Genomic DNA, 57,671 nt, shown 5'->3' on the forward strand with positions numbered 1-57,671 from the left:
TCATTTGCACTGGAATGACGGAATCTTTTTTTATATTTATAAGGTCGTCTGAAAACCTCTTTCAGACGACCTTTGAAGTCTCTCCACCAAAATCATCGTATTTCTTTGGCTGCTTCTTGCTCCGCTTTATAACGGCGCAGATAGGCGAGCGCGGCGGCTTTTTCTTCTTCGTTGCCATATTTGACATCACGCTGGGCGCGGCGTAATTCGGCACGCTCTTTAGCTTCTTCGATTTGTCGGTTTTTGAATGCTTCGCGGTTGTCGGAAGCAACCAGTTTGTCTTGTTGGGATTGGGCTTTCGCCATGGCTTTGGCAATCAAATCCATAGGATTGAATGCAGGTTTGGCGGCAGCTTGGGTTTCGGCTTGAATTTGCGCCTGCTTGGCTTTAACGGCGGCTTCGCGCTCGGCAAGCATGGCTTTGCGTTCCGCCTCGTCACGCGCTTTGCGCTCGGTGTGCCAATCAAAGCGGCTTTGCGCGTGTTCGGCGGCGGCGAAACGCGCTTCGGAAGAGCGGCTCAGGCTGCGCGCGGCGGGAAGGTAGTCGTGTTCGGAAGGTATCATGTCGATACAATCCACCGGACAAGGCGGGAGGCAGAGTCCGCAGCCTGTGCATTCGTCGCTGATAACGGCGTGCATGAATTTGCTTGCGCCCATAATCGCATCGACAGGACAAGCGCGGATGCAGGCGGTACAGCCGATACAGGCGGCTTCGTCTATCAGGGCTACGGCTTTGGGCTGTATTTTGACGGGCGCGACGCGCGGCTTACCCAATAAGGCGGCAATGTCCAGCATCACCGCTTCCCCGCCGGGTGAGCACAAATTAACAGGTGCATCCTCGTGCAGCAAAGCTTGCGCATAAGGCAGGCAGCCTTGATAGCCGCATTCTCGGCACTGGGTTTGCGGCAGCAGGCGGTTGATGGCTTGAAGGTCGGTCGGCATGGCAGATAGAGTCAAAATCGAAAGCGTGTATTTTATCGGGAAACGGAATGTAGGGGAATAAAGGGTTTGAAAATAAAAGAGATTCTTCTATCGTTTTACAGTAAATTCAAGTAGGAACGACGGAATGGGAATGATGGCCTAAGTATCCTTTATTTGAATTTCATACGGTGTAGTGGGTAAGAGTGTGGATATGGAAGGCCGTCTGAAACACCTGATTTCAGGTTTTCAGACGACCTTTGGCATGGGTGCGGTCAAGGCAGTTTGGGTCGGACTTTGACGCTTAAGGGCAAGTGGTCGGAGAGGCGTTGCCAGTTTTTGCCGTTGTGGATTTGGGAGTCTAGGACTTCCAAGTTGCGGGTATAGACGCGGTCGAGGCTGAGGACGGGCAGGCGGGCGGGGAAGGTTTTGGGGCGTTTGCCGTTGCTGTCCACGAATACTTCGTTCAGGTTCAAGGCGTTGCCTAAGGATAGGGCGGATTTTTGCCGCCAGTCGTTGAAGTCGCCGGCGAGAATCAGCGGGCTTTGCGGGTCGATGTGATGCACGACGTATTCGAAGATGGCGCGGTATTGTTTGGCGCGGTCGGGTTCGCGCAGGTTGAGGTGGGCGCAGAGGCAGACGAGCGGGGTGTCCCAGCCTTCGGGCAGGACTTCGCAATGGAGTACGCCGCGCTGTTCGAGTTTGTTGACGCTGATGTTGAGGTTGTGGCGGGTTTCCAGCGGCAGGCGGCTGAGGATGGCGTTGCCGTGGTGGCGCTGCGGGTATACGGCGTTTTTGCCGTAGCTGCGGTTGTAGGAGAGGCGGTCGCCGAGGATGTCGTAATGCGGTTTTCCGGGAAAATCGGGCAGCCTGTTGCTGCGGGTCAGGTGTTGACCTTGCACTTCCTGTAAAAACAGGACATCCGAGCCTATGCCGCGCAGCTCTTCCGCCATACTGTCCACTTGGACTTTGCGGTTGAGTGCGGACATGCCTTTGTGCATGTTGTATGAGGTGATGGTAATCGGGCGGGGGGACATGATGTGTAACCGTAGTGTGTGAATCGTTTGTCGTTGTATTGATAGTATAACACTGCAAGTGTTTGGTTTCAGTAAAGATTTGATGGGCTGGCGGCTGCTTTAAGGTAAAACGTCGTCTGAAAAGTTTCAGACGACGTTTGAGGGGGAAACGCGCGCAAAGCGGTTTATTTTATGAACTCGTCCATGCCGTCTTCGCAGCGGATTTTTTGTTCGGACAACGTGGCTTTGAGCAGGGCGTCGTTTTGCGGCAGGGCGTCGCGTTCGGCTTCGTGATGCCAAAGGTGGTAGGCGATGCCGGAGAATTTGAGGTTGTGGCGTTTCATGCCGTTATGGAAGAGGCGGGCGACGAACTCGCTGTCTTCGCGCCCCCAGCCGACAAAGCGGTTGTCGAAGCCGTTGACAGCAAGCGCATCGCTGCGGAAAAAGCCCATATTGCAGGTTTTGATGCCTTTGTGTTTGCGGCTGCTTTGTCTGCCGATCAGGGCGGACAGGCTGCGGCAGCGCAGGGCGGAGAGGCGTTTTTCTATGCCTTGGCTGAACACGGACAAATCGGGCAATTCGCCGGAGTCTAAAATTTCTTCGGTACGCGCTTGGGTCAGGATGACGCGTGAACCTTGTATCAGCCTGCCTTTGCGTGCGAGCTTGAGGTGGTCTGCGATGAAGGAAGGGTCGAGTATCATGTCGCCGTCGATAAGGATGATGTAGTCGCTTTTTGCCTGCGCCAGCGCGCGGTTGCGCGATTCGGCGGCGCGGAAGCCATCGTCCGGCCGCCAAGAATGTTTGACGGGGATGTCGGTATGGCTGCGGATGAACTCAACGACTTCGGCGGTGTCTTGGCGCGAACCGTCGTCCGCGACGATGATTTCGTTGGGCAGGCGGGTTTGCGCGAGCGCGGATTTCAAAACCAGCTCCAGCGCGTCGGGGCGGTTGTAGGTGGTTACAATCAGGGCGACGCTGATATTGCGGTTGCGCTCGTAAAGTTTGACGTATTTGTAGTACGAACCTTGAGCGTTGGCGATGGAAATGGTCAAGCCGTCCGTGCCGTAGGCGAAACCGCGTTTGAGCAGGTAGTTTTTGACAAACGATACGCTGCCGTGCAACAGGGCTTTGAAGGGCGAGCTGTCTTTTTTGTAGCGGTTTTCTTCGGCGTAGAGCGAGCTGTATTGCTGCATTTTTTGAATCAGCACTTCGGCGTTTTCAAAGGAATAGTGTTTCAGACGACCTTCGAGTGGACGGACGTTTGCATCGGGCGGCAAGATCAGCGATTCATGCACCTGACGGTCGGAAAAGCGGGTAAAGCGTCGGTGGTAAAGGCGCGGGATAATATCGGGATACCAGCCGCAGGCTTTGATCAGGCGGCCGTTGTAGTGGTTCAGGCGCGAGAGCGAGAAGATGTTTTGTTCTTTGTTTTCCGCGACGGCTTTGCGGATGGCTGCAACTAATTCGCTATCCGCCACTTCGTCGCTGTCTATGCTGAATATCCAATTGTTTTGCGCGAGGCGGGCGGCAAGGTTTTTCATCGGGCCGAAGCCGATGAAGTCGTGTTTGTAATAACTGACGTTGGTGAAGCGTTCGGCAATTTCAAAGGTACGGTCGGTCGAGCCGTTGTCGAGCAGCAAAACTTCGTCGAAGTCTTGAAGCGCGGTTAATACTTCGGTCAGATAACGTTCCGAGTTTTTGACCAACATGGCTGCTGTGGCGGGAATTTTCGGGTTCATGATGGGGTCGTCTGAAAAGGGGTCGTCTGAAAAATCAAAATCGGGAAATCAAGGCAGTTCGGCAATGGCGGCGGTCAGTTCTTCAAACATACGGTCGGCATCGACTTCGGTGATCCAAAGCGCGTTGGGCGTTTTGCCGGTCGTTCCGTGCCAATCGACGGCGCACGCGCCAGTGGAAAGTCCGCTTTGCGTCTCCACATCCACGCGGCACATCCTGCCTGAAAACAATTCGGGGAACACGGCGCAGATAACGGCGCAAGGGTCGTGCAGCGGGCCGCCTTCCAAACCGAACTGCTGAATGTCGAAGCGTTCGTAACTTTGCAAAATATCCGCCAAACGGCTGCCGTTGGCGTTTTTCAGACGACGTAAGCGGTTCATGCGTTCAGAAGTGATTTGCGCCTTGTGGGTAACGTCCAGCGGCAATATCGTAATCGGCGCGCCGCTTTGCAACACGATTTGCGCCGCGTGCGGGTCGGTGAAGAAATTGAATTCGGCGGCTGGCGTCATGTTGCCTGCTTCAAAATAATTGCCGCCCATCAGAACAATGCGTTTGATGGCGCGGATGGCTTCCGGCGCGATGCTCAACGCCAGCGCGATATTGGTCAGCGGACCTATCGGACACAAAGTAATCGAAGCGTCTTCGGCGCAGCTCAAGGTTTCGACCAAATAGGCAACTGCGTGCTGCTTTTGCAAAGGACAGCGCGGCTCGTGCAACGCCGTACCGTCCAAGCCTGTTTTGCCGTGCACCGCTTCCGCGGTTTCCAGTTCGCGCAATAAAGGTTTGACTGCGCCGGCGTAAACGGGGAAATCTTCCTCGCCCGCCCAATCGCAGACGATACGCGCGTTTTTTGCCGCTAAATCTACGCCGACATTGCCCGCGACGACGGTCATGCCCAAAAAATCAACCAAGCCGCGCCGTGCCAGACCGTGTGCCGCCAAAATGGCCGCGGCATCGTCCTGCCCGGGGTCGGTATCGATAATCAAACGGATTTTTTCGTTCATCGCCATCGCTTGCGCCGTCTATGTGGAAAGCGTGTATTTTAACCGATATACCGCTACAATACGCATATCCTTTTTTCAGACGACCTTCTCCGATATGCAGCTTATCCTTGCGCCCATGCAGGGGCTGGTGGACGATGTGATGCGCGATTTGCTGACCCGTATCGGCGGCTACGACGAATGCGTCAGCGAGTTCGTCCGCATTACCCACACCGTCCATTCCCGTTCCACCTGGCTCAAATACATCCCCGAAATTGCCAACGGCAACAAGACCCCCGCAGGCACGCCCTGTACCGTCCAGCTTTTAGGCAGCGACGCCGACAATATGGCGGTCAACGCTTTGGAAGCCGTCCGCTTCGGCGCGGACAAAATCGACCTCAACTTCGGCTGCCCCGCCCCTACGGTCAACAAACACAAAGGCGGCGCCGTCCTGCTCAAAGAGCCCGACCTTATCCATCACATCGTCAAAACCCTGCGCCAACGCCTGCCCGAACATATACCACTCACAGGCAAAATGCGGCTCGGCTACGAAGACAAAAGCCTCGCGCTCGAATGCGCCGCCGCCATTGCCGAAGGCGGAGCCTGCGCCCTGACCGTACACGCCCGCACCAAAGTTGAAGGCTACGAACCGCCCGCGCATTGGGAATGGATACGCAAAATCCGCGAACACGTCGCCATCCCCGTAACCGCCAACGGCGACGTGTTCAGCCTCAAAGACTATATCGGCATTAAAGAGATGACGGGCTGCAACAGCGTCATGCTCGGTCGCGGCGCCGTCATCCGCCCCGATTTGGCGCGCCAAATCAAACAATACGAAAACGGCGAAACAGTCCGCGATACTGATTTCACCGAAGTTTCGACGTGGATAAATCAATTTTTTCACTTGTGTCTCGCCAAAGAAGCAAACAACAAATACCCCGTCGCTCGTCTGAAACAATGGCTGGGCATGATGAAGAAAGAGTTTGGAGAAGCGCAGGAACTGTTTGACGCGGTAAGGGTGGTCAAAGACGCAGAAGAAGTCGCGCTGATTTTGGCGGCATTTGAAGACAAGATGAATGCCGGATAATGATGAGGTCGTCTGAAAGTTTTCAGACGACCTTTAAACCCATCGCTTAAGGCGGAATAAAATAAAAACAGGACGTTTCTAAGCCGTTATAGTGGATTAACTTTAAATCAGGACAAGGCGACGAAGCCGCAGACAGTATAGATAGTACGGAACCGATTCACTTGGTGCTTCAGCACCTTAGAGAATCGTTCTCTTTGAGCTAAGGCGAGGCAACGCCGTACTGGTTTAAAGTTAATCCACTATATTTCTCTTCCTGCGCAGGCGGGAGCGAGAAAGACACTATGAATCGGATTATTTGAATTTACTACATCTTAGAAAGGACAATGATGCCTTACGTTAATATCAAGGTAACGGGCGGTAGCGAGGCTCCGAATGCCGAACAGAAAGCCAAGCTTATCCATGGCGTTACCGAGTTGCTTGCCCGTGTATTGAATAAAAATCCGCATACCACGGTCGTCGTCATTGACGAAGTGGATATGGATAACTGGGGTATCGGGGGCGAGAGCATTACCGTGCGCCGCGCCAAATCGAAAAAATCAGGATAAGCGCGCCTTGTCGGGAATGGATAGCGTCATATCGGCTTGCGTCTGCGTGAAAAGAGAAATGACAGCGGTACAAAAAGCCGGTTTGGGATACTTGTCCGCAATGTTCGGATATGACTTTTTTCCTGTTCATCGAAACTCAAAAGGTCGTCTGAAACCGGATTTCAGACGACCTTTTTGTGTTTCTGCGCAGCGGTTTATTCTTCCGGAGCGCGGAAGGTGTCGTGGCAGGATTTGCAGCTTGCGCCGGTTTCGCTGTAAGCGGCTTTGATTTCTTCCAACTTGCCAGTTTGTGCGGCGGCGTTCAGTTTCTCAACGGCTGCGGCGAATTTGTCTTCTTCGGCTTTGAATTTAGCCGCATCAGACCAAACCGCAGGCAGGGCGCGGCCGTTGCCTTTGTCGTCAGATTGGAAGAAGGTGAAAGGTTTTTTGCTGCTTTCGGCAAAGGTTGCCGCAGCCTGCTTGAATTTCTCTACGTCGTAAGGCTCTTCGCCTTTTACCATTTTGCCCATGCCGGAGAACTCGGGCATCATGGATTTGAACGCAGTGGTACGGTCTTCGGAGATCGGGCCTTTGGGTTGCGCGGGTGCGCCGCCACCGCAGGCGGCAAGGGTCAGGGCAGCGAGCAGCGCCGCTGAGAAGAGTTTGGTATTCATGGCTTTTGTGTCCTGTGATAGTATTTTGTTATTCATATTTTTCAGACGACATCCGAAGAGGTCGTCTGAAAAGTTGCAATCATACCTGAAATGGGTTTACAAAACGAGAAAAGAAAGGAAATAGTTATGGCGATTTTGGTTACCGGCGCGTCAGCAGGTTTCGGTGAGGCGATGTGCCGCACGTTTGCGCAGGCCGGTTATTTTGTTATCGGTGCGGCGCGGCGCGGCGAGAAACTGCAGGCATTGGCGGCTGAATTGGGCGAGCGGTTTTATCCTTTGGAAATGGACGTTTCGCGTACCGAGTCGATACGCAACGCGCTCGACAGCCTGCCTGAAAATTTTGCCGAAATCGATTGCCTGATCAACAACGCCGGATTGGCTTTGGGTTTGGAAACGGCGGACAAAGCAGATTTTGGCGATTGGGAAACCATGATTCAAACGAACATCGTTGGTCTGACTTTCTTAACGCGCCAAATCCTGCCGCAAATGGCGGAGCGCAAACAAGGCTATATCATGAATCTGGGTTCGATTGCCGGCAGCTATGCCTACGAGGGCAGCAACGTGTACGGCGCGACCAAGGCGTTTGTGCGCCAGTTCAGCATGAACCTGCGCGCGGAATTGGCGGATAAAAACATCCGCGTCACCAACATCGAGCCGGGTTTGTGCGGCGGTACCGAGTTTTCCAACGTCCGCTTTAAGGGCGATGACGAGCGTGCGGAAAAGGTTTATGAAAACGTCGAATCCATTCAGCCGCAAGACATCGCGGACACGGCTTTATGGCTCTATCAGCGTCCGGCGCACATGAACGTCAACTCCATCGAAATCATGCCTGTTGCCCAAACATTTGCCGGTATGAAAGTGATCCGCAATGCGCTGCCCGTACCCGCGCAGGCAGAGAATTTCGAGAAACAAAGCATGTCTTTGTTTGCACGGATTAAGTCGTGGTTTAAATAGGGTTTTGAAAGAAGAAAGGTCGTCTGAAAATGGTTTTCAGACGACCTTTTTAGTTAGGGATTTCAGGGTTTGACAGGTTTGCCGTTGATGCTGACGGAAGTCAGTTTCAAATCGTAGGTTTTGCCGTCGTCGGTATAGCTGATTTGGGCGGGGATGTTGCCCAAGGAGGTGGCGAAGGAATAGGTTACAGTGTCGTCGCCGCGTTGTACGCGGTATTTTTCGACGGGTATGGCTTTGCCGTTCAGGGTATAGCTGCCGCTGCCGATTTTGCTCATACCGCTGACGGGATAGATTTTTTTGCCGTTGGTGATGCTCAGGCGGGCGGGCAGTTTCGCATCGTTGGCGGCAAGCTGCCATGCCAGCGTGAATAAATCGCTGATGTTGCCGCCGACGGTTTCGGTTTGCAGCTCGCCTGTTTTACCGTAGGTAACCTGATTGCCTCGGAATTTGGCTTCGGCATAGGTTTTGCCGTCGCGGACATCTTTGTAGTAACTCGGGCGGATGGTGTTGCCGCTGATGCTGCCGCCGGATTCGAAACGGATGTGGTAGAGCGGGACTTTGATTCTGGAAACGATGGTGTATTGGTTGCCGCTGCGTGTGAAGGTCATGGTGGCGGGTATGCCGTAGCTGCCGGAGTATTTCAGGGTGGCTGATTGGGGTAGTCCTGCGGCATAGGCGTTTGCGGCGCTTAGGGAGAGGGCGGCGGCGATTAGCAGGGTGGGTGTTTTCATGATATTTCCTCCTGTTTTGGGTCGTCTGAAAGGGTTTCAGACGAGCTTGGTTTATTGGAGATTGCCCGAACCGAACATAAATTCTATCTGGCTTTGGTAATGGCTGTTGCCGTTGCGTTTGTCGAAGTCGGCGGCAAGCTCGTGGGCATGTTGCGCCGCATCTTCGTCAAAGGGGTAGAGTGCGATGAGGTAGTCCAAATAGAGCATATTGTCGTTTTGGGCATGTTGAATAATGGCGTCGCCGTGCCGGTTCATCAAATCGAGGGCGCGTTGCGACTGTCCGAGTTTGTAAGCCAGTTGGGAGAAGAGGGGGATAAGGCGTACGAAAATTTCGTCTTCTTCGGCGTTGATTTTGTCTATGGCTTCATCCAAAAGACGCTCTGCTTCCGGATATTTGCCCAGCCGTATCATGCTGTCGACGGCGGGATGGTAGGTAATATGCGGCACTTCGGCGCAGGTCATTTCGCCCGTTAAGATGGGTTGGGCGGTGTCGATGGCTTTTTGATACTGTCCGATGAAATGGTAGAAGTTGACTTGTTCGGTCTGTTCGCACGCGGGACAGTCGGAAAATTCGTCCGTCGCGGTTTGCTGCCATTTTTGGAAATTTTCTTTGGCGGCGGTGTGGTCTCCGGTCAGGATGTTTTGCAGCATCAGTGTTTTATAAAATGATGAAAGACTGAACCGCATGTTTTCATAGTGGTAACGCATTGTTTCGTTCGCTTCCTCGATTTCCTTTTTGTCGAGAAAAAGGTCGCGGGCAAGCGTAGGAATGATCCATTTGAATTTCCACTGGCAATCGATTAAATCGTAGAAACCTTCGGGAAAGCCGTCGTCTTCAGGATGCTGCTCGTAGCTTTCGTCACAGCGGTCCAAGTGATGGTCGATCAGCCAGTTTAGGCAGTGCAGCTTGAAACCGGGAGAAAAGGATTGGTTGCTGAGTACGTCGCCGACAACAAAATTGCATAATGCCAACGTTGTTTCAGGGTTGTTTTTGAGGCTTTGGTTGAATAAATCGATGGCTTTGCTTTGGCGTTGACGGTAGTCGGATTCGGAAATGATATCCAAAAGGGTCAACTGGTTTTGGCTCATGGTTTTTCCTTGTATTGTGTCGCGAATTGGGAGTGGATTACGCGAGCAGGGTTTGCCCTTCGGCGTTGCCTGCTGAATTGAAAACTCGGTTGCCTTCGATTTTCAGACGACCTGCGACGAAATCGGCAACGGCTTGCGGGAATAGGCGGTGTTCGACGGTAAGGACGCGGGCAGCAATGTCGTCGGGTGTGTCGCCGTCAAGTATCGGGACGATGCCTTGCGAGATAATCGGACCGCAGTCCAGCTCGGGGGTCACGAAGTGGATGGTACAGCCGGCAACGCGGCAGCCCGCTTCGAGGGCGCGTTCGTGGGTGTGCAGACCGGTGAAGGCGGGAAGGATGGACGGGTGGATGTTGATCAGGCGGTTTGGGTAATGGGCGCAGAATTCGGGCGTGAGAATGCGCATAAAACCTGCAAGGACGACCAAATCAGGTTGATAGGCATCGATTTTCTCCATCATGGCTTGGTCGAAATCGAGGCGGCTAGGGAAGTCTTTGTGGTTGAGGCTGTCGGTGGAGATGCCGCGCTCGGCTGCCCAAGCCAGTCCGGCAGCGGTTGCGCTGTTGCTGAGGACGGCGACGATGCGGGCGTCGGGAATGGCAGCATTGACGATGGCCTGCATATTGCTGCCGCGGCCGGAGATGAGGATAACGATGTTTTTCATGGTGTCGGGCTTTCGATTTTTTTCAGGCAGTCATTGTATAGCAAAATAAAATCGGAATGCTATGCGTGATATGGATGGGAATCGGATTTGCAAAGGTCGTCTGAAACGGATAAACCGTACCGTTGCTGCCTGAAAACAGATAACGGCAGTTGGGGTGGATTTGTAATGAAAAATGCCCGAAACGGATTAGGTTCGGGCATTGGGTTAAAGCGCGGGCTTATTGGACTTTTTTGATGTCAACTTGACCGGGGGCAGGCTGGAAGTCTTCGGGTTTACCGATTTTAACCAGCTTCACGTCGAATACCAAAGTGGAATTCGGACCGATTTTACCACCGGGAACTGCCTGATCGCGGTAGGCAAGTTTGGACGGGATATAGAATGTGGCTTCGCCGCCTTCTTTCAAGAGTTGAATGCCTTCGGTCCAGCCAGGGATGACTTGGCTGACGGGGAAGGTAGCAGGGCTGCCGCTGGCTTTACTGCTATCGAAGACGGTACCGTCAATCAGGCGGCCTTCGTATTCGACAACGACGATGTCGTCTTTGGTAGGCTGTTTGCCTTCACCTTCTTTGGTGATTTTGTATTGCAGGCCGGAGGCGGTGGTTTTCACGCCTTCTTTAGTTGCATTTTCTTTAAGGAACGCTTCGCCTTTTTCAAAGTTGGCTTTGGCGTCAGCTTGAAGTTTTTCTGCGGCTTTGGTTTGTTGTTCGGTCAGGAATTTCATCATGACTTCTTGCGCTTGAGCTTCGGTCATTTTGTTTTCTTTGCCTTCATAAGAAGCCTGCATGGCTTCGATGAAGACTTTCATATCGATTTCCGCACCTTGATCTTTCATTTGTTTCAAAGATCTGCCGATGTCCATACCCATTGCGTAGCTGGCTTGTTGGGTCGGTGTGCCGATAGAAGATGCGTCTGTTGCAGCAGAAGCTGCGGATGCGGGAGCAGAGGCAGCCGCAGGTGTATTGGCGTCTTTTTTATCGCAGGCGGTCAGTGCCAATGCGGCGGCGATTGCCAATGCGCTAAATTTGAAAGTTTTGTTCATGGTGTTTTCGTCTTTTAAAAGGGTCAGTAAAAGAAAGTCGGGATTATAGCCCAGTTTGATTCAAAAGGAATCAAAGCTGTTTAAATTTTTGGCTTGGAGTGTAAAGCTGTTTTCAGACGACCTTCGGTTTCAGGCTTTTCCAGTCATATTGTGGTGTTCGATGGTAAAGCCGCTTTTTCTGTATGCGCTGAAGCGTTCGCGTGCGTCGGCGAGTTCTTCCAGGCTGCTGCCTACGATTTCGAGTACGCGGGCGGGGATGACAGGGGCTTCGTTCCAAAAGTCGGGCGAGAGGTTGAGGACGATGGCGTTTTCAAGTACGGTGGGCAGTGTGTTGCCGAATGCGAGCCATACGGGTGTTTCAGACGACATGGGTTGGTCAGGCTGCCAGATTTCGTGCGGAATGAAACTTTCGGGGATTTGCTGCCAAAGGTCGCGGTCGAGGCGGCGGATGGTCTCGGCAGAATCTGACCACACCAATATCTGTCCGCCGTCGCGTATGGCGCGCGCAATCAGGCGGCAGGCGAAGGCGGCGGGGTCGGCGGCGTGGGTGTAGAAAGTGGCTTTAGGCATGGCGAGGGAGTGGGGTGGGGAAATGGGGATTATAGTGAAAACGGGTTGAAAGGGCTATCGGGCTTTCTGTATTGAATTCAAACCTTTTGTCTTTGTTTTTTCGGACGCCTTTTTTGCGGCAGTCAGCCCCGTTCCAACACCTTCCGCGCCGCTTCCACGCCCCAATACAAAGCCTCCTCGAATACCGAATAGCCGCTCAAATCGCTGTGGGCAAACAGCAATCCTGACGAGCGGTTTCTGATTTTTAACAAAGATTCGTCGTTCAGATAACCGATTTTCGGTACGCTCATGCCATGTCCGCGCACCGTAACATCAACGTGGGAAACGTGTTGCCAGAAGCCTTCTCCGTAGGCGGCGATCAAGTCTTTGGCGGCCAAGTCGCGCAGTGCTTCGTCGGTGGCTTCGAGCAGTTGGCGGCGGACGGCTTGCGGGGTGTCGTGGTTGAGCGCGGTGTAGGCAGTAAAAATCGTGCGTTCGGGGCGGGCGACGCGGATGAGCTGGTTGGTGGCGACGACATAGCCGAGTCCTTGGCTGCCGTAGATGACATTATCCCATGCGGTTTCGCTGTTGTTTTTTTCTTTCGGGAAGCTGTGCAACTCGAAATTGGCGACCAACCACGGGGCGTATTCGGGAATGTTCAAACCGTATTGCGCGGGATTTTCGACGATGCGGGCGGCGACCATCAACGGCATGGCGGAGATAACGTGTTGCGCGGTCAGGGCGACGGTTTCGCCGCTTGAATTGTCGCGCAGCCAAACTTCGATACGGTCGTCTGAAAGGGGTTTGATTTTGACGGCGGATGCGTTGACGGAAGCGGGTTTGTCGAAGCGGATGCGGTTTTCAGACGACCGTTGCCAACCTTCCTGCAAACCGGCATGGCGGCGCAGGTTTTCAGAAAGATGCGCCAAACCTTCGGGCCAGGTAAGGACGGTTTCCACGCTGTTGCGGGCGGCGAAGTAATGCAGTCCGGCAAAGGCGGATACTTGCGCTATGCCCTGCCCGTAATCGTCGCGGCAGCAGTAATCGAGATACCACAAGAGTTCGGGCGAGGTGTAGCCCTCTTGCGCAAGCCATTGTTTGAACGTCAGGCTATCAAGTTTGCGCCACGTTTCGTCTGCCGATGACAAGGCAATTGGAATGGCGAAAATCTTTTTGCCGTCGCTGCCGTAAGCCTGTTTCAGACGACCGATTAAATCAAAAAAACGTTTGGAATCCGTATCTTCTTTCGGCAACAAGTGTTCTTGCCATTTATCCTGATACCAAAGGCGCGACTCGGGCGCGTAAACCAAATCGGTTTCCCTGAAACTGCCGTCCGATTGCAAGATACCAAAATCCGCCAGCATCTCGCGCACATACACGCTCTCTTTCGACGGCAACGCAAGATAATGCGCTCCGCTCGGCGCTTTCAGGCCGTCTGAAGCGGCGTAGGCGGCATTGTTGCCGTTGCGCTCGAACCCTTCCGCCAACAATACATCACGATGACCGTGTTTCGCCAAATACCACAACGCCCCCAAACCCGCCGCGCCGCCGCCGAGTATCAGCGTATTGCATTCGTAACGGCGGGTCGGCGGGCTGAGCAATTTCCCGTCGCGCAACAAATGCCCCAACGGCAGCCCGACGCGGTTGACGGAAATCGGCGGTTTACGGTTGAGGCGGTTGTAAGTCAGCCAAGAGAAAGAGGACGCAGCGGCAAGCGCGGCGGTATAACTGAGAAATTGACGGCGTGTCGGCATGGAGTTGAATGTCGGTTTAGGGTTCTGACAGGTCGTCTGAAAACATCAAGACGGTTTCAGACGACCTTTACAGGTTTTGTTGTTCTACTGGCGGCTGAGTATCGTCCAATATTCCTTCGCCACGTTGCGCAACCGTCCAAACAGCCCGTTCTGCCGCCAATTCCCTGCACAATATTTCCTTCACTCTTTCCAACTTCATGCCGCCGCAGATGAATGCGTCTATGGCGGCAAAGCGGTGTTCCGGCCACGTGTGGATGCTGATGTGGGATTCGGCGAGCAGTAACACGCCGGTTATACCGCCTGCCCCGCCGAAGGTGTGGAAACGCTCGGCGAGGATGGTGGCTTCTGCGGCTTGGGCGGTGGCTTTGAGGGCGGTTTTCAGACGACCCTCGTCTTTCAAGACAGCTTCATCACAGCCATATAAATCCAAAAGACCGTGGTTGCCGGGGATATGGGTCATTTATGACCTCCGGAATAACCGCTACCGCCGTAATAACCGCCGCCGTAATAGCCGCCGGAGTGCATACGCGAGCCGTCAGAATCGGAAGAGCCGTAGCTGATAATCATGGAAATGACGATGATGATGGTACTGAAAATGATGTAAGTAGTTCTCGACATGGTTTAATCCTCGTCCTCGTCCTCGTCTTTTTTGCCCATAGTCCACATTAACCAGGCTCCTATGAGGATGACTGAGGGGGTGGCAGGGTTGTCGCTGATTATCAAAGCAGGGAGGTTGACGACAACCAAGATGGCGGTCATCACGATTCTCAGTGATTTATCAATACCGTCTGCCGCCATTTTTGCGGTGTAATGCGGTGCGCGGCTGCTCAGGCTAAATGCCTCGGCAACTTCGCTGTAATCAACCGGTACGCTTTTGCTCCATGCCATTTCGTGCGTGTTCAATTCGGCAGAAAGTTTGCGGTTTTGTCCGTCGCGGTAGTCGCTGTAATAGTTCAAATCGCCGCTTCGGATGCGCCAGTAGAACGCGCCGGCCGCGACTTCGACCCTGCCGCCGTAGTCGTAAAGTTTGCCGCAGCCTTGCGGTTGGCGGTTTCGGTCGAGGCGCGGCCATGTGTTTTGGGTTTGGGAAAGGTTCCAGCCGTCATCGGATTCGACCAGCCACAGGAAACCTTGCGTCGGGTTGTAAAGCAGATATTCCGACCATTGACCTTCGGGCGTGAGCACGCGGTCGGCGCCGTTAAACAGGTTGTCGAATGTTTCCTGTGCGTCGGTTTCGGCGTATCTGACCGCCCCCATAACGTAAAATTCGCGGTTTTTCAGACGGCCTTGTCTGCCGACGGACAGGGTAAACAGGCTTTGCTGCGCCGTGCGCATGGCGTTGGCGGTAATGAGTTCGGCTTTGTCTTTGCCGATTGCCAATTCGCTGCCGCAGCTTGGGCAGTTGAGATGGGAGGTGAGGCCGTTGACCCAGTGGACGGACGAGCCGCAGTTGGGGCAGTTTTCCGAGGAAATACTGCCTTTCAGACGGCCTGCGCTTTCTTTGATTTCGTCTTCGCTGCGGGTATTTTCCAGCTTCAAATCATCCAAGTTCACCATGCGGCCGAAGAAGGTTTCGGGGGTGTCGCCGCTGTAATCGAGCGTGATGAAAAGGTCTTCGCAACGCCAGTCTGCGACTTTGTTCTGACGGTCTTCGTCCAAAACAAACGGCAGCTCGCCCTGCGCGGCAGCGCGTTTCAAGCTGATGTGGCGTACGTCTGAGGCGACATAGCGTTTGTTTTGGAAAGTCAGTTCGCTAAATCCTGCCCGAATGTCCTCAAAGCGCGGCGGGTTGTCGGTTTCGACGGGCATGGTCATCACATACAAATCGCCTGCTTCCGAAAGCCAGCCCGTCCTGCCGTCGTCAAACAGCGCGTACCATTCGTTCCATGCGCCGTCGTCGTATTGCACCTGAAGCCGCCCGACCAGGGTGAAGCGTTGCGTAACGAATGTGCCGGCCGTACCGATTTGCAGCGGGCTGAAATCTTCCAGCAATGCGGAATCGCGGCCGGAATCGACGATACCGTCATCCTGCCGCACCAGCATGCTGTTGCAGTAGCCGCACACCAGCGTAACGGCTGAGGCGGAATGCGCTTCGACAGGCGCGCCGCAGCTCGGGCAGTCGGTTTTAAAGAAGGGGGTGTTTGACATGTTTGCTTTTCGGAAGTGGGTTGGAAGTTTCAGACGACCTTGCAATAGTGTGGGACGGATTGTTTTTTAAAAATCGAAATATCGACGGCTGGATTTTACCGTATAGACTGACCGAACAGGTAAAGGCCGTCTGAAACCGTTTTCAGACGGCCTATTTCCTCAGCCGATCAACTGCTTCAACACTTCCGCTTTGGCTTTATCGTAATCCTCTTGAGCAATCAAACCGCCGTCCAGCAAAGATTTGAGTTTCGCCAATTTTGCCTGCGGGTCTTCGGAGGCCGTCTGAACGCTTTGGGCAGGTTGTGCTGCCGGTTGAACCGCTGGCTGCATCATGCCTGCCATCGCGCCAGCCATTGCCTGACCGACGCCTGCGCCTACGCCCAAGCCTGCGCCGATTCCAGCAAGCCCGCCTTCGTTTTGCGCGGCGAGCGGGATGGATTCGGCGGTTTGGTATTGGGTGTAGCGTCCCAAGTCGCCGATGACGCCCATGGAAATTTTCTTATCCAACGCTTCTTGGATGGCGGCAGGCAGAGTGATACTTTCGACGGTGAAGTTTTCGAGCGTCAAGCCGAGTTTGGCAAACTCTGCGCCGAGCAACTCGCCGATTTTTTGCGACAGCAAAACTTGGTTTGCCGCCATATCCAAAAACGGAATGCCTGAGCTGCCGAACGCCGCTGCGAGTTGGGTGACGGCGATATTGCGCAACTGGGCTTCCAACTCCGCGCCGCTGTATTCTGCCGCTACACCGCTGACTTCTTTAAAGAATTTTGCCGGATCGCTGATGCGGTAGGCGTACATACCGAACGAGCGCAACTGTACCGCGCCGAATTCGGCATCGCGCACGGTAACGGGTTGCGACGTCCCCCATTTCCGCGCAAGCTGTTGTTTGGTATTGAAAAAATAAACATCGGATTTAAACGGGGATTCAAAGAGTTTGTCCCAGTTTTTCAGGTTGGTCAGCAGCGGCAGCGTTTGCGTGTTGAGCGTGTAACGCCCCGGTCCGAACACGTCGGCGGTTACGCCCTCATCGACAAACATCGCCATCTGCGCCTCGCGCACGGTCAGGCTCGCGCCGTTTTGGATTTCCTCATCGGCAATCGGGAAACGCCACATCAGCAGGCTGTCGTCGGGATTCGGCCATTGGATGACGTCGATAAACTGTTTCTTGATAAAGTTGAACATTGCGGTTCCTTATTTTGAAGAATGGGATAACACGGAGCGGGGCGGAAATGCGGGCAGCCGTATATTTTGCAAACTGTTTATATAAATCAGGTCAAACAAGCGGCATTCAAGATACCGATGGACACGGACACCGCGCCATAGAGTGCGCCGACGGCGACGTTGTTGCCGATAAGTTCTTCCGTTGCGCCTTTAATCATCATCGTGGCGGCAAAATACACCAAAATTTGAATCACTGCCGCGACGAGACCCCACAGGATAAAATCGACGAAACTGACACTATGGGCAATACTGGACGCGAGTGTCAGACAAAATCCGACCAGCGCACCGCCGAACGACAAGGCGCAGGCAAGGTTGCCGTTTTTAATCAGCCGCAACTCTTCCGCAGGCGTGATACGCAGATACATCGCGCCGAAAACGACAGTCATCACTACACCCGCAAGCATATATTGCAGGTAAAGCAGGTATTGGGGCAGGGAAATACTCACGATAGGGATTCCTTGTCAGATATTTTTGATGCTTTTGATTATGCCATATTTCAATAGTAAAGGTCGTCTGAAAAGGGTTTCAGACGACCTTTTACTGTTTTTTGCTTTGTTTTGGGCTGTCAGGCTGGCGGAGGCAGAAGAGGGAATGAGACTATAGTGGATTAACTTTAAACCAGTACGGCGTTGCCTCACCTTGCCGTACTATCTGTACTGTCTGCGGTTTCGTCGCTTTGTCCTGATTTAAAGTTAATCCACTATATAACCTGTCCCGCACCATTCTCGATAAGGCCTCAAAAAGCTATAAAAATTGTTTGAAAAAATGCGCGGAGTTTTCCGCGCATTTTGCTTAAAACGTACTCTCGTTTTCAGATGACCTTTTACAAGGCGGCGAGTACGGCATCGCCCATTTCGGAGCAGGAAACGAGTTTTGTACCTTCTTCGTAAATATCGCCGGTGCGCAAGCCTTGTTGTAGCACTTTTTGGACGGCGCTTTCAACTTGTTGCGCGCGCGCTTCATCGTTCAGGCTGTAACGCAGCAGCATGGCAAGCGAGAGGATGGTGGCCAGCGGGTTGGCTTTGTTTTGTCCGGCGATGTCGGGAGCAGAGCCGTGTGACGGTTCGTACAGGCCTTTGCCGTTTTCGTCCAACGAGGCGGAGGGCAGCATGCCGATGGAGCCCGTCAGCATGGAGGCTTCGTCGGAGAGGATGTCGCCGAAGATGTTGCCGGTGGCGATGACGTCGAATTGTTTGGGCGCGCGCACGAGCTGCATGGCGGCGTTGTCCACATACATGTGGGAGAGTTCGACGTCGGGGTATTGTTTGCCGATTTCTTCAAAGATTTCGCGCCACAGTTCGGTGGTTTCCAAAACGTTGGCTTTGCCGACGGAGCAGACTTTTTTGCTGCGTTTTTGGGCGGATTGGAAGGCGACGTGGGCGATGCGGCGGATTTCGCTTTCGCTGTATTTCATGGTGTTGTAGCCTTCGCGTTCGCCGTTTTCCAGAACGCGGATGCCGCGCGGTTCGCCGAAGTAGATGTCGCCGGTGAGTTCGCGCACGATGAGGATGTCGAGGCCTGCGACGATTTCGGGTTTGAGCGTGGAGGCGTTGGCAAGCTCGGGATAGAGGATGGCGGGGCGCAGGTTGGCAAACAGGTTCAGATCTTTGCGGATTGCCAATAGTCCGCGTTCGGGGCGTAGCGGGCGGTCAAGATTGTCGTATTGCGGGCTGCCGACCGCGCCGAGCAGGACGGCATCGGCTTTGCGGCAGAGGTTTTGCGTAAATTCGGGATAGGGATGGCCGTATTCGTCGTAGGCTTCGCCGCCCAATGGGGCGTATTCGTAGCTGGCGTCCAAGCCTTGGGCGATGAGTTTGTCGAGTACGCGGACGGTTTCGGCGACGATTTCGGGACCGATGCCGTCGCCTCGGAGGATGGCGATATGTTTGGTCATTTTGGGTTTCCTTACGGGAAAGTTTTAGGTAAAGGGTAGGGTACCTGTTTGTCAGACGGCCTTAAATCAATTTGCTCTGAAAACGCTGATTGTACCATTGTGGTACTGGTAAAGCTGGGTAGAAATCGCGTAGGCAGATTCTTCAAATGCCTGCAGGGTAATATTTGCCATCGCCTGCAAAGCTTCTTCATCGGACGGGCTGCAAATGAGCAGGGCGTTGCGTGCCGGAACTGCAAAAACAGGATTGGCGGGCAGCATAGGATCGTCTTTAAGTACTTCGTCTAAAAGCAAAATCAGGGAGGCATCATAGTCGTTGTCCAAATGAATTTGAGCCAATGACCAACCTTCAGCATGATGAATTTGGACACGTCCATTTATCCGTTGGCGCAGATTATCCATGGCGGTACGATACAAGGCGTCTTCATCTTCAATACCGGCCTCTTTCATATGTTCATGGTTGAGCGTATGCATGGATTCATCCGTATCCACCATATAAAGCAACATGATATCGCCCGCAATCGGTTTGAATACCAGGTAATCGATAGGTTCGGTTTCGTCCTTATTTGCGATCAGTCTGGTGTTTTCCAGATAAATCGTATTTTTAATCGTCGGAAGAATTTGTTGTGCTGAAACGCTGGCTTTAGTGTCTTGAATCTTACGGATAACCGCTAAATTGGCAGCAACAATGGCATTCAAGGCATCAGGATTTTGCAGATAACTTGTGTAATGGCTGCTCAAATATGTGCTGAACGACGCTTCATTATCTTCGGGAAAATGGACAATGATAGGCGAAGAAGCAATATCTTCACCCCAGTCGATTTTAACTTCAAAATGTAATTCGTCTTGGATACGACGGGCAAAGTATTCGACAAATTCCTGCCAGTTCATTAATTTGGGTTTGGAACGGAACAACCTGCTGAAAAAAGACATATTGTGTCCTGAATAAGGGTGTGAGGTCGTCTGAATATTACAGACGTTCAGTTTCAACACGGATTTTAAAAACGGCTTTGCGTATGTTTGGCCTGTCGCCGACCAGCGGAGCATGTGCGTCGTTGGGAAAGAAGAGGGCAAACTCGCCCGGTTGGAGCGTGAGCCAGGTTTCCGATTCGCAGTCGAAAAATTCGATGTCGCGCTTTTCGTCGTAGCCCAAACCGTTTTTCAGACGACCTCTGTCTATCCAGCCGTAGGTTTCCTCTCCGCTGATGGGAGCTTGGATGTCGATGTGTTTCAAATGCGCTTCCGGCTTGGCATCGGCTTTGCTCCTCATCGGTTCGCTGCCGATAAAGAGGCGGATGTTTGGATTTTCACACGGCACTTGTCCGTCGGGCAGGGCGGCGAAATCCAGCGTTTGCAACAGGCGGACGGCGTCGGCGAAGTCAGGGTGCAAAGCGGCGTAACGGGCGGCGTTGGTGATGGTGTCGGTAATCATGTTTTGAGGGAGGAGACGAAAAAAGGTCCTTGGATTCGGATTTCAAGTGCAACACTAGTGTATCAGTGGTTTGAACAGATTCAAGAATAAAACACTTGGCGTTTCGTAGCCAAGTGTTTTTCTTGGCCGGTGATTCAATTCATCTTGAACCCTGCGTATCTCCCGATTGCTGATGTTTCGGAAATCGGTTTGTTTGGGGAAATATTGGCGGATGAGTCCGTTGGTGTTCTCATTCAGCCCTTTCTCCCACGAATGGTAGGGGCGGCAAAAATAGGTTTTCGCCTTCAATGCTTCGGCTATTTTGGTGTGTTGATAGAACTCTTTGCCGTTATCCATAGTGATGGTGTGCACTCTGGCTTTATGTGCCTTTAATGCCCTAACGGCTGCCAGAGCAGTGTCTTCGGCTTTGAGGCTGTCCAATTTGCAGATGATGGTGTAGCGGGTAACGCGTTCGACCAAGGTCAGTAATGCGCTTTTCTGTCCTTTGCCGACGATGGTGTCGGCTTCCCAATCGCCGATGCGGGCTTTCTGGTCGACGATGGCGGGTCGGTTTTCTATGCCGACGCGGTTGGGCACTTTGCCTCTGGTCCATGTGCTGCCGTAGCGTTTGCGGTAGGGTTTGCTGCATATTCTGAGGTGTTGCCACAAGGTGCCGCCGTTGCTTTTGTCTTGGCGGAGGTAGCGGTAAATGGTGCTGTGGTGGAGTGTTATCCCGTGATGTTTGCGCAGGTAGGCGCATACTTGTTCGGGACTGAGTTTGCGGCGGATAAGGGTGTCGATGTGTTGAATCAGCTGCGAATCAAGCTTATAGGGCTTTCGCTTACGCTGTTTGATAGTCCGGCTCTGCTTCTGTGCTTTTTCGGCACTATATTGCTGCCCTTGGGTGCGGTGCCGTCTGATTTCGCGACTGATGGTGCTTTTGTGGCGGTTAAGCTGTTTGGCGATTTCTGTGACGGTGCGGTGGCGGGACAGGTATTGGATATGGTATCGTTCGTCTTGGGTCAGTTGTGTGTAGCTCATGGCAATCTTTCTTGCAGGAAAGGCCGTATGCTACCGCATACTGGCCTTTTTCTGTTAGGGAAAGTTGCACTTCAAATGCGAATCCGCCGTCGTCTGAAAACTGTTTTTGCGTTTTAGCGAAATTCGCTACACTCGTTTTCAGACGACCTTTTTATGTATCAACCGTTAAACAGCCAAGGCTGGCTTTGGCGGCGTTTTTCTTCGAAATCGCGGATTTCGTCGGCGTGTTGCAGGGTTAAGCCGATTTCGTCCAAGCCGTTTAAGAGGCAGTGTTTGCGGTGTTCGGTAATGTCGAATTTAAATGTTTCGCCGTTAGGCGTGGTCAGGGTTTGTTCGGCAAGGTCGATGGAGAGCTGATAGCCTTCGTTGGCTTCGACTTCTTTGAAGAGCTGGTCGACTTGTTCTTCGGTCAACACGATGGGCAGGAGGCCGTTTTTGTAGCAGTTGTTGAAGAAGATGTCGGCGAAGCTGGGGGCGATGACGGCGCGGAAACCGTAGTCATCCAATGCCCAAGGGGCGTGTTCGCGCGAGGAGCCGCAGCCGAAGTTTTTGCGTGTCAACAGGATTTGCGCGCCTTGGTAACGCGGCTGGTTCAGCGAGAAATCGGGGTTCAGCGGGCGTTTGCTATTGTCCATGCCCGGTTCGCCGTGGTCGAGGTAACGCCATTCGTCAAAGGCATTGGGACCGAAGCCGCTTCGTTTGATGGATTTTAAAAATTGTTTGGGGATGATGGCGTCGGTGTCAACATTGCTGCGATCGAGCGGAGCGACGATGGCGGTGATTTTGGTAAAGGCTTTCATGTTCTGTACTTTTTCGTTTGTCGAGGATTATAAAATGCCCCGATTTCCGGGGCATTTACGTTTAAATTTTGTTTAGTCAGTAGGTTTTGACATTTTCAGCGGTATTGCTGACAGCAGTACCGGCGGCACTGACGTCTTTAGCTACGCCTGAAATAGTGTTGCAGGCAGAGAGCAAGGTCATCGCGGTAAGTGCGATTAGGGCAAATTTCTTCATGTATGGATTCCTGCGTAAAATTGGATTTTGGATTAGTAATTTTTTACAGACTCAGCAGAACCACTGACTGCGTTACCGGCGGCGCTGACATCTTTGCCCATACCGGAAATGGTGTTGCAGGCAGACAGCAAGGTCATAGCGGTCAAAGCAATGAGGGCGAATTTTTTCATTTGAAGCTCCTAATAGTTTGAAAAGTACAGTCTGTGTTACTGTATTACTAATAATATTCGGCATCTTCACAAAAGGCAATAGTTGGTATAAATGAAAAAATGCGGAGTTACATGAATATAAACGGTGGTTTGAGTAAAGGTTTTTATAACTCTTATTGTTTGCGTAGTAGGCTGCCTGAAAATATATTTTAGGCAGCCTTGTGTAAAGATAGCAGTTTATTCAGTAGCTTCTTCAATTTTTTCGCCGACATGGGTCATGCCGCGGCCAACAGCGTTACCGCCTTTTTTCACGGCAGCTTTGGTTTTGTCCCAGCCGCGCTCGGCAGCGTTTTCTGTTTTATCCCAGTTGCGGCTAGCGTCATCTTTCGCTCCGGACCAAGTGCTGGAGCAGGCAGCCAGGGTAAGGGCAGCAAGGGTGGTTATCAACAGTTTGTTCATCATTGGATTCCTTGATTTAAGAGTTGGAGAATCTCCTTTGCGCGGAGATGGTGGTTACAGACGACCTTTGGTGGTTATGCAAGGTCGTCTGAAAGATTATGCCATGGTACGGATGTCGGTAAAGCGTCCGTTTACCGCGGCGGCTGCAGCCATAGCGGGGCTGACCAGGTGCGTGCGTCCGCCGTTGCCTTGGCGGCCTTCGAAGTTGCGGTTGGAAGTGGAGGCGCAGCGTTGGCCCGGAGTGAGGCGGTCGGCGTTCATGGCGAGACACATCGAGCAACCCGGTTCGCGCCATTCGAAACCGGCATCAATGAAGATTTTGTCCAAGCCTTCCTGTTCCGCCTGCCGTTTAACCAAGCCGGAGCCGGGAACGATTAACACGCGCTGTACATTGTCGGCTTTTTTACGGCCTTTGACGACGGCGGCGGCTTCGCGCAAATCTTCGATGCGGCTGTTGGTGCAGGAGCCGATGAATACGATGTCGACGGGGATTTCGTTCAGCGGCGTGCCGGCTTCCAAACCCATGTATTCGAGGGCGCGTTCCATGCCGCTGCGTTTGACGGGATCGGTTTCTTCGGCAGGATTCGGTACTTTGCCGCTGATGTCCAAAACCATTTCGGGCGATGTGCCCCATGTTACTTGCGGTTCGATGTCTTCGGCTTTGAAACGGTATTCTTTGTCGAATACCGCGCCTTCGTCGGAAACCAGCGTGCGCCAGTATTCGACGGCTTTGTCCCATGCTTCGCCTTTGGGTGCGAAGGGTTTGTCTTTGACATAGTCAATGGTGGTTTGATCGACGGCAACCATGCCGGAGCGCGCCCCTGCTTCGATCGCCATGTTGCACAGGGTCATGCGGCCTTCCATAGAGAGGCTACGGATGGCTTCGCCGCCGAACTCGATGGCGTAGCCCGTGCCGCCTGCCGTACCGATTTGTCCGATGATGTAGAGGGCAACGTCTTTAGCGGTAACGCCCGGTTTCAGACGACCTTCAACGGTAATCAGCATGGATTTGGATTTTTTCGCGGTAATACACTGGGTCGCCATGGTGTGTTCGACTTCGGAAGTGCCGATACCGTGTGCCAGTGCGCCGAATGCGCCGTGGGTAGAGGTGTGCGAGTCGCCGCAGACGACGGTCATGCCGGGCAGGGTTGCGCCTTGTTCCGGTCCCATAACATGAACGATGCCCTGACCTTTATCCATGAACGGGAAGTAGGCGAGTGCGCCGAACTCTTTGATATTTTTGTCTAAAGTATCGACTTGCAGCTTGGAAATCGGGTCTTGGATGCCTTTGTCCCAATCGCCGGTCGGGGTGTTGTGGTCGGCGGTGGAGACGACGCTGTCGATACGCCACAGCTTGCGCCCCGCCATTTTCAGACCTTCAAATGCCTGAGGGCTGGTGACTTCGTGTACTAAATGGCGGTCGATATAGAGCAGGACAGTGCCGTCTTCTTCTTCGCGGACGACGTGGCTGTTCCAGAGTTTGTCGTAGAGGGTTTGTGCGCTCATGATGGGTTATCTTTACTTATTAATAATAGGAGTAGATGGTTTGTTTTAATGGGCGGATTTTAGGCTTTTTACAGGGGTAGTGCAATAGAAATTTGTCTAATTTCTACATTTTCATATAAAAATCTAAAAATCAATTTCAAAAATTAGACAAATTGTAGAATTGTTGACAAAAAGAGGTATTTTATTTGAAACAATGCTTGTCGTACCGCCTAAAAAGGCACTATCATTTCCATCCGTATCCAACATCCGACATCAGAGGTATAGAGAATGAAATTACCGGTTATGGCTGCCGAACATCTGTCGCAACTTCAGGCGTTTGAAGCGAAAATCTTGTGCAACCACGCCAAAATTGAAGCATGGTTCCGTTCGCAATGGAACGCACACCGCCCGCCGTTTTATGGTTCGGTCGATATCCGCAATGCCGGTTACAAAATTTCGTCTATTGATATGAACTTGTTCCCCGGAGGTTTCAACAATCTGAATCCGAATTTCATCCCGCTGGCGGCAGTCGCGGCGCAAGATGCGGTACAACGCGCCTGCGAAACGGCAAAATCCGTATTGATTATTCCCGAAAACCATACCCGCAACACATTCTACCTGCAAAACGTTTACGCACTCAGCGAGATTTTGCGCTCGGCAGGGTATGAAGTCCGTTTGGGCAGCCTGAATCCGGAAGTTACCGAGCCGACCGAGTTTGAAACCGCGTTGGGCGATAAAATCCTGCTGGAACCTTTATTGCGTACCCGTGAGCGCGTCCATCTTGCAGACGGTTTCTCGCCTTGCGTCGTCTTGTTGAACAACGACTTGTCCGCGGGTGTTCCCGACATTCTCAAAGGCATCAGCCAAACCGTATTGCCTCCACTGCATGGTGGTTGGACGACGCGCCGCAAAACAGAGCATTTCAGCGCATACAACCAAGTCGCCGCCGAATTTGCCAAGCTGATTGACATCGACGAATGGCAGATTAACCCGTATTTCGAAAAAATCGGCGGTTTGGACTTCCAAGAGCGCGAAGGCGAAGACGCGTTGGCGGAAGCAGTAGAGCGCGTGCTGGCGAAAATTCAAGCCAAATACGACGAATTGGGCATTACCGACCAGCCTTTCGTGATTGTCAAAGCCGACGCGGGTACTTACGGCATGGGCGTGATGAGCGTCAAATCAGCCGACGAAGTGCGTGGGTTGAACCGCAAAAACCGCAACAAAATGGCGAAGGTCAAAGAAGGCTTGGAAGTCAGCGAAGTGATTGTCCAAGAAGGCATTTATACCTATGAAACCATGAACGGCGCCGTGTGCGAACCCGTCGTTTATATGATGGACCGTTTTGTTATCGGCGGCTTCTTCCGCGTACACGAAGGACGCGGAGCGGACGAAAACCTCAACGCCGGCGGCATGGTATTCGTCCCGCTGTCCAACAGCATCCCCACCGGCAGCGGCGACAACTCCCAAGAAGCCCCCGAAGCCTGCAAACGCGTATTCGAACAATGGGATTCGCTCGGTATGCCACGTTCTGAAAAAGACTGCGACGTGGACAACGAACACAACCGCCTCTACGTTTACGGCGTAATGGCGCGCCTGTCGCTGCTTGCCGCCGCGCTTGAGTTGGAACAAACTGCTCCATAAAGCGCGTTTGGTCTGATTATTTGAAATAGTAAAAGGTCGTCTGAAAACTTGAGATTCAGGTTTTCAGACGACCTTTTTCATGACGTTTGCGGTAAATTCAATTATTATTTCCGTTTAATTTCAAAACTAATAATAAAAAAGGGAAACAGTTTTGCTGAGATATTATGGATTGCCGTTTTGGGCAGTCGGCGTCATCGCTTCGTTCGCTTTGCCGTCCGTACCGCATTGGGGCGTGTGGTTGTTGGCGGCATTAGTTTTGCTGGCGGCTTCGCGGCGGTTTGCGGCGGCGGGAATGATGCTGTGTGTCCTGCTTGGCGCGGCTTACGGCGTGTTTCGGACGGAAGCGGCTTTGTCGGTGCAATGGCCGCTGAACGGGGCTTCGGAGTCGGTGTTGACGGTTGAAGTCGCGGATATGCCGCGCGGCGACGGGCGGCGGGTGCAGTTTGCGGCGAAGGCGTGGACAGAGGACAGGCGGCAGTTTGATTTATTACTGTCGGATTATCAGAAACGCGATTGGGCGGTGGGCAGCCGCTGGAAAGTGTCGGCACGGCTCAAGCCGATTATCGGCGAAGTGAACCTGCGCGGGCTGAACCGCGAGGCTTGGGCGTTGGCAAACGGTTTGGATGGCGCGGGTACGCTGGGCAAGGGCAGGAGCTTGGTTCGCGAGGGCGGCGGTGTCGGCTTGGCGGTGTGGCGCGATGCAGTCAGCCGCCGTTGGCAGGCTGTCGGGGCGGACAGTCCGGATTTTTCGGACGGTATCGGTCTGATGCGGGCTTTGAGCATAGGCGAACAATCGGCGTTGAGGCCCGAACTGTGGCAGGCGTTCCGACCTTTGGGCTTGACGCACTTGGTCAGTATTTCGGGGCTGCACGTTACGATGGTGGCGGTGTTGGCGGGTTGGCTGGTCAAACTGATTTTCAGACGACTGCCTTGGATACCGGCAAAACCACGCGTGTGGATTTTGGCGGGCGGTGCAGCGGGGGCTTTGTTTTATGCGCTGCTGGCGGGCTTTTCCGTGCCGACGCAGCGCAGCGTTTTGATGTTGACGGCGTTTGCCTGGGCGTGGTGGCGCGGCAGTCTGTCTTCGGGCTGGACGGCGTGGTGGCAGGCTTTGGCAGTGGTGTTGCTGCTTGATCCTCTGGCGGTTTTGGGCGTCGGCACTTGGCTGTCGTTCGGCTTGGTTGCAGCCTTGATTTGGGTTTCGGCAGGTCGTCTGAAAGAACGCGGCTGGCGTTTGGCTGTACGCGGACAATGGGCGGCGACGATATTGTCGGTGGTATTACTGGGCTATATTTTTGCGTCCTTGCCCATCATCAGTCCTTTGGTCAATGCGGCGATGATTCCTTGGTTTTCTTGGGTTTTGACACCTTTGGCGTTGCTGGGGTCGGTGTTGCCGTTCGCGCCTTTGCAATGGGCGGCGGCAGGTTTGGCGGAATACACTTTGCGCGGCTTGGTTTGGCTGGCGGAGGTATCGCCTGAATTTGCCGTAGCCGCCGCGCCTGTGCCGCTGTTGGTTTTGGCTTTTGCGGCGGCTTTGCTGTGGCTGTTGCCGCGCGGACTGGGGCTGCGGCCTTGGGCGTGTTTGGTGTTGGCTGGATTTGTGTTTTACCGCCCGGAACGACTGGACGACGGGTTGGCGCGGATTACCGTAATGGATGCGGGACAGGGTTTATCGGTATTGGTACAGACGCGTGACCGCAACCTGCTGTTTGACACAGGGACGGCGCAGGCGGCACAAACGGGTATCGTGCCGAGCCTGAACGCCATGGGTGTGCGCCGTTTGGACACGCTGATTTTGTCGCATCACGACAGCGACCACGACGGCGGTTTGGATGCCGTTTCCGATATTGAAATCGGCGAAACGCTGGCGGGGCAGCCTGAGTTTTATCCGAACGCAAAACTTTGCACCGAAGCGCAATGGCAATGGGACGGCGTGGATTTCGAGTTATTGAGGTCGTCTGAAAACCCAGGTAGCGAAGACAATGACAAAAGCTGCGTCTTCCGCATCGTTTCCGACGGACAGGCTTTGCTGGTTACGGGTGATTTGGGCGTGAAGGGCGAAGCGGAACTGGTAGAACGCTACGGCAGCTCGCTGTACAGCCAAGTTTTGATATTGGGACACCACGGCAGCAATACGGCTTCATCCGGCGGCTTCCTAAACACCGTCGCGCCCAAATATGCCGTCGCTTCCAGTGGCTACGCCAACGCCTACAAACACCCCACCCCCGCCGTCCAAACCCGCGTCCGCGCACACGGCGCGACTTTGTTGCGGACGGATTTGTCGGGCGCGCTGGTGTTTGAATTGGGCGGCGATGAAATCTTTAAAGGTCGTCTGAAAAGAGATAAGTTTTATTGGCAGAAAAAGCCGTTTGAATAAATGTATTTGCTGTATGGAGGAATTGGCTTTTCAGACGATTTTCTTCAGTTTTATCGGCAAGGCAGGGGATACCGTTTCTGTTGACGTTCTTTATCGTCGAAATGTTGATGGTCGTCAGCTCAGATATGGGTTTGTTCGGAGGGATTTGAGGTAGGGAGGGCTGTATCCGACCGGGGGAGGGTAGCCTTATTTATTTTCTGTTGGCCAGTTTACAGTTGTTCAAAGAAACTGAATGAAACGGCGTAGTAAAAAAGTATGAATCTGAAAATAGTGTGTTGATAAAGGGGTTTTATAATAAAGCAAAAGTCGTCTGAAAACCTGTCTTTCAAGTTTTCAGACGACCTTTGCATCAACTCAATTCAAACACCGCCGTCAGCAGCGTCCCAACCAAACCGCTCTTTTCCTACCCAAGCAGTTTTATCAGAATAAGCCGCTCATTGCACAGGCGAAATAGCTGAATAATCAACGCATCTTCTATCAGCGCGTGTCTAAATTGCTCAAATCAAACCTTAAGCCTGCAAAGAAGCACGATTTTCCAAAACTTGGTCAATCAAACCGTATTCTTTGGCTTCTTCGGCGGACATGAAGTTGTCGCGGTCGGTATCGCGTTCCAAATCTGCCAAATCGCGGCCGCAGTGTTTCGCCATCAGGCGGTTGAGTTTCTCTTTGATTTTCAACAGCTCGCGGGCATGGATTTCAATATCGGATGCCTGACCGCCCAAACCGCCGTTGATCAAAGGCTGGTGAATCATGATACGGCTGTTGGGTAGGGCGAAACGTTTGCCTTTCTCACCTGCCGACAGCAGGAATGCGCCCATGCTTGCCGCTTGTCCCAAGCACAAAGTGGAGACGTTGGGCTTGATGAAATTCATGGTGTCGTAAATCGACATACCTGCCGTTACCGAACCGCCGGGCGAATTGATATAGAAGAAAATATCTTTGTCCGGATTTTCACTTTCCAAAAACAACAGCTGGGCAACCACCAAATTAGCGGTCTCGTCGGTTACCGGGCCGATCAAAAATACGATGCGCTCTTTCAAAAGGCGCGAGTAAATATCAAATGCACGCTCGCCGCGGCCGCTTTGTTCGATAACGGTAGGAACGAGGTAATTATTGAAATCGAAGGACATTTTTGTCTCCTGTCAATGTTGCGAAAGCACCAAAGGGACGCTTTGGTGCTTTCAAGTTGTCTGTTTCAGACGACCTTTTGAAGATGATTAGGCTTGTGCGCCCATCACTTCGTCAAAAGACAAAGCTTTTTCGGTTACTTTGGCTTTGCCCAAAACGAAATCAACAACGTTGCTTTCTACTGCCAAAGAAGTCGGGCCTTGCAGGCGGGAAGGCTCTGCGTAGTACCAGTCGATCACTTCTTGAGGATCTTCGTAGCTTTCTGCGAAGTTGGCAACAACGGCTTTGATTTGCTCTTCAGTCGGTTCCAGTTTGTTTTCTTCAACCAGTTTTGCCAAAATCAAGCCCAGAGATACGCGGCGTTCGGCTTGCTCTTTGAACATATCCAAAGGCAGATCCAAGTTGGCAGCGTCAGCCATGCCTTGGTTGACGAAGTTTTGTTTCATTTCGTTTGCCAAGCGGGCGGCTTCTTCATTTACCAAAGCAACAGGCGCTTTCAGCTCTACGGCTTTGAGCAGCGCGTTCATTACAGATTCTTTGGTTTGTTCGTTTACGCGGCGCTCAACTTCGCGGCCCACGTTTTTCTTCACTTCTTCGCGCATTTTGGCAACGTCGCCGTCGGCGATACCCAATGCTTTGGCGAAGTCGGCATCAACTTCGGGCAGGGTGGGCTCGGATACGTTGTTCAATGTGATGGTGAAGACGGCGGATTTACCGGCAACGTCTTTACCGTGGTAGTCTTCAGGGAAGTTGACGGTAACGTCTTTGCTTTCGCCTGCCTTCATGCCGACTACGCCGGCTTCAAATTCAGGCAACATTTGACCTGCGCCCAATACGAAGGCGTAGTTTTTGGATGCACCGCCGGCAAAAGGTTCGCCGTCGATTTTGCCTTCGAAGTCGATGATGACGCGGTCGCCGTTTTGGGCTTCGCGTTCAACATGGTTGAAGCGGGTGCGTTGTTTGCGCAGGATTTCTACGGTTTGGTCCACTTCGGCATCGCCGACGGAAGCGGTTACTTTTTCGACTTCTTGTGCAGACAAATCGCCGATAACGACTTCAGGGAACACTTCGAAAATCGCGGCGATTTTCAGGGATTCTTTATCGTCTTGTTCTTCAACGCCTTCGAAACGCGGATAGCCGGCAACTTTCAATTCTTGGGCAACGGCAACATCGTAGAAGCGGCGTTGGACCATTTCATTGATGACTTCATTTTGAGCGCTTGCACCGTACATTTGGGCAATCATTTTTAAAGGTGCTTTACCCGGACGGAAACCGTCGATTTTTGCACGGCGTTGGGTTTGTTTCAGTTTTTTATCGGTTTCTGCGTTGATTTCGGACCAAGGCAGAGACAACACTACTTTGCGTTCCAGATTTTCTAAAGTTTCAACAGTTACGCTCATCGTAAGACCTTAATTTGTTGTGTTAAATAAAAAATGGGAATCCTTTTGCCAATGATGACTGCAAAAGCGGCTCCGACACATCGGGGCTTTTATCGTCCGTTGCTTGCAAAAGGCAGGAAAATTAGCTGGCTAGTATATCACAATGTTTGATTGACTGGATAATATAGTGAAATCATTGTAAAACGGTTGCCACATCTGTCCGCTCCGGCTTGGAAAAAGTAGTTGGATGGGAGATGGATGGCGGCATTCCGATAAACTTATGCGGAGCTACAAAGGTCGTCTGAAAGTCGGAAGAGAGTATTCAGACGACCTTTTGAAGTTTGAGAATGTTAATTGGGCAAGTATGTCATAGGATTGACGGCTTTGCCGTTCAGACGGACTTCAAAATGCAGCTTTACGATGTCAGTGTCTGTGCTGCCCATCGTTGCAATCTGCTGACCGGCTGCAACCTGCTGGTCTTTTTGTACCAGTAAGGCATCATTATGTGCATAAGCTGTAATCGCATAATCATTGTGGCTGATTAAAATCAGTTTGCCGTAACCCCGTACTTCTTCTCCGACATACAATACTTTCCCCGCAGCTGAAGATTTTACAGGCTCTCCGGATGTACCTGCTATATCGATGCCTTTGTTGGTTGTTCCGTTGTACTGCTTGATAACGGAGTTGCGTCCGTTTTCGACAGGCCATAGTAAGTTCAGGCGGTTGATCGGTGCGACAGCCTGAGTTGCTTGGTTTGATTGGGAAATAGGGCGCGTATTGCGTCGGATACGTAATACTTGACCTACTTCGATTTTAGAAGTGTCTTGCAAGTTGTTCCAAGATGCCAAGGTATGGATGCTTTGGCCGTGGCGTTTAGCAATCTGGGATAGCGTATCGCCAGGCTTGACTCTGTAATAGCCATCGGGAACCGCACCCGTCGGTGAACCACTTCCGGCGCAGGCAGCCAGAAAAAGTGTCAGACAGAAAGGGCTTAATCGTTTGAAGGTCGTCTGAAAAAAGGGAATGGTATTCATCATATGTCTATTTAATAAAAATCAGCGAATGAATTGTCTTCAGACGCTTTATTTGGGTGAAGGTTCATCGGCTTTTGAGATGTTTTATGAATGCCAAATGGCGGCAGAATTTTATCTTTTTGATTAGAAGCATATTTTACTCAGCGTAAAATAAAGTCAAATTATATCTGCCGTTAGATGGCTAAAACAAATCCCCCGTCCGCTTTAGGGATGGGGGATTTTTAGATTTTATAAAAAATCTTATTTATTCAACTCATTAGCCAAATACAGCCAAGTTTCGATGACGGTATCCGGATTCAGGGAAACGCTTTCGATGCCTTCTTGAACCAGCCATTTGGCAAAGTCCGGATGGTCTGATGGGCCTTGACCGCAGATGCCAACGTATTTGTTTTGCTTGCGGCAGGCAGAGATTGCCAAATGCAGCATCACTTTGACGGCAGGGTTGCGTTCGTCAAACGATTCGGACACCAAGCCGCTGTCGCGGTCGAGGCCGAGGGTCAGTTGGGTCATGTCGTTGGAGCCGATGGAGAAGCCGTCGAAGTATTGCAGGAATTGTTCTGCCAATACTGCGTTGCTCGGCAGTTCGCACATCATGATCAGGCGCAGGCCGTTTTTACCGCGTTCCAAACCGTTTTCTTTCAAGGCTTTGACGACGGCTTCGGCTTCGCCCAACGTGCGGACGAACGGGATCATGATTTCGACGTTGGTCAGACCCATTTCGTCTCGGACGCGTTTCAAGGCTTTGCATTCGAGGGCGAAGCAGTCTTTGAAGCTTTCGGCGACATAACGCGCTGCGCCGCGGAAGCCCAGCATCGGGTTTTCTTCGTGCGGTTCGTAAATGCTGCCGCCGACCAAGTTGGCGTATTCGTTGGATTTGAAGTCGGACATACGGACGATGGTTTTACGCGGATAAACCGATGCGGCCAATGTTGCCACGCCTTCGGCGATTTTATCGACGTAGAAGTCGACAGGGGAGGCGTAGCCGGCGATGCGGCGGGTAATTTCCGCTTTTAATTCATCGTCTTGTTTGTCAAATTCCAACAAGGCTTTCGGGTGGATGCCGATTTGGCGGTTGATGATGAATTCCATGCGTGCCAAGCCGATGCCTTCGCTCGGCAGGTTGGCGAAGCTGAATGCGAGTTCGGGGTTGCCGACGTTCATCATGACTTTAACCGGCGCTTTGGGCATATTGTCCAAGGCAACGTCGGTGATTTGTACGTCCAGCAGGCCGGAATAGATGAAGCCCGTATCGCCTTCGGCACAGGATACGGTAACTTCTTGACCGTTGCTCAGCAATTCGGTTGCATTGCCGCAGCCGACTACGGCAGGAATACCCAGTTCGCGCGCGATGATGGCGGCGTGGCAGGTACGACCGCCGCGGTTGGTGACGATGGCAGAAGCGCGTTTCATTACCGGCTCCCAATCCGGGTCGGTCATGTCGGTAACGAGTACGTCGCCTGCTTCAACGGAATCCATTTCGGATGCGTCTTTTACCAAGCGGACTTTGCCTTGACCGACTTTTTGACCGATGGCGCGGCCTTCGCACAAGACGTTTTTGTCGCCGTTGATGTCGAAGCGGCGCAGGTTGCGGCCGCCTTCTTCTTGGGATTTCACAGTTTCGGGACGGGCTTGCAGGATGTAGAGTTTGCCGTCCAAGCCGTCACGGCCCCATTCGATATCCATCGGGCGGCCATAGTGTTTTTCGATTGTCAGCGCGTAGTGTGCCAACTCGGTGATTTCTTCATCGGTAATGGAGAAGCGGTTGCGGTCTTTTTCGGGAACATCGACGTTCATCACGGATTTACCGGCTTCTGCTTTGTCGGTAAAGATCATTTTGATTTGTTTCGAACCCATGGTTTTGCGCAGGATGGCAGGTTTGCCCGCTTTCAGCGTGGGTTTGAATACATAGAATTCATCGGGGTTGACCGCGCCTTGTACGACGTTTTCACCCAGACCGTAAGATGAAGTCACGAAAACGACTTGGTCGAAGCCGGATTCGGTGTCGAGGGTGAACATGACGCCGGATGCGCCGCTGTCGGAACGCACCATGCGTTGCACGCCTGCGGAGAGGGCGACGATGTCGTGTTCGAAGCCTTTATGAACGCGGTAGGAGATGGCACGGTCGTTGTATAAAGAAGCGAATACATGGCGCATGGCTTCTTTGACGTTTTCTAAGCCGTTGATATTCAGGAAGGTTTCCTGTTGACCTGCAAACGATGCGTCGGGCAGGTCTTCGGCGGTTGCAGAAGAACGGACGGCAACGGAAATGTCCGCGCCGCCTGCGTCTGCAACCATTTTGTTCCATGCCGTTTCGATTTCGGCATCCAGTTGTTCGGGGAAGGGCGTATCCAAAATCCATTGGCGGATTTCTTTACCGACGCGCGCCAGTTCGGCGACATCTTCTACATCCAGTTGTGCCAGTGCGGCGGAAATACGCTCGCTCAGTCCGTTGTGCGCCAAAAATGCGCGGTAGGCTTCGGCAGTAGTGGCAAAGCCGCCGGGGACGCGGACGCCTTTTTCAGTCAGCTGACTGATCATTTCACCTAGGGAGGCGTTTTTGCCGCCCACGCTTTCAACATCAGTCATACGCAGGTTTTCAAACCAAATTACGTAGTTGTCAGCCATTTGTGTGTCCAATCCAAGATATGTTAAAAAAGAAACGAATACGCTTTGTTATTTTAAGCGATTCAAACGACCGCTGTCATGCTTTTTCTGTCTCGATTTATTTGCGGGTCGTCTGAAAAATTGCGGGCTTCAGGCGTGTAGTCAAATGAAATCTGATGGGGAAACCATTATTCCCATTGTCTATTTCTTTGTAAAACATAAGGTTTGAAATAGATTAATGACTGATTGGTAGAGTTTGGAAAGGTTTTGGATGGGTATAAAATTTTAAGATAATTTAATTATTGGAATAAAAATGCGTTTATAAAGTAGTTTGATTTTGGCGTAGTTGGGTGTAATTTAAGCGTATTCCCTTTATTTAGAAGGTTTCAGCTGCTATGATGACTGCCTGCAACCATTTAAAATTTTAGAGGATAACCGAATGACCGCACCGCGCCATGTGTTTTATATTTCCGACCGTACCGGCCTGACTGCTGAAAATATCGGTGAGGCCCTGCTGAATCAGTTTGGCAGAATCGAATTCAAACGCCACACCTATCCTTTCATTGATACGCCTGAAAAAGCGCGTACCGTCGTCGAAATAGTCAACCGCAACGCTCAGGAAAACGGTTTGCGCCCGATTGCCTTCGTCAGCGTCGTTAATGACGAAATCCGTGAAATCATCAAAAAAGCGGGCGCTTTCCATATCAATTTTTTCGAAACCTTCCTCGGGCTTTTGGAAAAAGAACTCAACACCGAGGCGGTTGCCGCCGAACAGGGGCACCACAGTATCGGCAATACGCAACGCTATGATGCGCGTATGGAGGCGGTCAATTTCTCGCTCAACCATGACGACGGCGTCAGCGATAAAAACCTGAAAGAAGCCGATGTGATCCTGATGGGCGTATCGCGTTCAGGCAAAACGCCGACCTGTCTTTACCTCGCCCTGCAATACGGCATCCGCGCCGCCAATTACCCGCTGATTCCCGACGATTTGGAATCTACCGACCTGCCGCGCATGGTCAAACCTTACAAAGACAAGCTGTTCGGCCTGACCATTCAACCCGAACGCCTGCAGGCCATCCGTCAAGAGCGCCGTCCGAATTCGACTTATGCCAAAATCGATACCTGCCGCAGTGAGATTTCCGATGCGCAAAATATGTTCAAACGCCATGGCATCCCGTTCACCAATACGACGGATAAATCGGTGGAGGAACTTGCCGTCCATATCCTTCAAGCCTGCAAATTGAAGCGGCGTTTTTGATTTTCTTAAAGTATGAGCAAGAGGTCGTCTGAAAAGCAATTTTGTGTTTCAGACGACCTCTTGTTTTCTATCATTCAGTCTAAATAGATTTCTAGTTCTTTGTAACTAAAAACAATCATCAATAATATTTACATTTTGAAATAAAAAGAGTAAGGTTGCCTTGCTTTTCGGGCTTTCCGTTGGCTTTTGAACCGTAAACAATCAAATTTGAGGAAGAAACATGAAAAAATTATGGATACTTGGCGCATTGGGTTTGAGCATGGCGGCGCAGGCGCATGATTTGTGGGTGTCGGCTCCGGTGCGTTTGGATTCGGGCAGTACGTTGAAAGCAGATTTGGGTTACAGCCATGATTTCCCGAATGTTGAAAAAATCGCCGACGACCGCGTGCATATTTTCAAACCGCTGCAATTGACGGACAAATCCGGAAAAACGGTCGATTTGACGAATAAAGGCGAAAATTACCAATATGTTTCCAAATCCCGCCTGAAAGACGGCTCGTATTGGGTCGGCGCGGTGTACAAACCGACGTTCTGGTCGCAAAACAGCGAAGGCTGGAAACAGAAAACCTTGAAAGACCTGCCCGGCGCGACTTATTGCGAACAGGCTCAGATGTTTGGCAAAGCGTTTTTGCAAGTGGGCAGCGCAGGCATGGATGAAAGCGTATTGACCCGTCCAGTCGGTCATGAATTGGAACTGGTGCCGCTGAAAAATCCGAATGAAGTCAAGGTAGGCGGTCTGCTGCCGGTTAGAGTGCTTTATAAAGGCAAACCGTTGGCAAAAGCGACGGTAACGGCAAGCTCGGATACGCTGGCGGAAATGGATTTGGTGGCGACACACGACCACCGCGAGCCGCAAGGTTTCTCAGGGAAAACGGATAAGGACGGCGTCGTCAATGTGATTCCTTTGATTGAAGGTTTGTGGAAAATCAAAGCCGTCCATCAGGCAAACTATGCCGATAAAAGCGTTTGCCAAGAGGACAAGTCGTATGCAACGCTGATTATGCCCGTCGGAACGAAACGCGCGGCTGAACGGCATGAACACCATCATCATCAACACTAATTGAGTGTGAAAGATCGAAAAGGTCGTCTGAAAAAGTTTTCAGACGACCTTTCTTTATATAGTGGATTAAATTTATAGTGGATTTACAAACCCAATGCCTCAGCATGAAACTCGATATGCGAGTCGATAAAGCTGGCGATGAAGAAATAATCGTGTCCGTAGCCGGGGCGGACTTTGTCTTGAACGTTGAAGCCGTTGGCGCGGGCGGCATTGACGAAGGCTTCGGGTTGCAGTTCGTTGGGGAACAGCGGATCGGCGCCGCCTTGGTCGATGAGTATCGGCAGTTTGCGTGAGGCCGTCTGAATAAGCGATGTGCTGTCGTATGCCTGCCAAGCATCCGACTCCTTGCCCAGATAGGCGGCAAACGCTTGCTTTCCGGCTCGGCTGGCAGTCGGGTGGCACAAGGGTGCAAACGCGGAAACGGCGGCATAGCGACCGGGGTTTTTCAAGGCGATGGAAAGCGCGCCGTGTCCGCCCATGCTGAAACCCGCGATGCTGCGCTCTTGGGTGGCGGGGAAATGCCGTTCCACCCACTCGGGCAGTTCGCGGCTGATATGGCTGTACATCTGATAATGCGCCGCCCACGGCTGTGCGGTCGCATCGACGTAAAATCCCGCACCTTGTCCGATAAACTCGTCCGTACTGTCGCTGATATGGCTGCCGCGCGGCGAGGTGTCGGGGAAAACGACGATGATGTTCCATTGCGCGGCGAAACGCTGGATGCCGGTTTGGCGTATCAGTTCCGAGCCGTCGCCGTGCAGTCCCGACAAGAAATACAAAACCGGTGCGGGATAGCCTTTCAATACCTGCGGCGGCAGGTAGATGCCGAAAGTCATGTCGGTTTGACAGGTTTCGGAAAAGCAGCGGTATTGCTCTTGATGGCCGTTGAACATTTTGGCGCGGGAAAGCAGGTGTAATTCGTGTGCGGACATAGATGGGATGACGTGAAAAAAGTGAAGGCATCATCTTAACAGAAAGACCGCGTTACGGGCTTTTAAAAACCTATCGAACGGTATGGTTTCAGACGACACCAATCTATACACAAACTCTGTGGATAAGTTTGTTGATAAGCTTTGGGTAATCGGAATTTTTGCTTTTGGAACAACCCAAGCCTTTCGGTGCTTAAAAAATAATCAAATAAAATACAATAAAATCAATTAGTTATAAAAATAAAAAATTTCAAAGCCTTTATGGGAAAAATCTATAAGCAAAACAAGCCAATGCGGGATTGTGTATAAAAAGTGATTGACACGCCCGATAAATGTCAAATGAGTTGGCTGGACAAGCAAGGCAGCGGCTGTCGCCCTATGGGGAAAAACTTCAATCCCCCTGCCTTTCGCGTTACAATACGCGCTTACTTTTTTACACAGAAAAACACACCATGAAAGCCAGCCAATTTTTCATTTCCACCCTGAAAGAAGCCCCCGCCGAAGCCGCGCTTGCCAGCCACAAGCTGATGATTCGCGCCGGCCTGATTAAAGCCAACGCGTCCGGCCTTTATACTTGGATGCCGATGGGGCTGCGCGTGTTGCGTAAAGTCGAAAACGTCGTGCGCGAAGAAATGGCGCGCGCGGGCAGCGTGGAGTTGCTGATGCCGGTGGTGCAGCCTGCCGAGCTGTGGCAGGAATCCGGCCGCTGGGAATTTTACGGTAAAGAACTGCTGCGCCTGAAAGACCGCCACGACCGCGATTTCTGCATGGGCCCGACCTGCGAGGAAGTCATCGCCGACATCGTGCGCAAAGAAATCAACAGCTACAAACAGCTGCCGAAAAACTTTTACCACATCCAAACCAAATTCCGCGACGAAGTGCGTCCGCGCTTCGGCGTGATGCGCGCGCGCGAGTTCGTCATGAAAGACGCTTATTCCTTCCATGCCGACTACACCTCGCTTCAGACGACCTATGATGCAATGTATGACGCTTACTGCCGCATCTTCACCCGTCTGGGCCTGGAATTCCGTCCCGTTGCCGCAGACACCGGCAGCATCGGCGGCACCGGTTCGCACGAGTTTCAAGTGTTGGCGGAAAGCGGCGAAGATGTGATTGCGTACAGCGACACTTCCGATTACGCCGCCAATATCGAGCTGGCACCGACCTTGCCGCTCAAAGGCGAACGTGCGGCTGCTCAGGCAGAGTTGACCAAAGTACACACGCCGAACGTCAAAACCATTGATTCATTAGTTGATTTTCTCAGCATTCCGATTGAAAAAACACTGAAATCCATTGTCGTCGAAGGCGAAAACGAAGGCGAAATCGTCTTATTGTTGTTGCGCGGCGACCATGAGTTCAACGACATCAAAGCCGAAAAACTCGCAGGCGTGAAATCGCCGCTGACCATGGCAGACCCTGCCGCCATCCGCGCGCAGTTCGGCGCAAACGGCGGCTCGCTCGGCCCTGTTGGCTTTAAAGGCAAAGTCTATGCCGATTTCGCCACCGAGAAAGGCGCGGACTGGGTCATCGGCGCGAACGAAGACGACTACCACTATACCGGCTTCAACTTCGGCCGCGATGCCGCCGAGCCTGAGTTTGTCGATTTGCGCAACGTCGTCGAAGGCGACGAAAGCCCCGACGGACAAGGTCGTCTGAAACTCGCGCGCGGCATCGAAGTCGGACACGTTTTCCAGTTGCGCGACAAATACACCCAAGCCATGAACGTAAGCTTCCTCGACAACAACGGCAAATCGCAAATCATGGAAATGGGCTGCTACGGCATCGGCATCACCCGCGTCGTTGCCGCCGCCATCGAGCAGAACAACGACGAAAAAGGCATCATCTGGACCAAAGCAATGGCACCGTTTGAAGTCGTTATCGTACCGATGAACTACAAAAAATCAGACGCCGTACGCGAAGCCGCCGACAAAATCTACGCCGAACTGCTGGCAGCAGGCGCGGATGTCCTCCTCGACGACCGCGACGAACGCGCAGGCGTGCTGTTGAACGACTCCGAGCTTCTGGGTATCCCGCACCGCATCGTCATCGGCGACCGCGCCTTAAAAGAAGGAAACGTCGAATATGCCGAACGCCGCGACAATCAGGCGCAAACCGTAAGCTTGAATGAAGTCGCCGGCAAAGTATTGGCTGCATTGAAAGACTAATGACAGTTTAAGCCAAATGCAGATGAAAAAAGGTCGTCTGAAAACTGGAAACAGGTTTCAGACGACCTTCTTTATTGTGAAATCAGAAGCTTAACGGATGAATGCTTTGCCTTATAGCGAACAGACTTAACTTTAAATACGGCATATTATCAAATTCCATCATTCCCGCGCAGGCGGGAATCCATCGTAAAACTTGAGAAACCTTGATTTGAAAAACAGTTTCTGAATTTCAAAAACGGATTCCCGCCTACGCAGGAATGAAGACAACCGGTAAATTGCGTGTCGAAAATAAAGTCATTCAGCTACATTTCTGAACGAATCCGCATTCAGTCGGACAACTGCCGCTTCAAAAACCAATCGCCGAACGGCCAGTCCACGCTGTCGAGCAGGTTTTTGGTAATCAGACCAAGCTCGGTATCGCCTTCGATTTGCAGTTTGCGGTTGAAAAACAGGGTATCCGGGTCTTCCTCGCGCATCATCATCCGCATGAAGTCGATGCCGTTGGCGGCAAGGCGCAAATCGGGCGTGCCGAAGAAATCCGCGTCGATGAATTTTTCGGCATTGGCGGTAAAGCGCACCTTGATGCCCGCGTCCAATACGTCAATTTCGAAGGTTCGGCCGTCAAACAGGCTCATGTCGGCGGGCAGCAATCCGCGTTTGAGCATGGTGTTGAGGGCAAAAACCAAAGCGAAACGCGGCGGCCTGCCCGGTAATTTACCGCCGATTTTTCCCGCCCATGCGGGCAATACGATTTCAGGCAACGCCATAATATTCCTCCTTCACGGCTTCGATACCCGGCTGGCCGTGCCAATAGCCGTCCACCAGCGTGCCGGTGGTCAATCTTTCCAATTCGGGCAGCGCATCCGCCAGGGCGGTTTTGCCGTCCAATACATCGCGGTGGATACGGACGATTTCCGCCATGCCGTGCATCTGCGGCGACAGGCGCAGCATGTTCACGCCGATTTGCCGCAAATCCTCATGGTGTGGCAGCAGGTTTTGGCAGCCGTAAGACATGGTTTGGATGCCGTTGATGGTTAAAAACGGCTTGCCCTCACGGGTATTCATATCCATACCTTGCTCGTAATCCAAACAGCGGAATTCGCAGCCGTCTTTGTTCAGGTTGTAATGCCGCGCGGTAAAGCAGCGCGACGAATAGGCAAGCGGCATTTTGCCCCAAGCAAACAATTCCGTTTCGATGTCGTCTGAAGCCTTGATGATTTCAGCAACTTTGTCGCGACTCAACTCGGACGGCGCAATCCAGCGGTATGTGCCCAGTTTTTGGAACAGTGCCAGCGTGCTTTCGTTGTAAATATTCAGGCTGGCGCCAGCGACAAACGGAATGCCGTGTTCGCGTGCCAATTTAACCGCGCCCATATCGTTGGCTTCGACTTTGAATTTGTCCTGCCCCGTGATTTTACGCAGGCGTTTCAAATCGGATTCACTTTCCAGCAGCACCTGCGACGACAAGATAATCTCTTTGCCGCTTTCCGCTAAATCTTCCGCCAGGCTGACCCAGTCGGCAAAGCGCATTTTCTGGCGGCGCGAGCACACCACTTCGCCCAGATAAATGGTATCCACCGGCGCATCCAGCATACCGGCGTAAAATTCCAACAAGGCTTCCTTCTGCCAGAAAAACAAAACCGGCCCCAGCGATAGTTTCATCGGATTCATTTTCCCTCCCCCCTTATTTCCACGGACGGCTGTATGCGCCCAAGGTCGTCTGATGACCTTCCGAAACCTTGCTCAGCGCATTATTCCACACCGGATTGACTTTGAAATGTGCCGGATCGGCAGCGGCCGCGTCCAAAGCCTGCCGCAGCGATTTGGTTACCTGCGCCGTGTACATCGGGCTGCGCTGGCGGCCTTCGATTTTAATGGCGGATACACCGATTTTGATGAGTTCGGGCAACATTTCCAAAACATTCAGGCTGGTCGGTTCCTCCAGCGCGTAATACGTTTCGTCGTTTACCTCGAAACGACCTTTGCACAGGGTCGGATAACCGGCCGGTTCGTCCGGTTTGTACTGGTCGATTAGCACCTGATTCAGCCGCACGTTCATACGGTCGGGAAGCTGCTCCCAGCGCACCGCCTTCGCCGGCGAACACACGCCCTGCATATTCGGCGATTCGCCCGTCGCATAACTCGATAAAATGCAGCGCCCTTCCACCATGACGCACAAACTGCCGAAACCGAACACTTCGATTTCCACATCCGTATTGTCAATCACATGTTTGACCTGATCGACCGTCAAAACGCGCGGCAGCACGGCACGACGGATGCCGAACAGTTCCTTCATCATATTGATGGCTTCATAATTGGTCGCCGAACCCTGCACCGACATGTGCAGCCTCAAATTAGGATGACGCTCGGCGGCATAAGCCATAATCGCAGGATCGGCGACGATTATCGCGTCCGCCCCCAGTTGCACCGCCGTATCGACAGCCCGATGCCACCGCTCGATTTGCCCCGCCTGGGCAAAAGTATTGATGGCCATCAGCACATTGCGGCCGCGCGCATGAGCGTAAGTCACCCCTTCCTGCGCCGATTTCATATCGAAATTCAGCCCCGGAAAATTGCGCGCATTCGTCGCATCTTTCAGCCCCATATAAACCGTGTCCGCGCCATTGTCCACCGCCGTCTTCAAAGCAGGCAGATTGCCGGCGGGACAAACCAACTCAGGGATTTTCGGCATTTTGCGTTCCTCGACTCTTACAGTTTGTTATTCGAAAATCAATATCTAGTATGATTTCGGATATTTTAGAGATTTGGACACAAGATATTATGATTTAAATCAACTGTGAAATCAGGTTTGGATAGCGTATGTTTTGGTTAACATAATTTAACCATATCAAATATCAAGTTAATCAGCGGGTTATCTTTTCTAGCTTGATAATATGAGATTAGTTATTATCTATTAAATTTATAGATTTTTACAATAAAAAGGTCGTCTGAAACCTGTTTCAGACGACCTTTATCTAGGCGGGAGGCAGACGGCTGCTTGCTTTAAAATTCAAAGTGAAATTTCGTTCGCTGCCATATTCGTCTGCCACATCAAACCCGTTTTGCCGCATCAACTTGCGTAATTCGGCGCGGCTTGGTTTATCAGAATCGCCTGCCGTTTCGGAAACCGACAGCAACCCGTTAGGACAAAGCAGCCTGCGGAACTCTGCCAAATACTCGGCTTGGTTGGCGACTTCGCCCAACACGGTAATTAGCATAATGTGGTCAAACGATTGATCGGGAAAATCAAAATGCGTACCGTCGCACAGATAATAATCTACATTGTCGATATGCCGACGACGCAAACGTTTTTCGGTATAAGCCAACATTTCCGGCTGTATATCCGCCGCCACCAATCGTCCTTGCGGAACTGACTGCGCCAGTGTCGGGCTGAAATAACCCGCCTCGAAGCCCACTTCCAAAATGCGGTGATGCGGCGCAAGGTGCAGCCGTTGTACGATTTGTTGCGGCGAAAGTGCCCAGTTGCGCAAAGGAATCAGCAGCGTGAATGCAAGTTGATGCGGGAAGATTTTGCCTTTTTGCGTGAGTCCCTGCCAAATGCTTTTGAGCGTCTTAAACATGGGGATTCCTTGGGGTAATGTTGTTTTGCATTGTGTCTGTACAATATACAGTATAAAAATAGTGCGCGTTTTTTCCAATCATCGCAAAAAGCAGCCTGCACTTCGATTTTTGAACGTTCAGGCTGCTTTTTATAGAAAGAGGTCGTCTGAAAATTATTTTTCAGACGACCTTTGATATTCAGTTCCGTTGGATATATAACCCAAGCTCCGTTTGCTTGCCATGAAATGAACACATCGCCTTACGCCAAAACACCATCACGATTACCGCCGCAATGATGATAATTCCGTATGGAATCATGCCGTCGCTGTTTTCATATGCCGCCCGTCCGCCCGGAAAGCCTGTACGCGCAGTATTGGCAACCGTGTGGCACGCAATCAATACAAATACCGAGCCGCCGCTGCCGTTATACAGCCATACATAGATAATCCTCACGGCAACCGTCCCTGCCAGCCCCCATGCGATCAGTTCGGCAGACTGCCCCACGGCAATCATGGACGGCAAATGCCACAATGCCCACGGCACCCCAATGATCAGCGCCGTAATGAGCGGAGTAAAACGCCGTTGCAGACTTTCCGTAGCGTAGGCGGCATAGCCCAATTCCTCGGCAACTGCCGCAATAAAGAACATGACGAACGCACCAGCAAGCGGCGCAAACGATACGGATAAGGCGGGTATGGTTTGTCCTGTTTGACGTATCGCGACATAAGTCAGCAGATAAAGTAGTGGGAAAATCAGTATCGCCATCCAAAAATAGGCAGAATGCTTTATCCGCCCGTAGTCAAACACACGTCCAAACAGTCCGCGCACCGCTGCCATTCCACCCTCGCAGTAACGCAGTAACGCGGCGGCAACCGTTGGGGTGAGCGCCGCGCCGATGTCGGTCAGCGGCAGATTATCAGGCAGAGGACTGTGTTTGAGAAACAAAGACAGCAGCCAAAACGGTGCGCTCAAAGCGTACACCAGTAGAAAGTATTGCCACGGATGCGAATAATCGGTTGTCGGTTTTTCTGAAGAGAGGTTCTGCATGTTATTCCTGTTCGTTCAGTAAATAAGTGGGCGGGTGCAGGCTACGGATTGCTGGATGACGTACAGTATAAAAATATTGCGCGGTTTTTCCAATCATCGTGAAAAGCAGCCTGCACTTCGATTTTTGAAAGTGCAGGCTGCTTTTGATAGAGAGGTTGTCTGAAAATTATTTCTCAGACGACCTTCGATATTAGAGGCAATATGAAAGTTTAGTTGGGTTATGATCCAAGCTACGTTTGCGATAGTTTGCTGATTCTAAATGGTTCAGTCAAATATTTTCCAGAATTATTTGACCATCTCAAGGAGCTGTATCTGCCCATTAATCTATGTCCAATCCATCTAGAATCAATAATTTTGTGAGGATTCTTTGGTAAGTCGATAAGTAGTAATCGCCCCATAAAATCAATCCATTCTTTCTGTGTTAATAATTTTAGTGAATATCCATGCAAGGACCGCCCACTATTGAACAAAATAATCTCATGAGCTTTTGGAATAATTCGCTTTAATCTAATAAAATCTCTGTCAAAATTCCAATTATCGATGGAAATTGAAAAATCAATAAAGGGGAAATGATATTTTTTATTACTTATTTCTATCGTTGAATGAAAGGCTAACTCTTCATCTCTGTTTAATGAAGCAATTTCTGATTGAATTCTTTCCCTTGTAAATTCATCTCCTTTTATGATGAAATGTTCTCTTTCATCATTAATTGAATCTGGAATATAAATATATTTACTGAAATGAAAAGTATACTCTTTTAATGCTTTCTTTTTTTTCATTAAGAAATCATCATATATAGTAAAAAATGGATGATTATCAATCATGTAATTTGATACCTTTCAGAAATTGATATTGCTCCAGTGCGAAGTCATCTGTCATACCAGAGATAAAATCTACCAATAGCTGAGCACGAACAGATTTCTCACTAGGAGTGTCTGTACGCTTTGCTCTATAATAATCCATGGATTTTTGATATTTCTTTATATAATTTTTAGGAATTGTATTAATTAATCGAAATTCAAATGGATATTCTTTACCTTTTTCACCATTAATTAATTGACTAAAATTATTTTCTTCCATATCCAAGAGCGGTTCATACTCCTCTAAGAGACCTTCAATAATCTTTGCACCTGCTAATTCAACTAATTCTATCTTCCTATCAGAGTAAATTCTTTTCCTTGCAAATTTCTTTATTCTACCTAAATATTTTTCTCTAACATCATTATCATCTATTGGTATTTCTATCATTTCTCCTTCTACAATATTTCCAATATTATCAACAAATTTTTGAGCAATTTCCTGTACACATTTATTAATTAATTTGGTTTTAAAGGTAATGAATGGATATGGATACATATCCTCTTCTTTAGGTTCTAAGTATCCAATATCTTTGAACTCCATATATAAATCATATGGAGAAATAACTCTTTTTTCCAATCCATCCTCTAAATCACTCATGCAATATGAAATCTCATCAGCAAGATCCATTATTATCGCCAAAGGAAATTTAACTCCTTCTTTCCACTCTAATTTTTTACAGGCAACCTTATATGAAAATTGATAATCAGCTTTAAACAACCCTTTATCTTTGTTAATAAATGGATATTTTACAAAAGCTAATATTGTGCTTGCTGTTAAATTTAATCCATACTCATCAGCACCACTCAAATATGTTATTAAACGAAAACCTTGAGCATTACCATCAAATTTTATTAATTCTTCATAAATATTCGACCCTTTCTTCAGCTGCTTCTGTTTTTTCTTGAACCATCTACGAATTGCAGCTTCTCCCAAATGACCAAAAGGAGGGTTACCTATATCATGCAATAAACATGCTGTTTCAATGATATTGCTAAAAGCCAACTTTTTTTCATAGGAAATATCAGAATCTTTAGACATAAGACGAATAATTTCTTGAGCTAGATAACGTCCTATTTGAGATACTTCTATAGAGTGGGTTAATCTAGTTCTGACAGATGCATTTGTCTCAAGAGAAAATACCTGTGCTTTTTGTTGTAATCTGCGGAAAGCTGATGCATTAATTACACGAGATTTATCACTCTCTGATGCAATTACAATATCACTATCTTGAGCACGTTCTGATTTTGATTCTCTTAAGCGCTTATCTGATATTAAATTAAATAACTTAGAAAAATCATCCATGTTTAATTTTCCAAAATTAAGTAAAAGTAAATTAGGTCATCTGCAATATTTTCAGACGACCTTCTTTGTACCTACATATTACTCATCAAACCAGCTTGCTGCTTACCCAACCTTCCACGCTTTCCAGCATTTCAGGCAGTTTCGCAGCATCTGCTCCCCCCGCTTGCGCCAAATCCGGTCTACCGCCGCCTTTGCCGCCGACTTGTTCGGCTGCGAATTTGACCAAATCGCCGGCTTTCACTTTGTTTGTCAGCGGTTTGGATACGCCTGCGCACAGGGAGACTTTGCCGTCGTTCACTGCCGCCAAAAGAATCACGGCGTTGTCGGATTTGCCGGTTAAATCGGTAACGATTTCGCGCAGGGCGGCTGCGTCGGCTTCGATTTGGGCGGCGACGAGTTTGGCTGCGCCCAAGTCTTTCGCGTTATCCAAGAGTTTGGCGCCTGCGTGGACGGCGAGTTCGGCTTTGGCTTTTGCCAACTCTTTTTCCAAGGCTTTGGTGTTTGCGGCGTTGGCTTGGATTTTGGCGAGTACGTCTTTTTCGGTTTGGGCTTTGACTTCGGCGATGATGTTTTTCATCAGGCTTTCTTGGTTTTGCGCCCATGCCAGCGCGGCTTGGCCTGTGATGGCTTCTACACGGCGGATGCCTGCGGCGATGCCGCCTTCGCTGATGATTTTGAAGAAGCCGATGTCGCCGGTGCGGGCGACGTGGGTGCCGCCGCACAGTTCGATGGAGTAGTCGCCCATGGTGATGACGCGGACGAAGTCGCCGTATTTTTCGCCGAAGAGCATGACTGCGCCTGATTTTTGCGCGTCTTCAATGGACATGGTTTCGACTTTGACGGGCACGTTGGCGATAATCGCGGCGTTGACGCGGCGTTCGACTTCGGCGATTTCTTCCGCGCTGATGCCTTGCGTGTGGGAGATGTCGAAGCGGGTCAGCTCGGCGTTTTGCAGGCTGCCTTTTTGTTCGACGTGCGTGCCCAAAACATCGCGCAGGGCTTTGTGCATCAGGTGGGTAACGCTGTGGTTGCGCATGATGCTGTTGCGGATGTCGTTGTCGATTTCGGCGGATACGGCATCGCCGACTTTCAGACGGCCTGATACGACTGCGCCGAATTGTCCGTGTACGGCGGCTTTGATTTTCTGCGTGTCTTCCACGCGGAAGCGGTTTTCGCCTGCGAAGATAAAGCCTACGTCGCCGACTTGGCCGCCGCTTTCGGCGTAGAACGGGGTTTGTTCCAGAACGACCACGCCGGCTTCGCCTGCTTGGAGTTCGTCCACGGCTTCGCTGCCTTTATATAAGGCGATGATTTTGGTGTCTTGGCTGCGTTTTTCGTAGCCGGTAAACTCGGTGTCCGCGCCTGTGTAGTCCAGTTGTGCGTTGGCTTTGAAGTTTTGCGCAGCGCGGGCGCGGGCGCGTTGGGCTTCCATTTCGCGGTTGAAGCCTTCTTCATCCAAATCGATACCCAATTCGCGCGCCATGTCGGCGGTCAGGTCGTAGGGGAAGCCGTAGGTGTCGTAGAGTTTGAAGATGTGTTCGCCGCCGATAACGAGTTTGCTGTTGGCAATGTTGTCCATCAAATAGGCATTCAAGGCTTCGGCAAACGGTTTTTCCGCGTCGGGAATATGGGCAGTTTCCAAAGCAGCCTGCAAATCGATATACATGCCTTCGTTCAGGCTGCCTGAAACTCGGGGACGGATAACGATTTGCTTTTTGCCTGGAGCGGCACGGGAAGCGGCGGTAAATTCCACACCCTCTGCGGTTTTCAATGCCAACGGTTTGCCCGCACCATCTTGCGGCAGCAGGCTTTCCAGTTTCAGGAATTTCATGCCGTTGAACACTTGGTTAAACAAACCCATGCCTTTTTCCAGCGTTTCGCCGAAGCGGCTTTCTTCCGCGCGCAGGGCTTCCATAATCTGCGTTTGTTTTTCTTTCAACTCGGGATATGCACCGCCCATCGCTTTCACCAAATCGGGCACGAGTTTGTAGAAAAACGCCTGTTTCTGACCGAGTTTGTAACCGTGGCGCACGGCGCGGCGGATGATGCGGCGCAGTACATAGCCGCGGCCTTCGTTGGACGGCATCACGCCGTCGGCAATCAGGAAGGAGCAAGAGCGGATGTGGTCGGCAACGACTTTCAGGCTGGGTTCGTCCATGCTGAACGGCGCGCCGGTTTCGCGGGCAACGGCTTTGAGCAGGTCTTGGAACAGGTCGATTTCGTAGTTGCTGTGGACGTGCTGCATTACGGCCGCCATGCGCTCCAAGCCCATGCCGGTATCGACGGACGGCTTGGGCAGCGGGTTCATGTTGCCTTGCTCGTCGCGGTTGAACTGCATGAACACGCAGTTCCAAATTTCAATCCAGCGGTCGCCGTCTTCTTCAGGACTGCCCGGAATGCCGCCCCAGATTTCTTCGCCGTGGTCGTAGAAAATTTCGGAGCACGGGCCGCAGGGACCGGTATCGCCCATCTGCCAGAAGTTGTCGGACGCGTATTTCGCGCCTTTGTTGTCGCCGATGCGGACGATGCGCTCGGCAGGCATACCGATTTCGTTCAGCCAGATGTTGTAGGCTTCGTCGTCTTCGGCATACACGGTCGCCAAGAGTTTGTCTTTGGGCAGATTCAGCCATTCGGGGGAAGTGAGGAATTCCCAAGCGAAGTGGATGGCGTCGCGTTTGAAGTAGTCGCCGAAGGAAAAGTTGCCCATCATTTCAAAAAAGGTGTGGTGGCGGGCGGTGTAGCCGACGTTTTCCAAGTCGTTGTGTTTGCCGCCTGCGCGCACGCATTTTTGCGCGGTGGTGGCGCGGTTGTATGGGCGTTTGTCAAAGCCGAGGAATACGTCTTTAAACTGGTTCATACCCGCGTTGGTAAACAGCAGCGTCGGGTCGTCGTGCGGCACGAGCGAAGAGGATCGGACGATGGTGTGGCCTTTGGATTCGAAGAATTTTAGGAATTTTTGGCGTAGTTCGGAGGTTTTCATGATGTTTCGATGTCTCTACTAAAAAGGTTTCAGACGACCTTCCCGGCCGTATGTAATTGTGAAAAGAAAATGGGTGCTATATTACCGCAAAACCTTGTTTCTAGCTATTGAATCAGGGACTTTCAGACGACCTTCCGACTATTGCCTCAATGGAAATTGCTATCAGATAGTGCGTGCCTGATTTATAATCCCTTACTTTCCCTTCCACCCGATATGCAAGGAATGATAATGACCAAACATCTGCCACTTATCGCCCTAACCGCCGTCATGCTCGCCGCCTGCGGAGGTTCAGACAAGAATGCCTCCGATAAAGCGGGTCAGGCGGGAAACCAAAATGTATTGAGGATTTACAACTGGTCGGAATACGTCGATCCTGAAACCGTTGCCGATTTTGAAAAGAAAAACGGTATCAAGGTAACTTACGACGTGTACGACAGCGATGAGACGCTGGAAAGCAAAGTATTGACCGGAAAATCGGGCTACGACATCGTCGGCCCATCCAATACCTTCGTCGGCAGGCAGATTAAGGCGGGGGCTTATCAAAAAATCGACAAATCCCTGATTCCCAACTATAAAAACCTCAATCCCGAACTGATGAAGCTGATGGAAGGCGTCGATCCGAGCCACGAATACGCCGTTCCGTTTTATTGGGGAACGAATACCTTCGCCATCAATACCGAGCGCGTGAAAAAAGCCTTAGGCACGGACAAACTGCCGGACAACCAATGGGATTTGGTGTTCAACCCCGAATACACATCCAAGCTCAAACAATGCGGCATCAGCTACTTGGACAGCGCGGCGGAAATCTATCCTATGGTGTTGAACTACATGGGTAAAAACCCCAACAGCAACGATACCGAAGACATCAAAGCAGCAACCGAGTTGCTCAAGAAAAACCGTCCCAACATCAAACGCTTTACCTCGTCCGGCTTCATCGACGACTTGGCGCGCGGCGACACCTGCGTCACCATCGGTTTCGGCGGCGACTTGAACATCGCCAGACGGCGCGCCGAAGAAGCAGGCGGCAAAGAAAAAATCCGCGTCATGATGCCCAAAGAAGGCGTAGGGATTTGGGTGGACTCCTTCGTTATCCCGAAAGATGCGAAGAACGTCGCCAACGCCCATAAATACATCAACGACTTTCTCGACCCCGAAGTCGCCGCGAAAAACGGCAATTTCGTTACCTACGCCCCTTCCAGCAAACCCGCACGCGAATTGATGGAAGCCGAGTTCAGGGACGACCGCACCATTTTCCCTAGCGACGAAGATTTGAAAAACAGCTTCATCATGGTTCCTATCCAGCCCACCATTTTGAAATTCATGGTCCGCCAATGGCAGGGCGTGAAAGCCGGTAAATAATTTGATACGGATGGATTAAAGGTCGTCTGAAAACTTGAAATAGAGGTTTTCAGACGACCTTTTGTTTGGGTTTTACAGCAATCCTTCTATCGGCAGGATGGAGAGGATTTTGGAGGTAACGCGTTTCCAAAATTTGGCTTCCGGCTCGGTGGAGTAGGTTTTTTGAGTGGTGGGGTCGTACCAGTGAAGTTTGTTGTATTTGTCGAGGGTGACCTGATAGGCGTATTTGGGGGTGGTATTGACGAGGGTGCGCTGCATTTCGCCTGCGATTTTGGGACTTTCGAGGACGACGCCCATTTCGGTGTTGAGTCTGGCAGAGCGCGGGTCGAGATTGAATGAGCCGATGAAGACGCGTTTTTCGTCCACGATGAAGGTCTTGGCGTGCAGGCTGGTAGCGGAGCTGCCGGTCAAGCCGCGGTCTTTGGTGGTGGGGACGGCGTGGTTGGGTTGCAGCTCGTAGAGTTTGACACCGGCTTTGAGCAGGGGTTTGCGGTATTTGACGTAGCCCGAATGGACGGCAGCGACATCGGTTGCTTGGAGTGAGTTGGTCAGGACGGTGACGTCTACGCCGTATTTGACGAGTTGGTCAAGCGCGCGCACGCCTGATTTGGTGGGAACGAAATAGGGCGAAACGAGATAAACGCTTTTTTCGGGCGTTTTCAGGGCGTCCTGCATGCGGTCAAAAATGGGCGGTTTGTGGCGGTCGCGGTCCAGCCCTTTGGCGGGATCGTCGCTGATCAGGCGGGTATGGACGCTTTGCCAGTCTATGCTGTTGCTCTGCATTTTTTTATAGAGTTCGGAATTTTCGATGTTGCTGCGGTAACGGCTGAGGGTTTCGTTTTTGTCTTTGTCGTTGTAACCCAGCTCTTGAAAGCCTTTTTCGATATCGCCTTTTTTGATGATGCTGGCGACAGTGTAGGAGGAATGGCTTGCCCAATAGCGGTCGAAGTCTTGGGAAACTTCGGGCACGACGCGGCCGGTGGCGAGGATGTCGAGGTCGGCAAAGATGGTGTCTTCACCGACTTTGAAATATTCGTCGCCGATATTGCGCCCGCCGAGGATGGTGGCGCGGTTGTCGGCGGTAAAGGATTTGTTGTGCATCCGGCGGTTGAGACGCGGGAAGTCGGTCAAATAGCCGAGCGCGCGCCATTTGCGGCGGACGAAGGGGTTGAACAGGCGGATTTCGATATTGGGATGGCTGTCGAGGGCGAGCAGGACGTTGTCCAGCCCGTTGGTGTTGTTGTCGTCAAGTAGCAGTCGCACGCGTACGCCGCGTTCGGCGGCACGGTGGATCAGGTTGAACATGAGCTTGCCGGAGAGGTCGTTGTGCCAGATGTAGTATTGGAGGTCTAGGGTGTGGTCGGCGACTTCAATCAGGGCGGCGCGGGCGACGAAGGCTTCGTGTGCGTCGTTGAGCAGATAGACATTGGAAATATCGCCGCTGGTTTTGGCAGTGGCGGTATTGAGCAGGGCATCCATGCGTGGGGCGGAACGGATGTCCAGATAGTGGCTCTCAGGGCGCTCTTCCAGTGAGGGCAGACCGGCGCAACCTGTTAGAAAAACCGGAAGCATAAGGATGAGATGGATTTTTTTCATTCTTGAGGGTGTTTCAGACGACCTTCTGCGCTAAAACGGTATTTTTATTTAGAAGGGTCGTCTGAAAAGAAGTTCGATGTTTATACGGTTCGCATTTTAACCGAGAAAAAAGCCGGCCGGATTGCTTTTTCAGGTCAGCTTCGTGTTTAAACATGGACGTTGTCGATTTCGGCGTACCGTTTTGCTTTTTCTTCCTTACTTAAAAACGAGGCTTTGAACGAGTTTTTGCACAATGTGCGGATGTCTGCTTCATTCAAACCCAATGCATCGGCAAGTTCGATGAAATTTTGGTTGAGGTAGCCGCCGAAATAGGCGGGGTCGTCTGAATTGACGGTAACCAATACGCCACGCTCAAGCATACGACGCAGGTTGTGTCGGGACAGGTCGCTGACGACTTTGAGTTTGAGGTTGCTCAATGGACAGACGGTCAGGGGCATTTGTTCGGCAATCAGAAGTTGCATAAGGGTTTCGTCTTCTTCGGAGCGTACGCCGTGGTCGATGCGGACGACTTTCAGTAAATCCAACGCTTCCCAAACGTATTCGGGCGGGCCTTCTTCGCCGGCATAGGCGACAGCGGGAAAGCCTTGTGCGCAGGCTTGGGCGAAGACGCGCTCGAATTTTGAAGGTGGGTTGCCGAGTTCGCCCGAATCCAGTCCGATGCCGTCGATATGTCGTCTGAAAGGCTGCGCTTGGGCAAGCGTTTCAAACGCGGATTCTTCGCTCAAATGCCGCAGGAAACACATAATCAGCCTGCTGGAAATACCCCATTTTTCCTGCGTTTCCAGGCGGGCGCGGGTAATGCCGTTGATGACGGTTTCAAACGCTACGCCGCGCGCAGTATGGGTTTGCGGGTCGAAGAAGATTTCAGTGTGGACGACGTTGTCCTCGCGGCAGTGGGCGAAATAAGCGGTGGTCAGGTCGTAGAAATCCTGTTCGTGGAGCAAGACCGCCGCTGCTGCGTAGTAAATATCAAGGAAGGACTGGAGGTTGTGAAAATCGTAAGCGCGGTGCACGGCGTCCACATCCGCATAGGGAATGGAAACGCCGTTGCGTTCGGCGATGGCGAACATCAATTCCGGCTCGAACGTGCCTTCGATATGGACATGCAATTCGGCTTTAGGCCGGGCGCGGATTAAGGCGTGGACGGACATGGACGGTACTCGCTCGGTCAATAATGGCGGCGGCGGAAGAAGAACATTCCTTCGCTGTCCACTTCAAGGATATAGCGGCCGTTTTGAACGGCGGCATAACCGCTTTTACCCGCCTGATACGGTTGCAGGGCGGCATGAGAGAGGAGGTAGCCGGTCAGTTTGCCGCTATCTTCGGCGATGTTGCCGACCAGTTTGGCAAATAAGGCATGGCATTTGCCGTTTTCAGTCCAGCCCAAAGGCTCGCCTTTGTCGCCGGTTTCCATACATTTGCCGCTGATGACTTCCAAATCGTTGGGGTGGTTGCCGATCAGCCGGATGACGTTTTGTTCGGACAAGCCGTTAATCGGATAGCTGATTTGTTTTTTGTTGTCGTTGGTTTTGCCTTCGCTGCTTTGTCCTAAGTCTAAGCCTGCGATGGCGTTGTCGTCGATGTATTTGACTTTAAATACGGGCTTTGGCGCGGCTTCGGCGGCATTTTGTGCAGGCTCGGCAGGGGCTTCGGATTTGCCGCAGGCTGCGAGCAAAAGGGCGGATAAGAGAATTGGAAAGGCTTTCATCGGATATTCCTTGTTCTAAACAGGAAAAGGTCGTCTGAAATATATAGTGGATTAACTTTAAACCAGTACGGCGTTGCCTTGCCTTGCCATACTATCTGTACTGTCTGCGGCTTCGTCGCCTTGTCCTGATTTAAATTTAATCCACTATAAGCAGACTGCTTTTTCAGACGACCTTTTGAGATTTACTTCAATGGGCGGATGCCGACGGCGTCGCGTACTTGGTTCAGCAGTTCGCGCGCTTCTTTGCGCGCTTTGGTGGCACCTGCCTGCAGGATGTCTTCGATTTGCGAAGGATTGGCGGTCAGCTCGTTGTAGCGTTCGCGCGGTTCTGCCAGCTCGGCGTTGATTTTGGCGGCCAAGAGTTTTTTGGCTTCGCCCCATGCCAAGCCTTCGGCAAGCATTTGCGTGAACGCTGCGGTTTCAGACGGCGTGGAGAAGGCTTTGTAGATTTCAAACAAGGGGCTTTCGTCGGGTTGTTTCGGCTCGCCCGGCTCTTTCATGTTGGTGATGATTTTGTTGACCGATTTTTGGGTTTTCTTGTCGTTTTCCCAAAGCGGAATGGTGTTGCCGTAGGATTTGGACATTTTGCGTCCGTCCAAGCCGACCAAGAGTTCGACGTTTTCGTCGATTTTCACTTCGGGCAGGGTGAAGACTTCTTTGAAGCGGTGGTTGAAGCGGCCGGCGATGTCGCGCGCCATTTCGACGTGTTGGATTTGGTCGCGGCCGACGGGCACTTCGTTGGCGTTGAACATGAGGATGTCGGCGGTCATCAGGATGGGGTAGCTGTACAGACCCATTTCTACACCGTGATCGGGGTCTTCCTGATTGTTTTCAACATTTGCCTGCACGGCGGCTTTATAGGCGTGGGCGCGGTTCATCAGACCTTTGGCGGTGATGCAGGTCAGAATCCAGTTCAATTCCATCACTTCGGGAATGTCGCTTTGGCGGTAGAAGGTGGTGCGTTCGGGGTCGAGTCCGCAGGCAAGCCAAGTGGCGGCAACGGCTTGGGTGGATTGGTGAATCATCTCCGGCTCGTGGCATTTGATGATGCCGTGGTAGTCGGCGAGGAAGAGGAAGGATTCGGTATCGGGGTTTTGCGCCGCGCGGACGGCGGGGCGGATGGCGCCGACGTAGTTGCCCAGATGCGGGATGCCGGTGGTGGTTACGCCTGTGAGGACGCGTTTCTTGCTCATGGGGATATCCTTAATGGCTCAAGGTCGTCTGAAATGAAATAGGGATTGATTATACCTGATTCCCAACGAGTTTTCAGACGACCTTTTTATAGTGGGCATATCGACTTATTCACAGCTTTTTCTGATTTAATCTATTTTAAAAACAGATTGATACTATATTTTTTAATATTTTGGTAAATTTTCTCTTGAGTTATCCACAGGCGGCACTATATAGCGTTTATTAGAAAGATATTCGTTTCAGAAGAAAGGAAACCTAAAGATGAGATTCGACAAATTAACCGCCAAATTCCAACAAGCCCTTGCAGAAGCTCAGAGTTTGGCGTTGGCTGCGGACAGCAGCTATCTGGAAGCAGGCTTCGTGCTGAAAGCCCTGCTTGACGACCAAAACAGCGGAGCCGCCGCGCTCTTGGCTCATGCGGGCGTGAATGTGCCGCAGGTGAAGCAGCGTTTGCAGCAGCATTTAAACAGCCTGCCGAAAGTGTCCGGTCAGGGCGGCGATATTCTGCCCAGCCGCGAATTGCAGGCAGTGTTGAACCTGATGGACAAAGCGGCAACCAAACGCGGCGATGCCTATATCGCCAGCGAACTTTTCCTGCTTGCCTTGGTGCAGCAGAACGATGCGACCGGCAAAATCCTGAAAGAAGCCGGTGCGACCGAACAAAACATCAATGCCGCGATTGACGCGGTACGAGGAGGACAAAACGTGAACGACGCTAATGCCGAAGACCAACGCGATGCGCTGAAAAAATACACGCTCGACCTGACCCAGCGCGCCCGCGACGGCAAACTTGACCCCGTTATCGGCCGCGATGACGAAATCCGCCGCGCGATTCAGGTATTGCAACGCCGCACTAAAAACAACCCTGTGCTGATCGGTGAGCCGGGTGTGGGTAAAACCGCCATTGTCGAAGGTTTGGCGCAACGCATCGTCAATGGCGAAGTGCCTGAATCCCTGCGCAACAAACGCTTGTTAGTTTTGGATTTGGCGGCATTGATTGCTGGTGCGAAATACCGCGGCGAATTTGAAGAACGCTTGAAAGGCGTGTTGAACGACTTGGCGAAAGACGATGGCAACACCCTGATTTTCATCGACGAAATTCATACTTTGGTCGGCGCGGGCAAAACCGACGGCGCGATGGACGCGGGCAATATGTTGAAACCGGCTTTGGCACGCGGTGAACTGCATTGCATCGGCGCGACCACCTTGGACGAATACCGCCAATACATCGAAAAAGACGCGGCACTCGAACGCCGTTTCCAAAAAGTATTGGTCGGTGAACCTAGCGTGGAAGACACCATTGCCATCCTGCGCGGTTTGCAGGAACGCTATGAAATCCATCACGGCATCGACATTACCGACCCCGCCATTGTTGCCGCCGCAGAGTTGAGCGACCGCTACATTACCGACCGCTTCCTGCCCGATAAAGCGATTGATTTGATTGACGAAGCCGCCAGCCGCATCAAAATGGAGCTGGACAGCAAACCCGAGCAGATGGACAAACTCGACCGCCGCATCATCCAGCTCAAAATGGAAAAAATGCACGTTGCCAAAGAAAGCGACGACGCCAGCAAAAAACGTTTGGAACTGATAGACGAGGAAATCGACGGTCTGCAAAAAGAATACGCCGATTTGGACGAAATCTGGAAAGCCGAAAAAGCCGCGTCTTCCAGCACCGCCGACATCAAGAAACAGATGGACGACATCAAAGTCAAAATCGAGCAGGCCAAACGCCAAGGCGACTTCGCCCGCGCGTCCGAACTCGAATACGGCGAGTTGCCGAAATTGGGTGCGCAGTTGCAGGCGGCGGAAAGCAACCCCGACGGCAAAAAACAAAACAAACTTTTCCGTACCGAAGTCGGCGCAGACGAAGTGGCTGAAATCGTATCGCGCATGACCGGCATTCCCGTATCCAAAATGATGGAAGGCGAACGCGATAAATTGTTGAAAATGG

At 51.6% G+C, this 57,671-nt stretch carries 52 protein-coding genes and 1 pseudogene (1 of these 53 only partly in view); 10 read left to right on the top strand and 43 right to left on the bottom strand.

Annotated elements, in window-relative coordinates:
- Positions 1-92: 92 nt before the first annotated feature.
- From J7445_RS02730 to J7445_RS02745, 4 genes are all read right to left on the bottom strand, one after another.
- Entirely contained in the window at positions 93-941 is an 849-nt protein-coding gene (locus tag J7445_RS02730; RefSeq protein ID WP_070655120.1) for an RnfABCDGE type electron transport complex subunit B, read from the bottom strand.
- A gap of 251 nt (positions 942-1,192) precedes the next feature.
- On the bottom strand, positions 1,193-1,954 hold the full coding sequence (locus J7445_RS02735; RefSeq protein WP_070656659.1) for an endonuclease/exonuclease/phosphatase family protein: 762 nt from the start codon (positions 1,952-1,954) through the stop codon (positions 1,193-1,195).
- A 164-nt stretch (positions 1,955-2,118) separates the two neighbouring features.
- Positions 2,119-3,672 (bottom strand): glycosyltransferase family 2 protein, encoded by a 1,554-nt coding sequence (locus J7445_RS02740; protein ID WP_070656658.1) that lies wholly within the window; start codon positions 3,670-3,672, stop codon positions 2,119-2,121.
- 48 nt (positions 3,673-3,720) lie between these two features.
- Positions 3,721-4,680, bottom strand: a complete 960-nt coding sequence (locus J7445_RS02745) for a nucleoside hydrolase (RefSeq protein WP_083310457.1) — start codon at positions 4,678-4,680, stop codon at positions 3,721-3,723.
- A gap of 88 nt (positions 4,681-4,768) precedes the next feature.
- On the opposite strand from J7445_RS02745, the gene J7445_RS02750 reads away from it, so the two are divergent.
- Entirely contained in the window at positions 4,769-5,737 is a 969-nt protein-coding gene (locus J7445_RS02750; RefSeq protein WP_209283127.1) for a tRNA dihydrouridine synthase, read from the top strand.
- Positions 5,738-6,063: 326 nt separating this feature from the next.
- Positions 6,064-6,282, top strand: coding sequence for a tautomerase family protein (locus J7445_RS02760; protein WP_070656625.1), 219 nt, complete (start codon positions 6,064-6,066; stop codon positions 6,280-6,282).
- Between the two features lie 194 nt (positions 6,283-6,476).
- Here the strand turns inward: J7445_RS02760 and J7445_RS02765 are convergent, their stop codons facing one another.
- Entirely contained in the window at positions 6,477-6,935 is a 459-nt protein-coding gene (locus J7445_RS02765) for a c-type cytochrome (RefSeq protein WP_049229763.1), read from the bottom strand.
- Positions 6,936-7,061: 126 nt separating this feature from the next.
- On the opposite strand from J7445_RS02765, the gene J7445_RS02770 reads away from it, so the two are divergent.
- A complete protein-coding gene (locus J7445_RS02770; protein ID WP_070656624.1) occupies positions 7,062-7,889 on the top strand; it encodes an SDR family oxidoreductase in 828 nt (275 codons plus the stop codon).
- Between the two features lie 62 nt (positions 7,890-7,951).
- On the opposite strand, the gene J7445_RS02775 is transcribed toward J7445_RS02770, so the two are convergent.
- The 20 genes from J7445_RS02775 to leuC form a co-directional block, all read right to left on the bottom strand.
- A complete protein-coding gene (locus J7445_RS02775) occupies positions 7,952-8,620 on the bottom strand; it encodes a DUF3108 domain-containing protein (RefSeq protein WP_060974606.1) in 669 nt (222 codons plus the stop codon).
- A gap of 51 nt (positions 8,621-8,671) precedes the next feature.
- Positions 8,672-9,709 (bottom strand): hypothetical protein, encoded by a 1,038-nt coding sequence (locus J7445_RS02780; RefSeq protein ID WP_070656623.1) that lies wholly within the window; start codon positions 9,707-9,709, stop codon positions 8,672-8,674.
- A 37-nt stretch (positions 9,710-9,746) separates the two neighbouring features.
- Positions 9,747-10,373, bottom strand: coding sequence for a phosphoribosylglycinamide formyltransferase (gene purN, locus J7445_RS02785; protein ID WP_209283128.1), 627 nt, complete (start codon positions 10,371-10,373; stop codon positions 9,747-9,749).
- A gap of 217 nt (positions 10,374-10,590) precedes the next feature.
- Positions 10,591-11,412 (bottom strand): FKBP-type peptidyl-prolyl cis-trans isomerase, encoded by an 822-nt coding sequence (locus J7445_RS02790; RefSeq protein WP_070656621.1) that lies wholly within the window; start codon positions 11,410-11,412, stop codon positions 10,591-10,593.
- 129 nt (positions 11,413-11,541) lie between these two features.
- Complete coding sequence (locus J7445_RS02795) at positions 11,542-11,982, bottom strand: DNA polymerase III subunit chi (protein ID WP_070656619.1); 441 nt, start codon at positions 11,980-11,982, stop codon at positions 11,542-11,544.
- Between the two features lie 122 nt (positions 11,983-12,104).
- Positions 12,105-13,715 carry an NAD(P)-binding protein gene (locus tag J7445_RS02800; protein ID WP_070656617.1) on the bottom strand — a complete coding sequence of 537 codons (1,611 nt, stop codon included), beginning with the start codon at positions 13,713-13,715 and terminating at the stop codon, positions 12,105-12,107.
- Positions 13,716-13,782: 67 nt separating this feature from the next.
- Positions 13,783-14,175: an adenosylmethionine decarboxylase gene (gene speD, locus J7445_RS02805; RefSeq protein WP_070656616.1), complete on the bottom strand. Its 393-nt coding sequence runs from the start codon at positions 14,173-14,175 to the stop codon at positions 13,783-13,785.
- Positions 14,172-14,333 carry a hypothetical protein gene (locus J7445_RS02810; protein ID WP_167333215.1) on the bottom strand — a complete coding sequence of 54 codons (162 nt, stop codon included), beginning with the start codon at positions 14,331-14,333 and terminating at the stop codon, positions 14,172-14,174. The genes speD and J7445_RS02810 overlap by 4 nt, the downstream gene beginning before the upstream one ends.
- Positions 14,334-14,336: 3 nt before the next feature.
- Entirely contained in the window at positions 14,337-15,863 is a 1,527-nt protein-coding gene (locus J7445_RS02815; RefSeq protein WP_209283129.1) for a DUF4178 domain-containing protein, read from the bottom strand.
- A 159-nt stretch (positions 15,864-16,022) separates the two neighbouring features.
- Positions 16,023-17,045: an SPFH domain-containing protein gene (locus tag J7445_RS02820; protein ID WP_070656614.1), complete on the bottom strand. Its 1,023-nt coding sequence runs from the start codon at positions 17,043-17,045 to the stop codon at positions 16,023-16,025.
- Between the two features lie 86 nt (positions 17,046-17,131).
- Entirely contained in the window at positions 17,132-17,530 is a 399-nt protein-coding gene (locus tag J7445_RS02825) for a DUF350 domain-containing protein (RefSeq protein WP_019270074.1), read from the bottom strand.
- A gap of 377 nt (positions 17,531-17,907) precedes the next feature.
- Positions 17,908-18,978, bottom strand: coding sequence for a 3-isopropylmalate dehydrogenase (gene leuB / locus J7445_RS02835; RefSeq protein WP_003761586.1), 1,071 nt, complete (start codon positions 18,976-18,978; stop codon positions 17,908-17,910).
- Positions 18,979-19,044: 66 nt separating this feature from the next.
- Positions 19,045-19,908 (bottom strand): DUF1444 family protein, encoded by an 864-nt coding sequence (locus J7445_RS02840; RefSeq protein ID WP_070656613.1) that lies wholly within the window; start codon positions 19,906-19,908, stop codon positions 19,045-19,047.
- A 37-nt stretch (positions 19,909-19,945) separates the two neighbouring features.
- Positions 19,946-20,407: a NanQ anomerase/TabA/YiaL family protein gene (locus J7445_RS02845; protein WP_070656611.1), complete on the bottom strand. Its 462-nt coding sequence runs from the start codon at positions 20,405-20,407 to the stop codon at positions 19,946-19,948.
- Positions 20,408-20,461: 54 nt separating this feature from the next.
- Positions 20,462-21,427 (bottom strand): IS30 family transposase, encoded by a 966-nt coding sequence (locus J7445_RS02850; protein WP_209283130.1) that lies wholly within the window; start codon positions 21,425-21,427, stop codon positions 20,462-20,464.
- Between the two features lie 158 nt (positions 21,428-21,585).
- On the bottom strand, positions 21,586-22,227 hold the full coding sequence (leuD, locus tag J7445_RS02855) for a 3-isopropylmalate dehydratase small subunit (protein ID WP_070656695.1): 642 nt from the start codon (positions 22,225-22,227) through the stop codon (positions 21,586-21,588).
- A gap of 76 nt (positions 22,228-22,303) precedes the next feature.
- Positions 22,304-22,441, bottom strand: coding sequence for a lipoprotein (locus J7445_RS02860; protein WP_009311431.1), 138 nt, complete (start codon positions 22,439-22,441; stop codon positions 22,304-22,306).
- A gap of 32 nt (positions 22,442-22,473) precedes the next feature.
- On the bottom strand, positions 22,474-22,611 hold the full coding sequence (locus J7445_RS02865; RefSeq protein WP_003742168.1) for an entericidin A/B family lipoprotein: 138 nt from the start codon (positions 22,609-22,611) through the stop codon (positions 22,474-22,476).
- 216 nt (positions 22,612-22,827) lie between these two features.
- Positions 22,828-23,049, bottom strand: coding sequence for a lipoprotein (locus J7445_RS02870; RefSeq protein ID WP_029609583.1), 222 nt, complete (start codon positions 23,047-23,049; stop codon positions 22,828-22,830).
- A gap of 96 nt (positions 23,050-23,145) precedes the next feature.
- A complete protein-coding gene (gene leuC / locus J7445_RS02875; protein ID WP_009311426.1) occupies positions 23,146-24,555 on the bottom strand; it encodes a 3-isopropylmalate dehydratase large subunit in 1,410 nt (469 codons plus the stop codon).
- A gap of 267 nt (positions 24,556-24,822) precedes the next feature.
- Here leuC and gshA point away from each other — a divergent pair, with 267 nt between their 5' ends.
- Together gshA and J7445_RS02885 are read left to right on the top strand one after the other, a co-directional pair.
- Positions 24,823-26,175, top strand: a complete 1,353-nt coding sequence (gshA, locus tag J7445_RS02880; protein ID WP_049224332.1) for a glutamate--cysteine ligase — start codon at positions 24,823-24,825, stop codon at positions 26,173-26,175.
- Positions 26,176-26,326: 151 nt separating this feature from the next.
- A complete protein-coding gene (locus J7445_RS02885) occupies positions 26,327-28,552 on the top strand; it encodes a DNA internalization-related competence protein ComEC/Rec2 (protein ID WP_070656696.1) in 2,226 nt (741 codons plus the stop codon).
- Positions 28,553-29,061: 509 nt separating this feature from the next.
- Here J7445_RS02885 and clpP read toward each other — a convergent pair.
- The 4 genes from clpP to ppsA all read right to left on the bottom strand — a co-directional run bounded on the left by clpP (position 29,062) and on the right by ppsA (position 34,718).
- Positions 29,062-29,682 (bottom strand): ATP-dependent Clp endopeptidase proteolytic subunit ClpP, encoded by a 621-nt coding sequence (clpP, locus tag J7445_RS02890; RefSeq protein WP_019270082.1) that lies wholly within the window; start codon positions 29,680-29,682, stop codon positions 29,062-29,064.
- Between the two features lie 87 nt (positions 29,683-29,769).
- Positions 29,770-31,080 (bottom strand): trigger factor, encoded by a 1,311-nt coding sequence (gene tig / locus J7445_RS02895; RefSeq protein ID WP_045073012.1) that lies wholly within the window; start codon positions 31,078-31,080, stop codon positions 29,770-29,772.
- 329 nt (positions 31,081-31,409) lie between these two features.
- A complete protein-coding gene (locus tag J7445_RS02900; RefSeq protein WP_141752068.1) occupies positions 31,410-32,096 on the bottom strand; it encodes a peptidoglycan DD-metalloendopeptidase family protein in 687 nt (228 codons plus the stop codon).
- 237 nt (positions 32,097-32,333) lie between these two features.
- Positions 32,334-34,718, bottom strand: coding sequence for a phosphoenolpyruvate synthase (gene ppsA, locus J7445_RS02905; protein WP_146736306.1), 2,385 nt, complete (start codon positions 34,716-34,718; stop codon positions 32,334-32,336).
- A 418-nt stretch (positions 34,719-35,136) separates the two neighbouring features.
- On the opposite strand from ppsA, the gene ppsR reads away from it, so the two are divergent.
- Entirely contained in the window at positions 35,137-35,958 is an 822-nt protein-coding gene (ppsR, locus tag J7445_RS02910) for a posphoenolpyruvate synthetase regulatory kinase/phosphorylase PpsR (RefSeq protein WP_045073018.1), read from the top strand.
- A gap of 220 nt (positions 35,959-36,178) precedes the next feature.
- On the top strand, positions 36,179-37,018 hold the full coding sequence (locus J7445_RS02915; RefSeq protein WP_060975319.1) for a DUF4198 domain-containing protein: 840 nt from the start codon (positions 36,179-36,181) through the stop codon (positions 37,016-37,018).
- A gap of 83 nt (positions 37,019-37,101) precedes the next feature.
- On the opposite strand, the gene fghA is transcribed toward J7445_RS02915, so the two are convergent.
- Positions 37,102-37,950: an S-formylglutathione hydrolase gene (fghA, locus tag J7445_RS02920; protein ID WP_070613136.1), complete on the bottom strand. Its 849-nt coding sequence runs from the start codon at positions 37,948-37,950 to the stop codon at positions 37,102-37,104.
- 449 nt (positions 37,951-38,399) lie between these two features.
- Here fghA and J7445_RS02925 point away from each other — a divergent pair, with 449 nt between their 5' ends.
- Positions 38,400-40,112, top strand: coding sequence for a proline--tRNA ligase (locus tag J7445_RS02925; protein ID WP_209283131.1), 1,713 nt, complete (start codon positions 38,400-38,402; stop codon positions 40,110-40,112).
- A gap of 326 nt (positions 40,113-40,438) precedes the next feature.
- Here J7445_RS02925 and ubiT read toward each other — a convergent pair whose 3' ends face one another.
- The 8 genes from ubiT to alaS form a co-directional block, all read right to left on the bottom strand.
- A complete protein-coding gene (gene ubiT, locus J7445_RS02930; RefSeq protein ID WP_003756427.1) occupies positions 40,439-40,879 on the bottom strand; it encodes a ubiquinone anaerobic biosynthesis accessory factor UbiT in 441 nt (146 codons plus the stop codon).
- Positions 40,866-41,783 carry a U32 family peptidase gene (locus tag J7445_RS02935; RefSeq protein ID WP_146736310.1) on the bottom strand — a complete coding sequence of 306 codons (918 nt, stop codon included), beginning with the start codon at positions 41,781-41,783 and terminating at the stop codon, positions 40,866-40,868. The genes ubiT and J7445_RS02935 overlap by 14 nt, the downstream gene beginning before the upstream one ends.
- A 13-nt stretch (positions 41,784-41,796) precedes the next feature.
- On the bottom strand, positions 41,797-42,804 hold the full coding sequence (ubiU, locus tag J7445_RS02940; protein WP_146736311.1) for a ubiquinone anaerobic biosynthesis protein UbiU: 1,008 nt from the start codon (positions 42,802-42,804) through the stop codon (positions 41,797-41,799).
- Between the two features lie 283 nt (positions 42,805-43,087).
- A complete protein-coding gene (locus J7445_RS02945; RefSeq protein WP_070539238.1) occupies positions 43,088-43,693 on the bottom strand; it encodes a class I SAM-dependent methyltransferase in 606 nt (201 codons plus the stop codon).
- A gap of 178 nt (positions 43,694-43,871) precedes the next feature.
- Positions 43,872-44,720: a CPBP family intramembrane glutamic endopeptidase gene (locus J7445_RS02950; RefSeq protein WP_070539239.1), complete on the bottom strand. Its 849-nt coding sequence runs from the start codon at positions 44,718-44,720 to the stop codon at positions 43,872-43,874.
- Positions 44,721-44,950: 230 nt separating this feature from the next.
- Positions 44,951-45,544 carry a primase 1D-like protein gene (locus tag J7445_RS02955; RefSeq protein WP_070539241.1) on the bottom strand — a complete coding sequence of 198 codons (594 nt, stop codon included), beginning with the start codon at positions 45,542-45,544 and terminating at the stop codon, positions 44,951-44,953.
- On the bottom strand, positions 45,537-46,883 hold the full coding sequence (dgt, locus tag J7445_RS02960) for a dGTP triphosphohydrolase (protein WP_070539243.1): 1,347 nt from the start codon (positions 46,881-46,883) through the stop codon (positions 45,537-45,539). The genes J7445_RS02955 and dgt overlap by 8 nt, the downstream gene beginning before the upstream one ends.
- A gap of 85 nt (positions 46,884-46,968) precedes the next feature.
- On the bottom strand, positions 46,969-49,863 hold the full coding sequence (gene alaS / locus J7445_RS02965; RefSeq protein WP_209283132.1) for an alanine--tRNA ligase: 2,895 nt from the start codon (positions 49,861-49,863) through the stop codon (positions 46,969-46,971).
- Positions 49,864-50,091: 228 nt separating this feature from the next.
- On the opposite strand from alaS, the gene J7445_RS02970 reads away from it, so the two are divergent.
- A complete protein-coding gene (locus J7445_RS02970) occupies positions 50,092-51,222 on the top strand; it encodes a polyamine ABC transporter substrate-binding protein (RefSeq protein ID WP_141752069.1) in 1,131 nt (376 codons plus the stop codon).
- Between the two features lie 72 nt (positions 51,223-51,294).
- Here J7445_RS02970 and J7445_RS02975 read toward each other — a convergent pair whose 3' ends face one another.
- The 5 genes and pseudogenes from J7445_RS02975 to trpS all read right to left on the bottom strand — a co-directional run bounded on the left by J7445_RS02975 (position 51,295) and on the right by trpS (position 55,719).
- Positions 51,295-52,818, bottom strand: a complete 1,524-nt coding sequence (locus J7445_RS02975) for a phospholipase D family protein (protein WP_070656705.1) — start codon at positions 52,816-52,818, stop codon at positions 51,295-51,297.
- 146 nt (positions 52,819-52,964) lie between these two features.
- Entirely contained in the window at positions 52,965-53,969 is a 1,005-nt protein-coding gene (locus J7445_RS02980; protein WP_070656706.1) for an adenosine deaminase, read from the bottom strand.
- A 17-nt stretch (positions 53,970-53,986) separates the two neighbouring features.
- Positions 53,987-54,526 carry a hypothetical protein gene (locus tag J7445_RS02985; RefSeq protein WP_070656707.1) on the bottom strand — a complete coding sequence of 180 codons (540 nt, stop codon included), beginning with the start codon at positions 54,524-54,526 and terminating at the stop codon, positions 53,987-53,989.
- A 23-nt stretch (positions 54,527-54,549) separates the two neighbouring features.
- Positions 54,550-54,678 (bottom strand): annotated as a pseudogene (locus J7445_RS02990) (IS5/IS1182 family transposase); the annotation flags it as partial.
- A gap of 30 nt (positions 54,679-54,708) precedes the next feature.
- A complete protein-coding gene (gene trpS, locus J7445_RS02995; RefSeq protein ID WP_070539253.1) occupies positions 54,709-55,719 on the bottom strand; it encodes a tryptophan--tRNA ligase in 1,011 nt (336 codons plus the stop codon).
- A gap of 259 nt (positions 55,720-55,978) precedes the next feature.
- Between trpS and clpB the strand changes: the two genes are divergently transcribed.
- On the top strand, positions 55,979-57,671 hold the 5' portion of the coding sequence (gene clpB / locus J7445_RS03000) for an ATP-dependent chaperone ClpB (RefSeq protein WP_070656708.1). The gene runs 881 nt beyond the window's last position; 1,693 of the gene's 2,574 nt are visible here — the first part of the coding sequence; the start codon lies at positions 55,979-55,981; its stop codon lies off the right edge, out of view.

The organism is Neisseria sicca, assembly GCF_017753665.1.
Classification (GTDB): domain Bacteria; phylum Pseudomonadota; class Gammaproteobacteria; order Burkholderiales; family Neisseriaceae; genus Neisseria; species Neisseria flava.

Coding starts and splice junctions, on each gene's coding strand:
- J7445_RS02775 (WP_060974606.1), bottom strand. CDS start 8,620: ATGAAAACACCCACCCTGCTAATCGCCGCCGCCCTCTCCCTAAGCGCC.
- J7445_RS02925 (WP_209283131.1), top strand. CDS start 38,400: ATGAAAGCCAGCCAATTTTTCATTTCCACCCTGAAAGAAGCCCCCGCC.
- J7445_RS02815 (WP_209283129.1), bottom strand. CDS start 15,863: ATGTCAAACACCCCCTTCTTTAAAACCGACTGCCCGAGCTGCGGCGCG.
- J7445_RS02765 (WP_049229763.1), bottom strand. CDS start 6,935: ATGAATACCAAACTCTTCTCAGCGGCGCTGCTCGCTGCCCTGACCCTT.
- ubiT (WP_003756427.1), bottom strand. CDS start 40,879: ATGGCGTTGCCTGAAATCGTATTGCCCGCATGGGCGGGAAAAATCGGC.
- J7445_RS02740 (WP_070656658.1), bottom strand. CDS start 3,672: ATGAACCCGAAAATTCCCGCCACAGCAGCCATGTTGGTCAAAAACTCG.
- J7445_RS02900 (WP_141752068.1), bottom strand. CDS start 32,096: ATGATGAATACCATTCCCTTTTTTCAGACGACCTTCAAACGATTAAGC.
- J7445_RS02935 (WP_146736310.1), bottom strand. CDS start 41,783: ATGAATCCGATGAAACTATCGCTGGGGCCGGTTTTGTTTTTCTGGCAG.
- J7445_RS02865 (WP_003742168.1), bottom strand. CDS start 22,611: ATGAAAAAATTCGCCCTCATTGCTTTGACCGCTATGACCTTGCTGTCT.
- J7445_RS02975 (WP_070656705.1), bottom strand. CDS start 52,818: ATGAAAAAAATCCATCTCATCCTTATGCTTCCGGTTTTTCTAACAGGT.
- fghA (WP_070613136.1), bottom strand. CDS start 37,950: ATGTCCGCACACGAATTACACCTGCTTTCCCGCGCCAAAATGTTCAAC.
- J7445_RS02800 (WP_070656617.1), bottom strand. CDS start 13,715: ATGCCGACACGCCGTCAATTTCTCAGTTATACCGCCGCGCTTGCCGCT.
- trpS (WP_070539253.1), bottom strand. CDS start 55,719: ATGAGCAAGAAACGCGTCCTCACAGGCGTAACCACCACCGGCATCCCG.
- J7445_RS02955 (WP_070539241.1), bottom strand. CDS start 45,544: ATGATTGATAATCATCCATTTTTTACTATATATGATGATTTCTTAATG.
- J7445_RS02850 (WP_209283130.1), bottom strand. CDS start 21,427: ATGAGCTACACACAACTGACCCAAGACGAACGATACCATATCCAATAC.
- leuD (WP_070656695.1), bottom strand. CDS start 22,227: ATGAAAGCCTTTACCAAAATCACCGCCATCGTCGCTCCGCTCGATCGC.
- J7445_RS02760 (WP_070656625.1), top strand. CDS start 6,064: ATGCCTTACGTTAATATCAAGGTAACGGGCGGTAGCGAGGCTCCGAAT.
- J7445_RS02730 (WP_070655120.1), bottom strand. CDS start 941: ATGCCGACCGACCTTCAAGCCATCAACCGCCTGCTGCCGCAAACCCAG.
- J7445_RS02770 (WP_070656624.1), top strand. CDS start 7,062: ATGGCGATTTTGGTTACCGGCGCGTCAGCAGGTTTCGGTGAGGCGATG.
- purN (WP_209283128.1), bottom strand. CDS start 10,373: ATGAAAAACATCGTTATCCTCATCTCCGGCCGCGGCAGCAATATGCAG.
- speD (WP_070656616.1), bottom strand. CDS start 14,175: ATGACCCATATCCCCGGCAACCACGGTCTTTTGGATTTATATGGCTGT.
- J7445_RS02950 (WP_070539239.1), bottom strand. CDS start 44,720: ATGCAGAACCTCTCTTCAGAAAAACCGACAACCGATTATTCGCATCCG.
- tig (WP_045073012.1), bottom strand. CDS start 31,080: ATGAGCGTAACTGTTGAAACTTTAGAAAATCTGGAACGCAAAGTAGTG.
- J7445_RS02970 (WP_141752069.1), top strand. CDS start 50,092: ATGACCAAACATCTGCCACTTATCGCCCTAACCGCCGTCATGCTCGCC.
- J7445_RS02790 (WP_070656621.1), bottom strand. CDS start 11,412: ATGAACAAAACTTTCAAATTTAGCGCATTGGCAATCGCCGCCGCATTG.
- J7445_RS02860 (WP_009311431.1), bottom strand. CDS start 22,441: ATGAAGAAATTTGCCCTAATCGCACTTACCGCGATGACCTTGCTCTCT.
- ubiU (WP_146736311.1), bottom strand. CDS start 42,804: ATGCCGAAAATCCCTGAGTTGGTTTGTCCCGCCGGCAATCTGCCTGCT.
- J7445_RS02735 (WP_070656659.1), bottom strand. CDS start 1,954: ATGTCCCCCCGCCCGATTACCATCACCTCATACAACATGCACAAAGGC.
- J7445_RS02745 (WP_083310457.1), bottom strand. CDS start 4,680: ATGGCGATGAACGAAAAAATCCGTTTGATTATCGATACCGACCCCGGG.
- J7445_RS02915 (WP_060975319.1), top strand. CDS start 36,179: ATGAAAAAATTATGGATACTTGGCGCATTGGGTTTGAGCATGGCGGCG.
- J7445_RS02780 (WP_070656623.1), bottom strand. CDS start 9,709: ATGAGCCAAAACCAGTTGACCCTTTTGGATATCATTTCCGAATCCGAC.
- dgt (WP_070539243.1), bottom strand. CDS start 46,883: ATGGATGATTTTTCTAAGTTATTTAATTTAATATCAGATAAGCGCTTA.
- J7445_RS02820 (WP_070656614.1), bottom strand. CDS start 17,045: ATGTTCAACTTTATCAAGAAACAGTTTATCGACGTCATCCAATGGCCG.
- alaS (WP_209283132.1), bottom strand. CDS start 49,863: ATGAAAACCTCCGAACTACGCCAAAAATTCCTAAAATTCTTCGAATCC.
- J7445_RS02870 (WP_029609583.1), bottom strand. CDS start 23,049: ATGAACAAACTGTTGATAACCACCCTTGCTGCCCTTACCCTGGCTGCC.
- J7445_RS02840 (WP_070656613.1), bottom strand. CDS start 19,908: ATGTCTTTTTTCAGCAGGTTGTTCCGTTCCAAACCCAAATTAATGAAC.
- J7445_RS02795 (WP_070656619.1), bottom strand. CDS start 11,982: ATGCCTAAAGCCACTTTCTACACCCACGCCGCCGACCCCGCCGCCTTC.
- clpP (WP_019270082.1), bottom strand. CDS start 29,682: ATGTCCTTCGATTTCAATAATTACCTCGTTCCTACCGTTATCGAACAA.
- J7445_RS02845 (WP_070656611.1), bottom strand. CDS start 20,407: ATGATTACCGACACCATCACCAACGCCGCCCGTTACGCCGCTTTGCAC.
- ppsA (WP_146736306.1), bottom strand. CDS start 34,718: ATGGCTGACAACTACGTAATTTGGTTTGAAAACCTGCGTATGACTGAT.
- J7445_RS02985 (WP_070656707.1), bottom strand. CDS start 54,526: ATGAAAGCCTTTCCAATTCTCTTATCCGCCCTTTTGCTCGCAGCCTGC.
- gshA (WP_049224332.1), top strand. CDS start 24,823: ATGAAATTACCGGTTATGGCTGCCGAACATCTGTCGCAACTTCAGGCG.
- J7445_RS02945 (WP_070539238.1), bottom strand. CDS start 43,693: ATGTTTAAGACGCTCAAAAGCATTTGGCAGGGACTCACGCAAAAAGGC.
- leuC (WP_009311426.1), bottom strand. CDS start 24,555: ATGAGCGCACAAACCCTCTACGACAAACTCTGGAACAGCCACGTCGTC.
- J7445_RS02980 (WP_070656706.1), bottom strand. CDS start 53,969: ATGTCCGTCCACGCCTTAATCCGCGCCCGGCCTAAAGCCGAATTGCAT.
- ppsR (WP_045073018.1), top strand. CDS start 35,137: ATGACCGCACCGCGCCATGTGTTTTATATTTCCGACCGTACCGGCCTG.
- J7445_RS02750 (WP_209283127.1), top strand. CDS start 4,769: ATGCAGCTTATCCTTGCGCCCATGCAGGGGCTGGTGGACGATGTGATG.
- J7445_RS02810 (WP_167333215.1), bottom strand. CDS start 14,333: ATGTCGAGAACTACTTACATCATTTTCAGTACCATCATCATCGTCATT.
- leuB (WP_003761586.1), bottom strand. CDS start 18,978: ATGACCAAACATATCGCCATCCTCCGAGGCGACGGCATCGGTCCCGAA.